Source organism: Peribacillus sp. R9-11, assembly GCF_031345095.1.
In the GTDB taxonomy this organism is placed as follows: Bacteria; Bacillota; Bacilli; order Bacillales; family DSM-1321; genus Peribacillus; species Peribacillus butanolivorans.
The window spans coordinates 5,452,853-5,510,523 of the sequence record NZ_CP133763.1 but is presented as its reverse complement, the minus strand read 5'-3'; the positions used below and the strand labels follow the sequence as shown (position 1 = coordinate 5,510,523).

61 protein-coding genes and 1 pseudogene (2 of these 62 running past the window's edge) are annotated in these 57,671 nt (G+C 40.1%); 53 read left to right on the top strand and 9 right to left on the bottom strand.

Going from position 1 to position 57,671, the window contains the following annotated elements; genetic code table 11:
• On the top strand, window positions 1–206 hold the 3' portion of the coding sequence (locus RE409_RS26770) for a CTP synthase (RefSeq protein WP_056524140.1). It extends 1,402 nt beyond the left edge of the window; 206 of the gene's 1,608 nt are visible here — the last part of the coding sequence; the start codon falls outside the window, past its left edge; the stop codon is at window positions 204–206.
• 46 nt (window positions 207–252) lie between these two features.
• Here RE409_RS26770 and RE409_RS26765 read toward each other — a convergent pair whose 3' ends face one another.
• The gene (locus RE409_RS26765; RefSeq protein ID WP_201187506.1) at window positions 253–783 is read right to left on the bottom strand and encodes a DUF2529 domain-containing protein; all 531 of its coding nucleotides are present in this window, start codon (window positions 781–783) and stop codon (window positions 253–255) included.
• A 312-nt stretch (window positions 784–1,095) separates the two neighbouring features.
• On the opposite strand from RE409_RS26765, the gene RE409_RS26760 reads away from it, so the two are divergent.
• The 13 genes from RE409_RS26760 to RE409_RS26700 all read left to right on the top strand — a co-directional run bounded on the left by RE409_RS26760 (window position 1,096) and on the right by RE409_RS26700 (window position 14,548).
• On the top strand, window positions 1,096–1,467 hold the full coding sequence (locus tag RE409_RS26760) for a response regulator (RefSeq protein WP_053348452.1): 372 nt from the start codon (window positions 1,096–1,098) through the stop codon (window positions 1,465–1,467).
• A gap of 246 nt (window positions 1,468–1,713) precedes the next feature.
• Window positions 1,714–2,571 (top strand): class II fructose-bisphosphate aldolase, encoded by an 858-nt coding sequence (locus RE409_RS26755; RefSeq protein WP_201187504.1) that lies wholly within the window; start codon window positions 1,714–1,716, stop codon window positions 2,569–2,571.
• 177 nt (window positions 2,572–2,748) lie between these two features.
• A complete protein-coding gene (gene fsa, locus RE409_RS26750; RefSeq protein ID WP_053348454.1) occupies window positions 2,749–3,399 on the top strand; it encodes a fructose-6-phosphate aldolase in 651 nt (216 codons plus the stop codon).
• Window positions 3,400–3,610: 211 nt separating this feature from the next.
• Window positions 3,611–4,894, top strand: coding sequence for a UDP-N-acetylglucosamine 1-carboxyvinyltransferase (locus RE409_RS26745; RefSeq protein ID WP_056524149.1), 1,284 nt, complete (start codon window positions 3,611–3,613; stop codon window positions 4,892–4,894).
• A 98-nt stretch (window positions 4,895–4,992) separates the two neighbouring features.
• Window positions 4,993–5,955 (top strand): class II fructose-bisphosphatase, encoded by a 963-nt coding sequence (gene glpX, locus RE409_RS26740; protein WP_053348456.1) that lies wholly within the window; start codon window positions 4,993–4,995, stop codon window positions 5,953–5,955.
• A 327-nt stretch (window positions 5,956–6,282) separates the two neighbouring features.
• Complete coding sequence (rho, locus tag RE409_RS26735; protein ID WP_053348457.1) at window positions 6,283–7,572, top strand: transcription termination factor Rho; 1,290 nt, start codon at window positions 6,283–6,285, stop codon at window positions 7,570–7,572.
• Between the two features lie 149 nt (window positions 7,573–7,721).
• A complete protein-coding gene (gene rpmE / locus RE409_RS26730) occupies window positions 7,722–7,922 on the top strand; it encodes a 50S ribosomal protein L31 (RefSeq protein WP_053348458.1) in 201 nt (66 codons plus the stop codon).
• A gap of 138 nt (window positions 7,923–8,060) precedes the next feature.
• Window positions 8,061–8,666, top strand: a complete 606-nt coding sequence (locus tag RE409_RS26725) for a thymidine kinase (protein WP_053348459.1) — start codon at window positions 8,061–8,063, stop codon at window positions 8,664–8,666.
• 842 nt (window positions 8,667–9,508) lie between these two features.
• The gene (locus tag RE409_RS26720; protein WP_201187502.1) at window positions 9,509–11,128 is read left to right on the top strand and encodes an ABC transporter substrate-binding protein; all 1,620 of its coding nucleotides are present in this window, start codon (window positions 9,509–9,511) and stop codon (window positions 11,126–11,128) included.
• Window positions 11,129–11,187: 59 nt separating this feature from the next.
• The gene (locus RE409_RS26715; protein WP_201188145.1) at window positions 11,188–12,156 is read left to right on the top strand and encodes an ABC transporter permease; all 969 of its coding nucleotides are present in this window, start codon (window positions 11,188–11,190) and stop codon (window positions 12,154–12,156) included.
• Window positions 12,128–12,994, top strand: a complete 867-nt coding sequence (locus RE409_RS26710) for an ABC transporter permease (protein ID WP_201187501.1) — start codon at window positions 12,128–12,130, stop codon at window positions 12,992–12,994. Before RE409_RS26715 ends, RE409_RS26710 begins: the two co-directional genes overlap by 29 nt.
• Window positions 12,995–13,032: 38 nt before the next feature.
• Window positions 13,033–13,953 (top strand): ABC transporter ATP-binding protein, encoded by a 921-nt coding sequence (locus tag RE409_RS26705; protein ID WP_201254108.1) that lies wholly within the window; start codon window positions 13,033–13,035, stop codon window positions 13,951–13,953.
• Window positions 13,943–14,548 carry an ABC transporter ATP-binding protein gene (locus RE409_RS26700; protein WP_201250228.1) on the top strand — a complete coding sequence of 202 codons (606 nt, stop codon included), beginning with the start codon at window positions 13,943–13,945 and terminating at the stop codon, window positions 14,546–14,548. The genes RE409_RS26705 and RE409_RS26700 overlap by 11 nt, the downstream gene beginning before the upstream one ends.
• A gap of 76 nt (window positions 14,549–14,624) precedes the next feature.
• On the opposite strand, the gene RE409_RS26695 is transcribed toward RE409_RS26700, so the two are convergent.
• The 8 genes from RE409_RS26695 to RE409_RS26660 form a co-directional block, all read right to left on the bottom strand.
• Entirely contained in the window at window positions 14,625–15,104 is a 480-nt protein-coding gene (locus tag RE409_RS26695) for a hypothetical protein (RefSeq protein ID WP_201187495.1), read from the bottom strand.
• 269 nt (window positions 15,105–15,373) lie between these two features.
• Window positions 15,374–16,198: an urease accessory protein UreD gene (locus RE409_RS26690; protein ID WP_309558308.1), complete on the bottom strand. Its 825-nt coding sequence runs from the start codon at window positions 16,196–16,198 to the stop codon at window positions 15,374–15,376.
• A 1-nt stretch (window position 16,199) separates the two neighbouring features.
• Window positions 16,200–16,811 carry an urease accessory protein UreG gene (gene ureG, locus RE409_RS26685; protein ID WP_056524172.1) on the bottom strand — a complete coding sequence of 204 codons (612 nt, stop codon included), beginning with the start codon at window positions 16,809–16,811 and terminating at the stop codon, window positions 16,200–16,202.
• Window positions 16,812–16,845: 34 nt separating this feature from the next.
• Window positions 16,846–17,532: an urease accessory protein UreF gene (locus tag RE409_RS26680; RefSeq protein ID WP_053348467.1), complete on the bottom strand. Its 687-nt coding sequence runs from the start codon at window positions 17,530–17,532 to the stop codon at window positions 16,846–16,848.
• Window positions 17,525–17,980 (bottom strand): urease accessory protein UreE, encoded by a 456-nt coding sequence (gene ureE / locus RE409_RS26675; RefSeq protein WP_053348468.1) that lies wholly within the window; start codon window positions 17,978–17,980, stop codon window positions 17,525–17,527. The genes RE409_RS26680 and ureE overlap by 8 nt, the downstream gene beginning before the upstream one ends.
• A gap of 11 nt (window positions 17,981–17,991) precedes the next feature.
• Window positions 17,992–19,704 carry an urease subunit alpha gene (gene ureC / locus RE409_RS26670; RefSeq protein ID WP_201187493.1) on the bottom strand — a complete coding sequence of 571 codons (1,713 nt, stop codon included), beginning with the start codon at window positions 19,702–19,704 and terminating at the stop codon, window positions 17,992–17,994.
• The gene (locus RE409_RS26665; RefSeq protein WP_201187491.1) at window positions 19,701–20,024 is read right to left on the bottom strand and encodes an urease subunit beta; all 324 of its coding nucleotides are present in this window, start codon (window positions 20,022–20,024) and stop codon (window positions 19,701–19,703) included. The genes ureC and RE409_RS26665 overlap by 4 nt, the downstream gene beginning before the upstream one ends.
• A gap of 17 nt (window positions 20,025–20,041) precedes the next feature.
• A complete protein-coding gene (locus RE409_RS26660) occupies window positions 20,042–20,344 on the bottom strand; it encodes an urease subunit gamma (protein ID WP_053348471.1) in 303 nt (100 codons plus the stop codon).
• A gap of 349 nt (window positions 20,345–20,693) precedes the next feature.
• On the opposite strand from RE409_RS26660, the gene RE409_RS26655 reads away from it, so the two are divergent.
• The 39 genes and pseudogenes from RE409_RS26655 to spoIID form a co-directional block, all read left to right on the top strand.
• Window positions 20,694–21,149 (top strand): hypothetical protein, encoded by a 456-nt coding sequence (locus RE409_RS26655; RefSeq protein ID WP_201187489.1) that lies wholly within the window; start codon window positions 20,694–20,696, stop codon window positions 21,147–21,149.
• A gap of 156 nt (window positions 21,150–21,305) precedes the next feature.
• Entirely contained in the window at window positions 21,306–22,376 is a 1,071-nt protein-coding gene (gene prfA / locus RE409_RS26650) for a peptide chain release factor 1 (protein ID WP_201188143.1), read from the top strand.
• Window positions 22,369–23,238 (top strand): peptide chain release factor N(5)-glutamine methyltransferase, encoded by an 870-nt coding sequence (gene prmC, locus RE409_RS26645; RefSeq protein ID WP_274607087.1) that lies wholly within the window; start codon window positions 22,369–22,371, stop codon window positions 23,236–23,238. The genes prfA and prmC overlap by 8 nt, the downstream gene beginning before the upstream one ends.
• A 161-nt stretch (window positions 23,239–23,399) precedes the next feature.
• A complete protein-coding gene (gene spoIIR / locus RE409_RS26640; RefSeq protein ID WP_309558307.1) occupies window positions 23,400–24,284 on the top strand; it encodes a stage II sporulation protein R in 885 nt (294 codons plus the stop codon).
• Between the two features lie 293 nt (window positions 24,285–24,577).
• A complete protein-coding gene (locus RE409_RS26635; RefSeq protein ID WP_309558306.1) occupies window positions 24,578–25,627 on the top strand; it encodes an L-threonylcarbamoyladenylate synthase in 1,050 nt (349 codons plus the stop codon).
• A gap of 75 nt (window positions 25,628–25,702) precedes the next feature.
• Complete coding sequence (locus tag RE409_RS26630) at window positions 25,703–26,269, top strand: manganese efflux pump MntP (protein WP_053348475.1); 567 nt, start codon at window positions 25,703–25,705, stop codon at window positions 26,267–26,269.
• A 259-nt stretch (window positions 26,270–26,528) separates the two neighbouring features.
• The gene (locus RE409_RS26625; RefSeq protein WP_201187486.1) at window positions 26,529–26,972 is read left to right on the top strand and encodes a low molecular weight protein arginine phosphatase; all 444 of its coding nucleotides are present in this window, start codon (window positions 26,529–26,531) and stop codon (window positions 26,970–26,972) included.
• A gap of 23 nt (window positions 26,973–26,995) precedes the next feature.
• Window positions 26,996–28,285: a methyl-accepting chemotaxis protein gene (locus RE409_RS26620; protein ID WP_309558305.1), complete on the top strand. Its 1,290-nt coding sequence runs from the start codon at window positions 26,996–26,998 to the stop codon at window positions 28,283–28,285.
• A 125-nt stretch (window positions 28,286–28,410) separates the two neighbouring features.
• A complete protein-coding gene (rpiB, locus tag RE409_RS26615) occupies window positions 28,411–28,857 on the top strand; it encodes a ribose 5-phosphate isomerase B (RefSeq protein ID WP_053348478.1) in 447 nt (148 codons plus the stop codon).
• Window positions 28,858–28,984: 127 nt separating this feature from the next.
• Window positions 28,985–29,578, top strand: a complete 594-nt coding sequence (locus tag RE409_RS26610) for a TIGR01440 family protein (protein ID WP_201254102.1) — start codon at window positions 28,985–28,987, stop codon at window positions 29,576–29,578.
• 410 nt (window positions 29,579–29,988) lie between these two features.
• Window positions 29,989–31,230, top strand: a complete 1,242-nt coding sequence (gene glyA / locus RE409_RS26605) for a serine hydroxymethyltransferase (RefSeq protein ID WP_053348480.1) — start codon at window positions 29,989–29,991, stop codon at window positions 31,228–31,230.
• 246 nt (window positions 31,231–31,476) lie between these two features.
• Window positions 31,477–32,106, top strand: coding sequence for a uracil phosphoribosyltransferase (gene upp / locus RE409_RS26600; protein WP_053348481.1), 630 nt, complete (start codon window positions 31,477–31,479; stop codon window positions 32,104–32,106).
• Between the two features lie 45 nt (window positions 32,107–32,151).
• A complete protein-coding gene (gene wecB / locus RE409_RS26595; protein WP_201254669.1) occupies window positions 32,152–33,273 on the top strand; it encodes a non-hydrolyzing UDP-N-acetylglucosamine 2-epimerase in 1,122 nt (373 codons plus the stop codon).
• 83 nt (window positions 33,274–33,356) lie between these two features.
• Window positions 33,357–35,585, top strand: a complete 2,229-nt coding sequence (locus RE409_RS26590) for a S8 family serine peptidase (RefSeq protein WP_309558304.1) — start codon at window positions 33,357–33,359, stop codon at window positions 35,583–35,585.
• A gap of 275 nt (window positions 35,586–35,860) precedes the next feature.
• Window positions 35,861–36,051: pseudogene (locus RE409_RS26585) on the top strand (hypothetical protein).
• Between the two features lie 7 nt (window positions 36,052–36,058).
• A complete protein-coding gene (locus RE409_RS26580) occupies window positions 36,059–36,427 on the top strand; it encodes an ATP synthase subunit I (RefSeq protein ID WP_048685860.1) in 369 nt (122 codons plus the stop codon).
• Between the two features lie 22 nt (window positions 36,428–36,449).
• A complete protein-coding gene (gene atpB / locus RE409_RS26575; protein WP_201250234.1) occupies window positions 36,450–37,145 on the top strand; it encodes a F0F1 ATP synthase subunit A in 696 nt (231 codons plus the stop codon).
• A gap of 62 nt (window positions 37,146–37,207) precedes the next feature.
• Window positions 37,208–37,432, top strand: coding sequence for a F0F1 ATP synthase subunit C (gene atpE / locus RE409_RS26570; protein WP_048685857.1), 225 nt, complete (start codon window positions 37,208–37,210; stop codon window positions 37,430–37,432).
• Between the two features lie 167 nt (window positions 37,433–37,599).
• The gene (gene atpF / locus RE409_RS26565; protein WP_201250932.1) at window positions 37,600–38,121 is read left to right on the top strand and encodes a F0F1 ATP synthase subunit B; all 522 of its coding nucleotides are present in this window, start codon (window positions 37,600–37,602) and stop codon (window positions 38,119–38,121) included.
• Window positions 38,118–38,654 (top strand): F0F1 ATP synthase subunit delta, encoded by a 537-nt coding sequence (locus tag RE409_RS26560; protein WP_053348484.1) that lies wholly within the window; start codon window positions 38,118–38,120, stop codon window positions 38,652–38,654. Before atpF ends, RE409_RS26560 begins: the two co-directional genes overlap by 4 nt.
• 24 nt (window positions 38,655–38,678) lie before the next feature.
• Window positions 38,679–40,187 (top strand): F0F1 ATP synthase subunit alpha, encoded by a 1,509-nt coding sequence (gene atpA, locus RE409_RS26555; RefSeq protein WP_053348485.1) that lies wholly within the window; start codon window positions 38,679–38,681, stop codon window positions 40,185–40,187.
• Window positions 40,188–40,224: 37 nt separating this feature from the next.
• Complete coding sequence (locus RE409_RS26550; protein ID WP_201187476.1) at window positions 40,225–41,085, top strand: F0F1 ATP synthase subunit gamma; 861 nt, start codon at window positions 40,225–40,227, stop codon at window positions 41,083–41,085.
• Between the two features lie 88 nt (window positions 41,086–41,173).
• Window positions 41,174–42,571 carry a F0F1 ATP synthase subunit beta gene (gene atpD, locus RE409_RS26545; RefSeq protein ID WP_201187474.1) on the top strand — a complete coding sequence of 466 codons (1,398 nt, stop codon included), beginning with the start codon at window positions 41,174–41,176 and terminating at the stop codon, window positions 42,569–42,571.
• 25 nt (window positions 42,572–42,596) lie between these two features.
• Window positions 42,597–42,998 (top strand): F0F1 ATP synthase subunit epsilon, encoded by a 402-nt coding sequence (locus RE409_RS26540; RefSeq protein WP_201187472.1) that lies wholly within the window; start codon window positions 42,597–42,599, stop codon window positions 42,996–42,998.
• Window positions 42,999–43,404: 406 nt separating this feature from the next.
• On the top strand, window positions 43,405–43,779 hold the full coding sequence (locus RE409_RS26535) for an NADH-quinone oxidoreductase subunit A (RefSeq protein WP_201187470.1): 375 nt from the start codon (window positions 43,405–43,407) through the stop codon (window positions 43,777–43,779).
• Between the two features lie 26 nt (window positions 43,780–43,805).
• Window positions 43,806–44,282: a NuoB/complex I 20 kDa subunit family protein gene (locus RE409_RS26530; protein ID WP_176527554.1), complete on the top strand. Its 477-nt coding sequence runs from the start codon at window positions 43,806–43,808 to the stop codon at window positions 44,280–44,282.
• Window positions 44,283–45,506: an NADH-quinone oxidoreductase subunit C gene (locus RE409_RS26525; RefSeq protein WP_309558303.1), complete on the top strand. Its 1,224-nt coding sequence runs from the start codon at window positions 44,283–44,285 to the stop codon at window positions 45,504–45,506.
• A gap of 4 nt (window positions 45,507–45,510) precedes the next feature.
• Window positions 45,511–46,611, top strand: a complete 1,101-nt coding sequence (locus tag RE409_RS26520; protein WP_098177153.1) for an NADH-quinone oxidoreductase subunit D — start codon at window positions 45,511–45,513, stop codon at window positions 46,609–46,611.
• On the top strand, window positions 46,612–47,619 hold the full coding sequence (gene nuoH / locus RE409_RS26515; protein WP_053348493.1) for an NADH-quinone oxidoreductase subunit NuoH: 1,008 nt from the start codon (window positions 46,612–46,614) through the stop codon (window positions 47,617–47,619).
• A 35-nt stretch (window positions 47,620–47,654) separates the two neighbouring features.
• On the top strand, window positions 47,655–48,074 hold the full coding sequence (nuoI, locus tag RE409_RS26510; RefSeq protein WP_053348494.1) for an NADH-quinone oxidoreductase subunit NuoI: 420 nt from the start codon (window positions 47,655–47,657) through the stop codon (window positions 48,072–48,074).
• A complete protein-coding gene (locus RE409_RS26505; RefSeq protein ID WP_201187466.1) occupies window positions 48,071–48,595 on the top strand; it encodes an NADH-quinone oxidoreductase subunit J in 525 nt (174 codons plus the stop codon). Before nuoI ends, RE409_RS26505 begins: the two co-directional genes overlap by 4 nt.
• Window positions 48,592–48,906 carry an NADH-quinone oxidoreductase subunit NuoK gene (gene nuoK, locus RE409_RS26500; RefSeq protein ID WP_056524221.1) on the top strand — a complete coding sequence of 105 codons (315 nt, stop codon included), beginning with the start codon at window positions 48,592–48,594 and terminating at the stop codon, window positions 48,904–48,906. The genes RE409_RS26505 and nuoK overlap by 4 nt, the downstream gene beginning before the upstream one ends.
• A 34-nt stretch (window positions 48,907–48,940) precedes the next feature.
• Window positions 48,941–50,812 (top strand): NADH-quinone oxidoreductase subunit L, encoded by a 1,872-nt coding sequence (gene nuoL / locus RE409_RS26495; protein ID WP_309558302.1) that lies wholly within the window; start codon window positions 48,941–48,943, stop codon window positions 50,810–50,812.
• Window positions 50,809–52,332, top strand: a complete 1,524-nt coding sequence (locus tag RE409_RS26490; RefSeq protein WP_201187462.1) for a complex I subunit 4 family protein — start codon at window positions 50,809–50,811, stop codon at window positions 52,330–52,332. The genes nuoL and RE409_RS26490 overlap by 4 nt, the downstream gene beginning before the upstream one ends.
• 3 nt (window positions 52,333–52,335) lie before the next feature.
• Window positions 52,336–53,862: an NADH-quinone oxidoreductase subunit NuoN gene (gene nuoN, locus RE409_RS26485; protein WP_309558301.1), complete on the top strand. Its 1,527-nt coding sequence runs from the start codon at window positions 52,336–52,338 to the stop codon at window positions 53,860–53,862.
• A gap of 149 nt (window positions 53,863–54,011) precedes the next feature.
• The gene (locus RE409_RS26480) at window positions 54,012–54,254 is read left to right on the top strand and encodes a DUF1146 family protein (protein WP_053348500.1); all 243 of its coding nucleotides are present in this window, start codon (window positions 54,012–54,014) and stop codon (window positions 54,252–54,254) included.
• A 167-nt stretch (window positions 54,255–54,421) separates the two neighbouring features.
• Entirely contained in the window at window positions 54,422–55,171 is a 750-nt protein-coding gene (locus RE409_RS26475) for a YwmB family TATA-box binding protein (RefSeq protein ID WP_201187458.1), read from the top strand.
• A gap of 32 nt (window positions 55,172–55,203) precedes the next feature.
• A complete protein-coding gene (gene murA, locus RE409_RS26470; RefSeq protein ID WP_053348502.1) occupies window positions 55,204–56,505 on the top strand; it encodes a UDP-N-acetylglucosamine 1-carboxyvinyltransferase in 1,302 nt (433 codons plus the stop codon).
• 201 nt (window positions 56,506–56,706) lie between these two features.
• A protein-coding gene (gene spoIID, locus RE409_RS26465) for a stage II sporulation protein D (protein ID WP_201187456.1) crosses the window boundary here: on the top strand, window positions 56,707–57,671 show its 5' portion. The gene runs 70 nt beyond the window's last position; 965 of the gene's 1,035 nt are visible here — the first part of the coding sequence; it begins with the start codon at window positions 56,707–56,709; its stop codon lies off the right edge, out of view.

The window sequence follows — 57,671 nt, the reverse complement described above, 5'->3', positions numbered from 1 at the left end:
ATTACCGTCCAGCTATGGAAGAGGCAGGATTTGTCTTTTCTGGTACAAGCCCAGATGGTCGCCTAGTTGAAATCATTGAATTAAAAGATCATCCTTGGTTCGTGGCTTCACAATTCCACCCGGAATTCACGTCACGTCCTAACCGTCCACAGCCACTATTCCGTGACTTCGTTGGCATGTCTTTAAAAAACAATAAAAAACAATAATAAAACAAAAAAACAGCCCATGTGGCTGTTTTTTTTTATTGAAGAATTAATCTTCATTTTCATATTCTTGAATAATTTCTACAAGGGTGAATTTAATTCCATAATAAGCAAAAAGAGCAGCGATGAGGGTTGGATATCCATATCGATTTCCTGTTTCATCGGGGATTAAGCCTCGTTGAATTCGTAAATCTATATGTACATCAGCAAGCTCCAAAAGCGATTCTTCTTCTGATGGAACAGCTGTTGAAACCGCAACAAATGGTATATCCTCCTTCTGAAGCTGTTTAGCCAGCTTTACGGCTTCTGAATCGTCTGAATGACGGCTGAATAAAAGAAACCGATCTTCTCGGGAAATAGCCGCGCCATCTTCGTATCTTTTTGCTTTAGGAAAGGGTTCCGCCCCTTCCAACGCTTCAGCTGCCACTCCTTGCATTTCGCCGAACCCGTGTACAAAAACAGATCCGTCTCCAACCGCAGCCTGAGCTAACAAGCGTCCTGCATCCTCCATTTCGAAGGCTTCCTTTTCCATCATTTTATTAAATAAACCACTTATCTGCGTCGAAAAAATTTTTAACATGCTAGAAACTCCTTTAAAAATAGTACCCCTATTATAAAGGACTTTCCCCTGCATTGACAGGTTTCGGGGCTTAAGGCTGAAAAGACGAATTTACATAATCGATTGAAAAAACAAAAAAATATAAATCCTTTTAGCCATATGGCAGGAATTTTGTTACAATTATCGAATATGAACATAGAAATCAGTGATAAAATAGAAGCATTGACATCTATGTAATTTGACGGCAATCTAACGAACTACCCTTTGGCAGGTAATTTAGTCAGGCAGATACATTTTTTATAATAATAAATTGGGAAGAGGTGAGGTGAAAAAATGTCAGGGAAAATATTAATTGTTGATGATCAATTTGGGATTCGTATTTTATTGAACGAGGTTTTACATAAAGAAGGGTATGATACATTTCAAGCAGCGAATGGCATTCAAGCCTTAGAAGTGTTAAATAATCATTCACCTGATCTTGTATTACTGGATATGAAGATTCCAGGAATGGATGGAATTGAGATTTTGAAGCGGATGAAGGTAGTTGATCCAGACATTCGGGTCATTATTATGACCGCTTATGGTGAACTTGATATGATTCAAGAAGCAAAAGACTTAGGAGCCATGACTCACTTTGCCAAGCCGTTTGACATTGATGATATTAGAAAAGCTGTGCGTGAATACTTGCCAATTCAATCAAGTTAACAGTCTTTATGATTAATATTATTATAAATTAAAGAATGCCACGGCTATCTTTTAAAAGATTGGCCGTGTTTTTTTGGAATAAATTTGAGACTTGATATAGTGAATTTGTTGCTGTTTTTTTCATGTATTGATATGCTAAAAGAGGAGAGATATTCCGATTTATAAGTGTATGTTCCAAAGGTTTTAGGGAATATCTAGATAGAATTAACTTTAAATAATAAACATTCACTAGTAGGAGGAAATCAAATGCCTTTAGTTTCTATGAAAGATATGCTGAATAAAGCTCTTGATGAAAAATATGCAGTAGGTCAATTTAATATTAATAATCTGGAATGGACACAAGCTATTCTAGCTGCTGCAGAAGAAGAAAAATCTCCAGTCATTCTTGGTGTTTCTGAAGGGGCTGCCCGTCATATGGGTGGTTTCAAAACGACAGTTATGATGGTTCAAGGTTTATTGGAAGACATGAAAATCACAGTACCTGTGGCAATTCATCTTGACCATGGTTCAAGCTTTGATAAATGTAAAGAAGCTATCGAGGCAGGATTTACGTCTGTAATGATCGATGCTTCACATCACCCAATTGAAGAAAATATTGAGACGACGAAGAAAGTTGTTGAATATGCTCACGCACGCAATGTTTCCGTTGAGGCAGAAGTGGGCACTGTTGGTGGACAAGAAGACGATATAATCGCTGATGGAGTCGTATATGCAGACCCTCAAGAGTGCGAACAGCTAGTTAAAGAAACGAATGTTGACTGCTTTGCACCAGCATTGGGATCTGTTCATGGTCCATATAAAGGAGAACCTAACCTAGGCTATAAAGAAATGGAAGAGGTACGGGATTTAACACACAAACCTCTAGTACTCCATGGCGGTACAGGTATTCCTACGAAAGATATCCAAAAAGCGATCTCTTTTGGAACATCAAAAATCAATGTGAATACTGAAAATCAGATTGTTTTCACAAAAGCTGTACGTGAGGTTCTAAATAGCAACTCAGAAGTTTACGATCCTCGTAAATTCTTGGGACCTGGCCGTGAAGCGATTAAAGAGACTGTCATCGGAAAGATAAGGGAATTTGGTTCAAACGGTAAAGCGTAATTCTATAGCCATTAGGTTTTATCATTTTTAAATTTAGAATATCCATCGGAGGGGCACTCTTCCCCTTTGATGGTATCTATTTATACGTGCGGCCAAAAATCGCACTTTGTTTTTTGAACAATTAGAATTCAGATGCATATACAGCAAAAAAAAAAGATTACATACGGAGGAAAACTTATGAAATTCTTTATTGATACAGCAAACATGGAAGAAATCAAACAAGCGCACGAACTTGGCGTATTAGCAGGAGTTACGACTAACCCGTCTCTTGTTGCAAGAGAAAAAGGTGTATCTTTCCATGACCGTTTAAAAGAAATTACAAGCCTTGTAAAGGAATCTGTTTCTGCAGAAGTCATTGCGCTTGATTTTGAGGGAATGATGGCTGAAGCTCAAGAACTTATTGCTATTGCCCCTAATATCACCATTAAAGTACCAATGACTCCAGACGGATTGAAGGCTGTTGCGGCTTTAACAAAACAAGGAGTCAAAACAAATGTTACCCTTATTTTTAGTGCCAACCAGGCATTATTAGCTGCTAGGGCAGGAGCAACTTATGTTTCTCCATTTTTAGGACGCTTAGATGATATCGGTCAAAATGGCCTGGATTTAATCTCTGATATTGCTGATATTTTTGCAATTCATGATATCAATGCTGAAATTATCGCAGCTTCAATTCGTCACCCGATGCATATTACAGAAGCTGCTCTTAAAGGAGCCCATATTGCAACGATTCCTTATAAAGTCTTAATGCAATTATTCCATCACCCATTAACAGATAAAGGGATTGAAGCTTTCTTGAAGGATTGGAATTCTCGTACAGAAGCATAATTTACCTTGCCGCTAAGTCGCTATAAATTGCACCGGTAAAATGGAAATAAACAAAATTAGAAATTTTTATCATTTTTTTACATGACTTTTCTATTTTTGTGTAAACTAAGAAACTAGATAGTAAATGTTGTCGGATTATGCAATTTTCTTGTGGTAAAATATTACTTTTTGGAAGTAGCTTCTAAGTGCTTAGCGTGGAAGGGAGTATATTATGGAAAAACTTAAAATTGCCGGTGGCTATCCTCTAAAGGGAAGCATTCGTGTCAGCGGTGCAAAAAATAGTGCGGTCGCCTTGATTCCTGCAACAATTTTAGCGGACTCTCCTGTAACGATAGAAGGCTTGCCTGATATCTCAGATGTTGAGATGCTGAAAGAGTTAATGGAGGAAATTGGCGGCGATGTTGCCTTTAATGATGGAGAAATGACAGTAGACCCCAGCAGGATGATTTCAATGCCTCTGCCTAACGGAAGAGTGAAGAAATTACGTGCCTCTTATTATTTAATGGGCGCGATGCTAGGGAAGTTTAAAAAGGCTGTGATTGGCCTGCCTGGAGGTTGCCATTTAGGTCCTCGACCAATAGATCAGCATATAAAAGGTTTTGAAGCACTTGGCGCACAAGTGACGAATGAACAAGGTGCTATTTACTTAAGGGCAGATGAGCTACGAGGCGCACGTATCTATTTGGATGTCGTGAGCGTCGGGGCAACGATTAATATTATGCTTGCTGCCGTTTTGGCTAAAGGAAGGACAGTTATTGAAAATGCAGCGAAAGAACCGGAGATCATTGATGTTGCCACGTTGTTGACCAATATGGGAGCAAAAATCAAGGGTGCTGGAACGGATATTATCCGTATTGATGGTGTGGACAGTTTGCATGGTTGCAGACATACGATCATACCTGATCGGATAGAAGCTGGAACTTTCATGATTTTAGCCGCAGCAGTCGGCGAAGGCATCTTGATTGATAATGTCATTCCCCAGCATTTAGAGTCGTTAACGGCCAAAATGCGGGAAATGGGCATAAATATTGAGGCTGGTGATGATCAAATCTTTGTTTCTCCAGGTGAGAAATATAAAGCGGTTGATATCAAGACGTTAGTTTACCCTGGGTTTCCAACAGATCTTCAGCAGCCCTTCACGTCTCTTCTAACAAAAGCAAGTGGTTCTAGCATGGTGACCGATACGATTTACGGGGCCCGCTTTAAGCACATAGATGAACTGCGGCGCATGAATGCAAAGATTAAAGTCGAAGGCAGAGCCGCAATTATTAATGGTCCGGTTCAACTTCACGGTGCAAAAGTAAAGGCAAGTGATTTACGTGCCGGAGCAGCTTTAGTAATTGCCGGCTTAATGGCAGAAGGGATTACTGAAGTGACCGGGCTTGAGCATATAGATCGTGGATACAGTCATCTTGTAGAGAAACTTTCAGGTTTGGGAGCAACGATTTGGCGTGAAGAAATGACGGAAGAAGAAGTGGAGCAGCTTAAAAGCTGATCCGTTTCTTGCTGCCTCATTGTGTTACATATATAAAGTAATGTGTTATACTAATATATAAATAAAGCATGCTAGTGCACATTGAGGGGGAACCAAGAATGGAAAGAAGTTTATCGATGGAGCTTGTTCGCGTGACAGAGGCGGCGGCGCTATCTTCTGCACGTTGGATGGGAAGAGGAAAGAAAGACGAAGCAGATGATGCAGCAACAACTGCAATGCGGGATGTTTTCAATACAATTCCTATGCAAGGTACAGTTGTAATCGGTGAAGGGGAAATGGATGAAGCTCCAATGCTTTATATTGGTGAGAAGCTTGGTACTGGGCTTGGGCCATTAGTGGATGTTGCGGTTGATCCTTTAGAAGGAACGAATATCGTTGCATCAGGAGGTTGGAATGCTTTAGCAGTCTTGGCGATTGCAGATAAAGGGAATCTGCTTCATGCTCCGGATATGTATATGGACAAAATAGCAGTTGGTCCTGAGGCAGTTGGACAGATTGATATCAATGCATCAGTACTGGACAACCTGAAAGCGGTAGCCAAAGCAAAAAATAAAGATATTCAAGACGTAGTCGCAACGGTATTAAACCGCGATCGTCATTCGAAGATCATTCATGAACTTCGTGAGGCAGGTGCCCGGATTAAGTTAATCAACGATGGAGATGTTGCTGGTGCCATTAATACGGCATTCGACTTAACTGGTGTTGACATATTATTCGGATCAGGCGGAGCTCCAGAGGGAGTTATTGCAGCTGTGGCTTTGAAATGCCTCGGAGGAGAAATTCAAGGTAAGCTTCTTCCTCAAAGTGAAGAAGAAGTGGCTCGCTGTGGGAAAATGGGTCTTGAGTTAGGGAAAGTCTTGAGAATGGAAGATCTGGTTCGCGGAGATGATGCAATTTTTGCTGCAACAGGTGTGACGGATGGAGAACTTTTACGTGGTGTTCAATTTAAAGGCCATTACGGTGAAACACAATCCGTAGTCATGCGTGCTAAATCAGGTACCGTTCGTTTCATTGATGGAAGACATAGTCTAAAAATTAAACCGAATGGCTTAATTGACTGAGACTATTTTCATAAAAAATTACCGAGAGAAAGCGAGCGGTTTCATCGCTCGCTTTCTCTATAAAAAAATTTAAGTTGAATAATTAAAATAAAAAAAGTAAAATAAAGCTTGGTCTACTAATAATTGATTTGAATATATATAATCTGCCCTTTCACTCCAAACTTCAAGAAGCCTTCAAATAATTTTCTTCTTTACATGTAAAAATGTATCATCCTTTCTAAGAAAACTCTGGTCGGGTACATGGATTGCGGTTTTTCTTCCATTTAACAAACCATTTCTTTTTCAGTATGGGTGAAAACGTTTAATTAATAAAAGTGTGGTGTCATAATGAATTTAACTATTTCCAATTTAGAAAACATGAAACTAAAGGACCTCTATGAGCACGCGCGTGAATATAAAGTTTCCTATTACAGCAAACTGTCAAAAAAGGAACTTATTTTCGCAATCTTAAAGGCACAAGCTGAGCAAGATGGTCTTCTGTTCATGGAAGGCGTTTTAGAGATTATCCCTTCAGAGGGCTTTGGTTTCTTACGTCCAATTAACTATTCTCCAAGCTCGGAGGATATCTATATTTCTGCTTCGCAGATCCGCAGATTTGATTTGCGTAACGGTGATAAGGTTTCCGGTAAGGTTAGGCCGCCAAAAGAAAACGAGCGTTATTATGGATTGCTGCATGTTGAAGCTGTCAATGGAGATAACCCAGAGTCCGCTAAAGAGCGTGTTCATTTCCCAGGCTTAACACCGCTGTATCCAAACAGACAAATTAAACTGGAAACAACACCGAAGAATTTATCAACGAGAATTATGGATGTCTTAGCACCTGTTGGTTTTGGACAGCGTGGTTTGATTGTTGCACCGCCAAAGGCTGGTAAAACGATGTTAATCAAAGAAATTGCTAATGCCATAACCACGAATCATCCGGAATCGGAATTGATTGTATTGCTTATTGATGAACGTCCGGAAGAAGTAACAGACATTGAACGTTCCGTGGCTGGGGACGTGGTTAGTTCGACGTTCGATGAAGTGCCGGAGAACCATATCAAAGTGGCAGAACTAGTGTTAGAACGGGCAATGCGCCTAGTTGAACATAAACGTGATGTTATTATTTTAATGGACAGTATTACTCGTCTGGCACGTGCATACAACCTTGTCATTCCGCCAAGCGGTCGTACACTATCCGGAGGGATTGACCCGGCTGCATTTCACCGGCCAAAACGTTTTTTCGGTGCAGCTAGAAATATCGAAGAGGGTGGTAGCTTGACGATTCTTGCTACAGCTTTGGTAGATACAGGTTCCCGAATGGACGACGTCATTTATGAAGAGTTTAAAGGTACAGGTAATATGGAGCTTCATTTAGATCGGGCCCTTGCAGAAAGACGTATTTTCCCAGCGATTGATATTCGTCGCTCTGGTACTCGTAAAGAAGAACTGTTAATTCCGAAAGATCGTTTGGATAAACTTTGGGCAATTCGGAAAACAATGTCTGATTCACCTGATTTTGCCGAAAAATTCCTTCGCCGTTTAAAACAGACAAAAGGAAATGAAGAATTTTTCAGTAAGTTGGATGAAGAGATGTTAGAAATGAAAAAGGGACCAGCAAACGCAAAACGTTCGTAAACAGGGAAAGAAACAAACTGTTGCACAACTACTCTTAAGTTGCTATAATGAGTTCATGTGTTTTTACAATAAATGTGAGGGTACTTTTCCCACACCTTGAAGTATATAACTCTGTTTCGAATGATTCAGGGCAGAAGGAGCTGAAAAGAATGAAAACTGGAATTCATCCAAATTATAAACTTTCAAAAGTATCTTGCTCTTGCGGAAACACTTTTGAAACTGGTTCAGTTAAAGAAGAGATCAAAGTTGAGACTTGTTCAGAATGCCACCCATTCTATACTGGTCGTCAAAAATTCGCTGAAGCTGGCGGACGTGTTGATCGTTTCAACAAAAAATACGGTATTAAATAAGCCGGACTTTTCAAAAAACAGGCAAGTATTTTTCTTGCCTGTTTTTTCTTTTCTGTAAACAAGTTTGAATTTATATAAAGCCGGGTCTAATTCCATTATGGCCAAGGGATTGACAGGTGGAAGGGAGTAGCTGTTTCCATGTATGTAATGAAACAAACAGGCTGGATCGAGCTTATTTGCGGAAGCATGTTTTCAGGTAAATCTGAGGAATTGATTAAACGAGTCAGCCGTGCTCAATTTGCTAAAGAGCAAATAGCTGTTTTTAAACCTGCTATAGATAATCGCTATGCGGAAGAGGCTGTCGTATCACACAATGGGTCCTCTGTGATGGCAAAACCTATTGCCCATTCAACAGATATTTTTAAGTATTTAGACAAGCCCTTAGATATCATTGCAATAGATGAAGTGCAATTTTTTGATCATGAAATTGTAGGGGTTGCCCAGCATCTTGCGGACAGCGGTTATCGAGTGATTATGGCAGGACTCGATCAAGATTTCAGAGGTGAACCATTCGGTCCTATGCCTGCTTTATTGTCGCTAGCGGAATCAGTAACAAAGCTACAGGCTGTGTGTGAAGTGTGCGGATCACCTGCGAGCAGGACACAACGATTGATTAATGGTGCACCGGCCTCCTATGATGAGCCGATCATCCTTGTAGGCGCATCGGAATCATACGAGCCCCGTTGCCGCCATCACCACGAAGTCCCAGGCAAGCAGACGGCAGGGATTAAAGAACATATTTAAATCATGGTGCCTTAAGGTCCAAAGAGATCTTAGGGCACTTTTATTAATTACAGAAGTTCAGCTAAAAAAGAGCCTAAGGGAAAACTGCTATTACCTTGAGTGTTAGAGTGGCAAAACCTTGTGTTTTATTGATATCAAATTCAAGAGGGTATCCTTTGTTGTTACTTATTTAGCCCTGTGTGTCCCTTTCATGGATCAATCATTAGACCTGTATAAGTCTCTTCATTTTTCTATTCCCCCTCTCGCCTACTCAAAACTATTCAGTCCTATACGTTACCGCATTCAATTGCTTTTAAATTCTTGATTTAGAGTTTTATCAAACTTGATTTTATGCTAATAATAGAGTTGTTTAATTATAGAAAAAATCGTATACTTGACACAAAAGTCGTTTACTATTGTTGTTGTTGTTGTTGTATGGAAAAAATTCTTTTCTAATATCTCTTGCAAAGTGAGTCCTTCAGTAGATAATAAAGCTGTTTATTATCAAATAAACTATTTAGATAAGGGATAGACGAGAATAGACACCAAATCAGCAGGTGCCTATTCTCGTCTTATGCTATTTTATGTAGTTTAGTTTCCACAATTTTTATTCCGCGAAATTGTTTATCTTCATCGTAGTCATGATTTGTAATACCTCCTGTAACAACACCTGCCAGAAAGATGCTATGGACATTTGCCTTATACGTATCTGAATTAATTGAATAATGTATTTTTTGTGTACCAATTAGTTGTTTATTCCTGTAAATCGGGTGAGGTATGCACCCGTGAAATTCACCTAATTTTACAGGCGGGTTAAGTATTTAACCTTTATTAGAAAGATATTAATTTATGGGGTGTGACAAATGAAAAAGAAATTGTTTGGAATTATAGTATTAGCTACATTAGTTTCATCTTTTATGTTAGGGGGTTGTAATCAACAACTCGATCAATCTGGTGATGCAAATGGTGAGGGTATTCAGAAGAAAAAGGACGAACTTGTGATGGCTTTTGGATCTGAGCCTGAAGCAGGTTTTGATCCAACGACTGGATGGGGACGTTATGGTTCACCGCTATTCCAGAGTACTCTACTAAAAAGAGATAACAAGTTAAACATTGTAAATGATATTGCAACCAGTTATAAAGTCAATGAAGATGGCAAGGTTTGGACTGTAATCTTGCGTAAGGATGTGAAATTTTCAGACGGTCAACCATTAACCGCTGATGATGTAGTCTTTACATTTGAAACAGCTACTAAAAATGGGTCAGTTGTTGATCTTAATGGTATGGATAAAGTAGAGGCAATGGATGATTACACAGTAAAATTCACATTAAAAGAACCTCAATCAACATTTGTTAATTCTTTAGTAGGAACGGGAATTGTCCCAAAACATGCATATGGAGCAGACTATGCTGAAAACCCTATAGGTTCAGGGCCTTATCAGCTCGTTCAATGGGACAAGGGGCAACAGCTTATTATAAAGGCTAATCCTGAATACTATGACAAAAAGTCGTATTTTAAAAAGATAACCTTTTTATTCTTAAACGAGGATGCGTCATTTGCTGCTGCACAAGCGGGAAAGGTTGATCTTGCCTATATACCAGCTGCGTTTAGTAACCAGGAAGTACCTGGAATGAGACTGGAATCAGTAAAAACCGTAGATAATCGGGGAATCGTCTTCCCATTTATAAAGTCAGGGGATTTTACTGAAGATGGTTTACCAATTGGTAACGATGTAACAGCCGATCCAGCTATTCGTCATGCGATAAATATTGGAGTAGACCGAAAAGCACTTGTGGATGGAGTCTTAGAAGGACGCGGGACTCCAGCCTATACTTCAGTGGATGGCCTTCCTTGGTGGAACCCAGATACAGTCATTAAAGATGCTGATTTGGACGGTGCGCGAAAACTTTTGAAAGAAGCCGGGTGGAAGGATACAGATGGAGATGGGATTCTTGAGAAAGACTCTTTGAAAGCGGAGTTCACTCTTTATTACTTAGCGAGTGATGCAATAAGACAATCTCTTGCCATTTCTGTGGCCGATATGATCGAGCCACTAGGAATTCATATTAAATTAGAAGGTGGAAGCTGGGATATTATTGAAAAGAAAATGTATTCGAATGCTGTCCTTTTAGGTTGGGGAAGCCATGACCCTCATGAGATGTATAACATTTATAGTAGTGAATTTGCAGGGGTAGACTATTATAATACTGGTTTTTATCAAAACAAAACGGTAGATGATTATTTTGAAAAGGCTCTTCGCGCTACAAGTGAAACAGAAGCAATTGAGTTTTGGAAAAAAGCGCAATGGGATGGAACAACAGGTTTAAGTGCGAATGGCGACGCTCCATGGGCCTGGTTAGTGAATATTGATCATTTATATTTAGTGAAAGATGGACTTGATATCGGAGAACAAAGAATCCATGTTCATGGTCATGGTTGGCCTGCAACAGATAATATAGTTGAATGGAAATGGACTAAGTAACTGTGCGTAAATATATAGGTGGAAAGCTTGGATTATTTTTATTGTTGAAAGGTTTAAGAATGGTCACATTATTATTTGCCATTTGTTTAATTTCTTTTCTATTAATAAAAAACTCTCCGATTGATCCAATTCAAGCCTACATCGGTGCAGATATGTTGAAGGTAGGACCTGAGCAACGGGAGAAGATAGCTGAATATTGGGGAGTTGACCAACCAGTTATGGTGCAGTTCTTGAATTGGGGCTCTGCTTTGCTAACAGGTGATTTAGGAACTTCAATGATATTTCGCCGCCCGGTAATTGACATAATTGGTGAACGATTCTTAAATTCCCTAGCGCTCATGATATCAGCTTGGGTATTATCAGGTATGATTGGATTTGCCATGGGTGTTGTAGCGGCAATGAAAAAGGGGACTTGGGTTGATCGAATAATAAAATGGTACTGTTTCACACTAGCTTCAACTCCTACCTTCTGGATGGGGCTCCTTATTCTTATCGTTTTTGCCGTTTGGCTAAAATGGTTTCCAATTGGAATGGGGGTTCCAGCTGGGGTCCTTGCGGAAAATGTCACAATGGTGGATCGAATCAATCATCTTATTCTGCCAGCGATCACACTTAGTATAGTTGGGGTCGCTAATGTGGCACTACATACGCGCCAGAAGCTGATTGATGTTCTTGCTAGTGATTATGTCTTATTCGCTAGGGCGAGAGGTGAACAAGGTTTTGTCTTGTTTTGGAGACATGGATTACGTAATGTTGCTTTGCCAGCGATTACCTTGCAATTTGCGGCTTTTAGTGAATTGTTTGGTGGAGCAGTGCTGGCTGAGCAAGTTTTTTCATATCCCGGTTTAGGACAGGCTACGGTAGAAGCGGGGCTAAGGGGAGACGTTCCCCTTTTATTGGGATTAGTTATATTTAGTACAATATTTGTTTTTGTAGGAAATTTACTGGCTGATTTGAGCTATCGTTTATTAGATCCGAGAATGAGGGAGGGGAGAAGATATGATTTCAAGCCTCAAATTAAAAAATAAAGATAATCATAAACAACTTCCTTCGAATCGAAAGCAGCGGACGCTTTTTATAATCCTAATTTCAATTATTTTTTTAGTAATTGTTATATTAGGAGGTGTTTTAATTGATGAGGGGAGAATTGTAACAAATCTTAATGATCGAAATGCTCCTCCATCCCTAGACCATCTCTTTGGTACCGATTGGTTAGGTAGAGATATGTTTACAAGAACGGTAATGGGACTTTCTTTAAGTATAGGAGTTGGATTGATTGGAGCAATTGGAAGTGCGTCAATTGCTCTTTTCTTGGGTATGGCAGCAGCAACAATGGGGAAAATGGCAGATCGTCTTATTTCATGGCTCATCGACCTTTTTCTGAGTGTACCACATCTCGTAACTCTTATTCTTATCGCTTTTACATTAGGGGGAGGATTTAAAGGAATTGTAATTGGATTAACTTTAACACATTGGCCAAGTCTTGCTCGAGTCATCAGGGCAGAGGTTATGCAAGTCCGTTCAGCGGAATATGTTCAGGTTTCACAGAAAATGGGGAAATCCCAATGGTGGATTGCTTTGCATCATATTCTTCCACATATAGCTCCACAACTCTTAATTGGTTTTATGTTACTGTTTCCTCATGTTATTTTACATGAGGCGGCAGTTACATTTTTAGGTTTAGGATTGTCGCCTCACGAGCCGGCAATTGGAATTATTCTATCAGAATCGATGAAGTACTTATCTTCAGGTATGTGGTGGCTTGCCTTTTTTCCAGGGCTTTGTTTGCTGATTATCGTTAGAACGTTTGATCAGATTGGAGAGAATATCCGGATGCTCATAGATCCTAATAGGGCTCAAGATTAATCAGATATGCTACGTTCAATATTAAGAGGAGTTAACAAATGCCTATTCTTGAAGTGGAAAATTTATCAGTATCTTTTAAGCAATATACTGGACTTAAACAGAAAACTCATAAAGTTATATCAAGTTTAAATGTTACTCTTGAGGCAGGTGAGATTCTTGCTGTTGTTGGAGCGAGTGGATCGGGAAAAAGTCTGCTCGCACATGCCATTCTAGGAATATTGCCGAGAAATGCAAGTATAAGTGGAGTAATTAAATATGCGGGAGAGGAACTCACCCCTGATCGGCAAACTGTATTAAGAGGTAAGGAAATTGCTCTTGTACCACAATCGGTAAACTTTCTAGACCCACTCATGCGTGTTGGAAGTCAAGTCCGTACTTCTGTAAAAAATGGGGATGCTGTATCGGTTCAACGAGAGGTTTTTGAGCGCTATCACTTAAGGCAAGAGGTTGAGAAAATGTATCCATTTCAACTTTCTGGAGGTATGGCCAGGAGGACGCTTCTATCCACTGCAATGGTAAGCGGAGCAAAGGTGATTATTGCGGATGAGCCTACTCCAGGGCTCGACCCCGATGTAATAAAGGAAGCGCTAAATAATTTTAGAGAGGTTGCCGACAATGGTTGTGCGGTGATGCTGATAACTCATGATATTGAATCGGCCCTTAATATTGCAGATAAAATTGCCGTATTTTATGCAGGAACTACAGTAGAGGTAGCTCCAGTGGAGAACTTTAAAGGTCACGGTGAGGAAATACGGCATCCTTATAGTAAGGCTTTGTGGAGAGCATTACCTCAAAATGATTTTATTCCAATTCCAGGTTCGCAACCTCATCCAAGTTCATTACCAGCGGGATGTTTGTTTGCACCACGTTGCGAAATGGCAACACCTGAATGCCGGCAAGTACAACCTGAAATGCGAAAACTTAGGGGGGGAATGGTGAGGTGTATTCATGCAACTTGAAGCAAAAGACATCGGATTTCGATATGGAAATGGACCATGGCTGTTTCAAGGAGTCAATTTAACGCTAGAGCCAGGAGAAATCGTTGGCATCACTGGTCCAAGTGGATGTGGGAAAACAACTTTTTGCCGGATTTTAGCGGGTTTTGAGACACCAATTGAGGGAACTGTGACCTTTAATAGTGCTCCATTACCAAAGAAAGGATATCATCCTGTTCAATTGATCTTTCAGCATCCAGAAAAAGCGATTAATCCACGATGGAAGATGCACAAGATTCTTAATGAAGGATGGAAACCCAATAAAGAGGTGTTAGAATTACTGGGAATTGATCGGGAGTGGCTAGAACGATGGCCTAACGAACTATCGGGAGGAGAGCTACAACGATTTTGTGTTGCCCGTGCATTAGGACCCAATACTCGATTTCTAATTGCAGACGAAATGACAACAATGCTTGATGCAATCACACAAGCTCAAATCTGGCATGCGGTCATTGAAATTGCTAAAAAGAGAAAGATGGGAATAGTAGTTGTAACTCATGAATCTAAGCTTATGCAAAGACTTTGTCAACGTGTGATTGATTTAAATGATTTTAGTTGAGATAAAGAAATTAATTGAATGACATTCGAAAAGGAGATCTCTTTAACAGAGACCTCCTTTCTTATATTATCTATTTCTAATCATTCTCTTTACTATTATTTTCGTGTTCCGCTACTTTTTCATGGATTTCTGATTCAATTGCCTCAACCAGATCCTCTTCAAGCTTTTGCTTTGGCTGAGGATGGAACCATTGAATTTCTCCTTCATGAACAAAGCCTTTGAATTCCTCTCCCTGCACTTGCAAAGAAAATTGTCTGCGTTCATGTACCCGGTCTTCAAATGCTGGTTTTAATTCAAGGTCTTTAATCTCTTTTGAAATTCCATAGTGTCGCATTAATGAATGTATGGTAGTTTCAATAATGTCCACTTTACTTCCACCAATCATTTGTTTTGGGTGAGGGTGGAGCCAATGAATTTCATCCTCATGAAAATGCCCCTTGAATTCCTCTCCTTGGACCTTAAAAGTGAATGCGTGTCGCTCGTGAACACGGTTCTCAAACACTGTTTCTACCTCAAAATCTTCAAGTTCGGGTTTTGTATTCTTATCTTCAGGCATACTGTATCCCCTCTCACGAAAGTTTCTACTTAAATATTTTTCCTAGATTATCGTAAATATTGAGTTACAAGATCGGTAAAATACCGGAGTAATCTATTAATTGCCTATTATATAGGTCTTTATTTAAGACTGTCATTTAAAGGGCGCAGTTCATGGGAAATCGGTCTTTAATAGCACAGTGTAATGTGAATTTAGGAACTCAAAATAAATACAATATACAATGGCTCATCTGGCTGTGCCTTTTAAAGGAGCAGCCTCCGATGAATGTATTAATATTTCCGTAAAAAGCTTGGTGCACGATTATTCCACTTCTCGCTGAGGATCTTTTGGCACTGATCCAATATTCGTTCAATGACTTGGGTAGAGTTGGCTAGGATTCGTATGCTAAAGCCTGGCACGGCTAGCTTTGAAATTCCAAATTTAAAACTCGATTCTTCTATTTGAATCACTTCATACAACTCATCGAGAAGAGAATTATTGGTATATTCGCTGACCGCAATCATAGAGCCTAGGTGAGTATAGCCTTCCATGAAACCTAGACCCGAAAGTGTTTGTTGTTCTGGCATTAATTTGATATGGTCAAACACACCAAGTTTACCATTCAGATAAACCTCAGTAACTAATTGAATGGTATTATAGCTAAACTTTTTACCCTCCGGGGACCAGCCAGGTGTGAGAATATCTGTGTAAATAAACGTTGCTCCACTTTCCATATGAACTACATTTTTTTGCTTGTAATGAGCATTTTCATAAGCAATTAGCGGATCTGGAAGGTATTCTAAATAACTGCCTTTTTGCAAGTGAATTTGGGTTTCCTGATAGGCATAGCCTTTCGGCGTTTTATATACTTTTGTCGCAGATTGGGTAGTTAAAGTAACTTTAGAGCCTTCATCGGCTGATATCTCCATCTTGTATCGATCGCCGTCTAAATAGCCGCCGCCGGGATTTAGAAGGTAATAGCAGACCTGACCTGAATCATCAAAGTAAATCGGTCGCATAACTTTGAGTGCACCTTGAAAATACACCCTTTTTGCGACGGTTTTCCCTTTCCGTTCTTCTAGGTCCAGAGATAAAGTGCCAGTCCAATCTGTCATATTAATCTAAACCTTTTAATAAAGCATGCTGCTTAATCCAGTCGATTACTTCAGGAAGGCCATCATCATTTTTTAAATTGGTAAAAACGAATGGTTTGTCACCACGGAATACTTTAGTGTCCTTTGCCATTACTTCAAGGCTGGCACCGACATATGGAGCAAGGTCCGTTTTATTAATGATGAACAAATCAGATTTAATCATACCTTGTCCGCCTTTGCGGGGGATTTTTTCCCCTTGGGCAACATCAATAATATAAATAGAAAAGTCAACTAGTTCGGGGCTGAAAGTAGCTGCAAGATTGTCTCCGCCACTTTCAACAAAAATAAGTTCAACGTCCGGGTGACGCTCGATTAACTCATCGATAGCAGCGAAGTTCATGGAAGCATCTTCGCGAATGGCGGTGTGAGGACAGCCGCCCGTTTCTACACCAATGATCCGATCCTCTGGAAGAACACCATTTTGTATTAAAAATTTAGCGTCTTCTTTTGTGTAAATATCGTTTGTGACAACTGCCATTTTTATTTCATTTTCGAGATGGCGTGTCAATTTTTCTACAAGCATTGTTTTACCTGCTCCAACAGGTCCTCCAACACCGATTCTTATTGGTTCCATTAAAACACTCCCTTTACTGATTCTTTCAAAAAAATTAAGACATAAATATTCGAATGTTAACGCGTTCATGTTTCATTTGAGACAGTTCAATACCAGGAGAAACGATGCCAAAATCATCTTTCGTTAGTTGCAGAATTCTTTCCACAGCCTGTGTTAATTCTGGTATAAAATTGTGAGTAATTGTTTGGCCTGCTGTTTGTCCAAGAGGAATGGCCCGTACCGCATTTTGAACTTGGCTGGAAATAGCAGAATACAAATAGTAGAGGATGGTGTCTGGTTTTGTTACCCCAAGCCCATGTGCTACCATCGAAAATACAATAGCGGGATGGCCGAATGAACTCTTTCTCTTAATTTCCGCTCTATATTGTGAGAGGATTGGCATACCGTATAGCGATTCTGTGAGTTTTAGCATTCGATCCCCAATCATTTGTGTTCCTTCCCGCGTTTCCCTCGGCAAGTTTTGGACAGTTAATAGGCGATCCAGGTTCCATATTTCTTGAATATCCTCATCCATAAGAGCTTCGTAAACGAGACGAGAGGCAAGCCCATCTGAGTAGATGAGCTGCTCATGTAAATACACTTTAAGCCACTGGAAAAATGTCTCCTGGTCCTTAACTTGATCTTCTTGTATATAACTCTCCAGGCCGAAAGAATGGCTGAAAGCGCCGGTAGGTAAATTAGAGTCGCATAGCTGAAACAAAGAGAGAATATTGTTATTCATGACTGTGGCCTATATGACGGAACGCTTGTTTCACTTTTCGTTCTTCCCGTTTAAAAGGAATTCCGAGTTCTTGAAGTAATTCCTCAACCAAATAGTCATATTGGACCAACATATCATCTTCTTCAAATTGAGCAGGGAGGTGACGGTTGCCAAGTTGATGGGCGATTGTCCCCATTTCTTTTATGCTTCGAGGGGAGATAACAAGTAAATCATCTGATAGCACATCTATGACGATCATATTTTTATCATCCATGTATAATACATCTCCAGCTAAAAGGTCTCGATGCTCTTTTAAGCGAATACCAAGCTCATTGCCGTGATCCGTTTTGACCCGTTGAATTCGCTTCATTAAATGTGCGCTTTCCAAGTACACTTTTTCTATATGACGCTTTTTAATTTCGTTTGTATCCATTTTTTCTAAGTTAGTGACAACTTTTTCTATAATCAATACTTTTCACCTCAGAATAGGAAATATCGCTGACCCATTGGCACCGTATCAACCGGCTCGCATGTCAGGAGTTCTCCATTTACTTTTACTTCATATGTTTGCGGATCAACTGTAATATCAGGTGTTTCAGCATTTAATTTCATATCTTTCTTAGTTAGAGTCCGAATTCCGCCAACAGGTAGAATCATTTTATGTAGTCCAAGTTTTTCATGAACACCATCATCGTAGGCTGCTTGAGAAATGAAAGTAACCGAACTTTTTGCTAAGGCCTTTCCAAACTGAGCGTACATTGGACGATAAATATACGGCTGTGGTGTCGGGATAGATGCATTGGCATCACCCATTAACCCAGTAACCGCAAGGCCGTTTTTAAGCACCATTTCTGGCTTCACGCCAAAAAACTTTGGAGACCAGAGGACTAAATCTGCCAATTTTCCAACTTCAATAGAACCAACATGCTCTGAAATCCCATGTGTAATGGCTGGATTAATAGTATATTTGGCGATATAGCGCTTAGCCCGGTTGTTGTCGGCATATTTGCTATCTCCAAACAGGATGCCTCTTTGTTTTTTCATTTTGTCTGCTACTTGCCATGTGCGTAGAACGACTTCTCCTACCCGGCCCATTGCTTGGGCATCAGAGCTTACCATGCTAAATACGCCCATGTCGTGAAGGATATCTTCTGCTGCAATTGTTTCCCTTCTTATTCTAGAATCTGCAAAAGCGATGTCTTCTGGAACAGAAGGATTTAAATGATGGCAAACCATGACCATATCAAGGTGTTCGTCGATAGTATTAACGGTATAAGGGAGGGTGGGATTCGTTGATGAAGGCAGAATGTTATGGTAACCTGCTGATTTGATTAAATCAGGTGCATGGCCACCGCCTGCGCCTTCAGTATGGTACATGTGAAGAACTCGGTCTTTTACTGCGGCCATGGTATTTTCCATAAATCCGCTTTCATTTAATGTATCTGCGTGCAGGGCAACTTGAATGTCATATTCGTCTGCTACCTGTAGTGCGTAGTCAAGGGATGAACCAGTAGCTCCCCAGTCTTCATGAACTTTTAATCCGATAACTCCAGCTCTAACTTGCTCGGTTAAGGGTTCAATGGAAGCAGCATGTCCTTTACCTGTAAATCCAATATTTATTGGGAGGCCTTCAGCAGCTTCAAGCATGCGGTGAATATTCCATTCACCCGGAGTAACCGTAGTTGCCTTAGATCCAGCTGCAGGACCTGTACCGCCCCCGATTAATGTTGTTGTTCCAGATGTTAGTGCTACCTGTACTTGTTCCGGATTAATAAAATGAACGTGGGTATCGATGGCACCAGCTGTCACAATCAAACCTTCACCGGCGATTATTTCTGTAGATGCGCCAATAATAATATCCACATTGTCCATAACGAGTGGATTTCCGCTTTTACCAATTCCAGAAATTTTACCATCTCGAATGGCTAGGTCTGCTTTACAAATTCCTGTATAATCTAAAATTACTACGTTCGTTATAACGGTATCTGCCACACCGTCTTTACGAGTTGCAAGGGGGTGCTGGCCCATGCCGTCCCGAATGACTTTTCCGCCGCCAAAGACAACTTCTTCTCCGTATGAAGTGTAATCTTTTTCAATTTGAATAAACAAATCTGTGTCAGCAAGGCGGATAGAGTCACCAGTAGTTGGTCCGTACATTTCAGCATATTGTTTTCGGGACATTTTAAAACTCATGATTCATCCTCACTCTCTAATTTGCCGTCTACTTTATTATTGAACCCGTATATACGCCGTTCTCCTGCAAAATTTATAAGCTGTATTTCTTTTTCATCCCCGGGTTCAAAACGAACAGCCGCTCCAGCAGGGACATTTAATCGCTTTCCGTAAGCTTTCTTCCTATTAAATTGGAGTGCTTCATTTACTTCGTAGAAATGAAAATGTGATCCGACCTGAATAGGGCGGTCGCCGGCGTTAGTAACAGAAATGGTGAATACTTCTCTTCCTTCATTACAAATAATCTCTTCTTCTTTTAAAATATATTCTCCTGGCAACATATAGCTATCCCTCCTATTTATCGTATCGGGCTGTGGACAGTCACCAATTTCGTTCCATCTGGAAAAGTTGCTTCAACCTGAATATCATCTATCATTTCAGGTATTCCTTCCATGACATCTTCTTGTGTCAAAATGGAAGCCCCATACTCCATAAGTTGGGCTACAGTTTTCCCGTCTCTTGCCCCTTCCATTACCTCATAAGTGATGAGGGCGACAGCCTCCGGATGGTTTAACTTTAATCCTCTGTCTTTTCGGCGCTTAGCAAGATCCGCTGCCACCACTATCATAAGCTTGTCGATTTCCCGCGGCAATAAATGCATAGTTGAATCCTCCTGTTGTAATTACAAACAATAAAAAAACTCCCTATTTGGAAGAAAGGGGAGCTAATTATTACCCTTTATTCATTTTCTCCTAAATCCATGTAGATAATCCTTTCAAAAGGATTTTAACATACAAAGATTTTAAGATGAAGTTTAACGCAATGCGGTTTGAACTAAAAATAAAAATTATTCAAAATGTTGACATTTGCAATAAACTTTAATCATTAAGATTAAGTCGAGCATTTTGTAAAAAAGAGGGAAGAGAAATAAAAGATACATTTTGCTTCATTTTGGGAAAGCTGAAGAGGAAACGCTCTTTATAAACATAACCAAAATGGAGGGAAAAAATATGAAATCAATACTGATTTTTATGACTGCTTTTCTTCTTGCTGCACTAACAGCATGCAGTCAAAATGACAATGCAATAAATAATGATTCGGAATATGGGGATCAATCCCGGGATGGCAAAGATTTTGTTGGCAAAAGTTTAAAACGTGTATCTAATAATGATTGGGACAATGAAGCGGAACGGCCATCGGATCAAGTCCTCAACACTCCGCATCAAACATCCAATAATTCTCCATCCATGGGGCAGGAAATAGATAAAATCCGATCAATCGTTAAATCGGAAACTAATTATGATGCAGGCTCCGTATGGTTTAATGGCAATACCATACATGTTACGGTCCATGATAAAGGTGAAATCAAGACGGATGAAGAAAGAAAGGAGGAAAAGCAGCGAATTCAGGACATGATAACCAGGGTTGTTCCCCAATATAATATAGATGTAAAATTAAAGAAATAACCACAATTTTGAATCCTCTTTGACGTTGATTATTCACCTATACTATAATTAAGCTAGAAGTGAACTCGGTTGGGGCACTTATTTATAGTTAAAAAGGATGGATTACTTCCAACTCGTTTCATGTAGATGTTTTGGAAAATTTATGAGGTGAATAATTTGTTTGATCGACTGCAGGCTGTAGAAGATAGATATGAAAGATTGAATGAACTATTGAGTGACCCTGAAATCATTAATGATTCAAAGAAGCTAAGGGAATATTCTAAGGAGCAATCCAGTATTCAGGAGACGGCTTCAGCGTATAAAGAGTATAAAGCAGTTCGTGAGCAACTCCAGGAAGCCAAGGCGATGCTTGAAGACAAACTTGATGCGGATATGCGTGAAATGGTTAAAGAAGAGATTAATGAACTTGAAGAGACCATACAAGGTCTTGAAGATAAGCTGAAAATATTGCTTATTCCAAAAGACCCTAACGATGATAAAAACGTAATCATGGAGATCCGCGGAGCGGCAGGCGGAGATGAAGCGGCCTTATTTGCAGGTAGTCTATACCGTATGTACAGCCGTTTTGCTGAGGTGCAAGGCTGGAGGACTGAAGTTATTGAATCAAGTCCTACAGGGCTTGGTGGTTATAAGGAAATCATTTTCATGATTAATGGTAACGGTGCATATTCAAAGTTGAAATTCGAAAATGGAGCCCATCGCGTGCAGCGTGTACCTGAAACTGAATCAGGCGGACGGATTCATACGTCCACGGCTACGGTTGCCGTTTTACCGGAAGCTGAGGAAGTGGAAGTTGAAATCCATGATAAGGATGTTCGTGTAGATACCTTTGCGTCGAGTGGCCCAGGAGGACAGAGTGTTAACACCACAATGTCAGCGGTGCGATTGACGCATATTCCAACAAATACCGTTGTATCTTGTCAGGATGAAAAATCACAAATCAAGAACAAAGAAAAAGCAATGAAAGTTTTGCGTGCCCGTGTGTATGACAAAATTCATCGCGAAGTACAGGCGGAATATGACCAAAACAGGAAGCTTGCCGTTGGAACGGGTGATCGTTCAGAACGGATTCGTACGTATAACTTCCCGCAAAACCGTGTTACCGACCATCGTATCGGCTTAACGATTCAAAAGCTGGATCAAATTATGGAAGGTAAGCTGGATGATGTCGTGGATGCCTTAATCATGGAAGATCAATCTTCAAGACTGGAAAATGCAGATGAATAATTCTGTAATGAAAGTATTCGAAGTCCTTAAATGGGCTTCTTCTTTTTTAAAAGAAAATGATCGGGATGCTAATGCAGGAGAAATTTTGTTGCAGCATTATTTAAAGCAAACTCGCTCCCAGCTATTAGCCAATCTCCATTATGAACTCAGTAAAGAGGAGTTAGAACAATTTAAGTCCGCTGTTGAGCTACATGTTGATGGGACCCCTGTTCAATATATTACAGGCAGTGAAGAATTTTATGGACGGGCCTTCCTTGTTAATGAAGAAGTGTTGATTCCAAGACCTGAAACAGAAGAATTAATTTATTATACACTTCGCAAGCTCCCTAACATTTTTACGAAGGGACAGAAGCTAAGCTTAGCGGATATTGGGACGGGCAGCGGTGCGATTGCAATTACGATGAAGCTTGAAGAAACAGGCTTGCTGGTGACAGCCACGGATATAGCAGATCCATCACTTGAGGTAGCGAGAAAGAATGCCAAGTTACTTGGAGCTGAGGTACAGTTTGTGCAAGGCGATTTGCTGCAGCCATTCATTAAGCAGAACAATCAGGTGGACATCCTTTTATCGAATCCTCCTTATATACCAAATGATGATCAAAAATCCATGTCAGTGGTCGTAACTGATCATGAACCACATCGTGCGTTATTCGCTGGTGTCGATGGTTTAGACTTCTATCGCCGATTTATGGAACAATTGCCACTTGTTATGAAAGTACCGGGACTGATTGGCTTTGAGGTAGGCACTGGACAGGGTCAGGCAGTTGCTGGTCTCTTAAAGCGGACATTTCCTGCGGCAGAAGTGTCCATTGAAAATGACATTAACAAAAAGGATCGAATGGTCTTTGCTGTATTAAAATGATTCGTCTCATATGTGAGACGGATTTTTTTTGTTTGGAATGTAACGTGCTTCACCCAATATACCTTTTAGAATCTATATTTTTAGTTATCCTCTTTTTTACTTTTACTAGTTTAAGATAACGGAAAATTGGCGAGACTAATTTGTGTGAGGGGGCGAGGGCGATGAAAACTAAACATTTAGCCATTATCTATCTATTAATCTTAACAATAGGAACAATTGTAAGTATATATATGCCTAAAGCGGAGGCGGTCAGTGCGGAAGAAACTATGGTGATTCCGGATGAAGCAATTCGTCTGCGAATACTTGCTAATAGTGATACAGAAGAGGATCAAGCTGTTAAGCGCCTGATTAGAGATAAAGTAAATGAAGATATTACGAAGTGGGTTCAGGAGCTTACCTCTTTGGATGAGGCGAGGGAAGTGATTACTTCGCATTTACCAGATATCCAAGCAACAGCGGAGGCAGTAGTGAGGGAAAATGGTTTGGAACAGTCAGTCAACGTCGATTTTGGACAGGCGGAATTCCCGACAAAGCTTTATGGTCAGTATTTATATCCTGCAGGTGATTATGAAGCGGTGATTATCACACTTGGTGAAGGGGAAGGGGCTAATTGGTGGTGTGTGTTATTTCCTCCATTATGTTTCCTGGATTTTTCAAATGGGACAGCTGTAAGCCAAAGTCCAATTGTCGAGGATGAAGATGAAGAATCAGTGACTTCAAAAGGGAAGGCATATGCTGCAACGAATGAAGAGAAAGTTGTGCCAGAGGAAAAGATTAAAGAAGAAGTTATAGAGGAAAGTGTAAAAGAGGAAGCGCCAGAGGAAAAAGTTAAAGAAGAAGTTATAGAGGAAAGTGTAAAAGAGGAAGTGACAGAAGAAAAGGTTAAGGAAGAAGTGACACAGAAAGTTATCGAAGAGAACGTTGAAGATACAAGCGATAATTTGACGGCATCTACTGACCGAGGTCAACAATTATATGAAGGGGAAAAGGAACCCGAGGTGGAAGTGAAGTCCTTATTTGCAGAAATTTTCAATGAGATTTTTTAAAGTGAGGGCATCTGCCCTCGTTTTTTTACGATTAGATAAATGTAATAATACATATCCACAGAGTTATTAACAAAATATCGAAAAAGTCTGTCAATAATCCATAATATCCACAAAGTTATCCACCGTTTCGTTACAATTATCCACAATTTGTGGATAACACTTGAATTATGTGTATACTTCTTTTATACTTTCAAAGTATATTTTAAGAAATAATAGTACGATAAGACTGAAATATCGTTCATATAAAAGCAATTATATAAAATAAGTAATGTTAAAAGGTGAAGGTGTTTACGATGAAAACGAAAATTTGGTTAGTGGATAAAAATGTGGATAATTTACAAAGTTATCCCCAAATTACACAATCAGCTGAATTATTAAAGGCTGATCAAGTGGTTGCTTTTCCAACGGAGACCGTATATGGGCTGGGAGCTAATGCTAAAAGTGACGAGGCTGTCAAAAAAGTGTTTGAAGCGAAGGGGCGTCCGAGTGATAACCCTTTAATTGTTCATATAGCTACTGAAGAACAGTTGAAAGATATTGTTGAAGAGATTCCGGTACAGGCAAGGAAACTTATAGCGGAATTTTGGCCGGGTCCTTTAACATTGATTATGAAACGGAAACCAGGGCAGCTATCAAACCTAGTGACGGCGGGTTTAGACACAGTCGCGGTGAGGATGCCAGATCATCAGGTTGCCCTAGGTCTTATTCAAGCAAGTAATCTGCCTATTGCTGCTCCAAGTGCAAATACCTCTGGGAAACCAAGCCCCACATCAGCTAAACATGTTGTGGATGATTTAATGGGCCGGATTGCGGGCATCGTCGATGGTGGGACCACAGGTGTAGGCGTTGAATCTACCGTGCTTGATTGCACGGAGGAAGTGCCTGTTATTTTAAGACCGGGTGGCGTGACAGTTGAACAACTGGAAGCAGTCATTGGAACAGTTAGACAAGACGCTGCCTTGAAACATAAGGATGCAGCACCAAAAGCTCCGGGTATGAAATATACCCACTATGCACCGAAAGCCCCTCTTTTTTTAGTAAAGGGTAATCAAGCTTTCCTTCAGAAGCTTGTGGATGAAAAAAGAGGTGATGGGTTAAAAGTCGGTGTGATAACACCTACTGAACATCAACGAGAATATAAGGCGGATTATATTGTTGCTCCTGGATCATTAGCGGATTTACATACAGTTGCAGCAGGGCTATATGATGCTTTACGACAATTTGATGTACTTGATGTCGATATCATTTTTAGCGAAATGTTTCCTGAGTCTGGTATAGGGGTTGCGGTTATGAACCGGCTCGAGAAGGCTGCAGGTCATCAAATCATAGAAGAACATGCGTAATAAGAACTGATTTATTCTTCTATTTCTTTTCGGACATGCATAACATGTAGTAGGTACGTCCGAGGGAGGTATGGAATGAATACATTCGCTGGAGAAATCATCACCTTATTGCTAATGGCTTTTGCGTTGGGTATGGATGCCTTTTCTGTCGGCCTTGGAATGGGGATGTTTAAGCTAAGGTTAAGGCAAATCCTTTTTATAGGGCTAACTGTAGGCTTTTTTCATATTTGGATGCCCTTGCTAGGTATGGGGGCAGGTCGTTTCATTTCTGATAAATTCGGAACATTTGCTACATACGCTGGCGGTCTATTGCTGTTAATTTTGGGCATCCAGATGTTTATTCCCGGTAAAAGGGGAGAAGCTGGAAATAGAGATAATAAGATGCTCGCTCCTATCGGAAAAGGTCTGTTTATATTTGCTCTAGGGGTAAGTCTGGATAGTTTTTCGGTAGGGTTAACGCTAGGGATTTATGGAGCTAAAACGATTTTGACCATTCTCTGTTTTGGAATGGCTGCCACTTTTTTAACCTGGGCGGGACTTTTGCTGGGGAGAAAGATGCAGGGGTTACTGGGGGTTTACAGTGAGATCCTTGGTGGTAGTATTCTGTGTGCGTTTGGTCTAAAACTATTATTCTCCTTTTGATGCACCTAATTTCATATCTGTCCTTCCTCAACTGTTCCGAATTACCGGGGCGGTTTTTATTTTTCTCTTTTAAACATTTCACTGCGGAAAAAGGGGAAGAAAGATGGTTTTATCTTATAGGATAAAGGGTTTACGAAATAGACTTAATTTTTTTGTTTGAAGTGAATTTATTATGATATTTTAATAATAAGAGTGCTTTTATTTTGACTATTAAAAATGGGGCAATAGCTTATAATGGATAAAAAAGGAGGACGTTAAAATGATCCGAGTATTATTTGTATGTACCGGTAACACGTGCAGAAGCCCCATGGCAGAAGCAATTTTAAAAAACAAGAATATTATAGGTATCGAAGTGAGATCTGCTGGCGTATATGCTTCAGCTGGCCAAGACGCTTCAATGCATGCTAAAAGTGTATTAGTTGAAAATAACATATCACATAATCATTCCTCAACACCTTTATCTGAGAAGGAAATAGATTGGGCTACTCATATTTTTACCATGACGGAAGGGCATAAAGCGGCCATTATGAGTACATTCCCCCATATTATTGATAAAACTTTTACTTTAAAAGAATTTGTTAATGACGATAAACATGATAGAGACATAATAGATCCGTTTGGTGGCCCGGAAGACCTTTATCGGGAAACGTTCAGGGAGCTTCAAGATTTAATAGAAGAATTAGTAAAAAGTCTGGAAAAGTAAACAAATCTACAGGGGGGGAAAGAATGGCGGAAAGAACTCAATATAAGTTTGGGTTACGAAAAAAATTAGTTATCTTTATCACAGTCCTTGCTTTAATCACTTATTCAACCTCGGCATTTTTTATTTTCGTGGTCCATCCAATGTTTTTTAAAAACATGAGTTCGATAAGTTTTAGTGTCGGGACACTGCTATTAGGCATATTGTGGTCTGGAATTCTTGCGTTTTTTGCAGCCAGTCTTATTACTAAACCCCTGCAAAGATTAGAAAAAGTGGCGTTAAGTACGGCCCAGGGAAGTATTAACGAAGAAGTAGTTTTATCTAAGACGGATGATGAGATTCGATCATTAGGCACAGCTTTTAACCATATGCTTTTTAACCTGCGGGAAATGGTGCAAAGTATTGAAGAAAATTTCCAAGAGACCAATAACAAGGTCATCCATATTTCTCAAGAATCCTCAAAAGCATCTGAACAGGCAGAAAACATTGCTAGAACCATTGAGGAAATATCCAAAGGTGCTGATACCTCGGCTGTTTCCATCATGAATACGGCTGAATCTATTGATGATGTCATCATGATTGCCCAACAGGTTCAAAATAAAGCGAAGGCATCTGTTGTTATATCCAGTGAAATGGCTGCAGAGCTTTCTCAGAGTAAAGAAGTAGTTAATTCCTTAGTTTTCGGCATTAAACAATTGGCTGAAGAAAACCAACAGTCCCTAAAAACAGTCAAGCGTTTAGAGGGAAATGCGAAAAAGGTAGAACAAATCATTGAGCTTGTCGGCGATATTGCAGCACAAACGAACCTGCTTGCATTGAATGCCTCCATTGAAGCTGCACGAGCAGGAGAAAATGGGAAAGGATTTGCTGTTGTGGCGGAAGAAGTCCGTCTGTTAGCTGATGAGAGCGCTAAAGCTGTTCAAGGCATTTCAAGTTTGATTCAAAATATTCAGGTTGAGGTACAGGCTGTTGTTAAACAAATTGGCGAACAGGTCATCTTGGCAAATAAAGAAGCCCAAAAAGGTACTAATACGGATATAGCGATAGAAGGAATGACAAAAACAGTACATAATGTTGTCGCTGCGGTAAAAGATATTACTGAGCTTGTTGATCGTCAAATGGAAAGTGTTGAAGAAACATCAAGGCAGTCTCAAGAAGTGGCTGCTATTGCAGAAGAAACATCTGCTGGAGCGGAAGAAGTAACGGCTACGACTCATGAACAAGCAAAGGTTATGGAAAACGTAAAAAAATTGGCTATGGAGCTTAAAGAGCAAGCAGAAAAATTGAAACAGACCATTACACGCTTTCATACTTAAATTTTTACAGGAAACCAGTGTAGGTTTCCTGTTTCTATATGGGCGGAAACCTATAGCTTCACTTTATCTTTTCACAATTTTGTGACACAATAAAATCAAATAAAAACAGCTAGAGGAGGATTTTGATGAAAGTTGCAATTGCATCGGATCATGGTGGTATTCAAATCCGTGAAGAAATAAAGAATTTAATGAATGAGTTAAATATTCCATTTGAGGATTTTGGCTGTGAATGTAGTACATCCGTGGATTATCCGGATTATGCTTTGCCAGTTGCCGAAAAAGTAGCGCAGGGTGAGTTTGATCGTGGAATACTAATATGCGGTACAGGTATTGGAATGAGCATTGCAGCGAATAAGGTTAAAGGGATACGTTGTGCATTGGTTCATGATGTGTATAGTGCGAAATTGACTCGTCAGCATAATGACAGCAATATGTTGGCGATGGGGGAACGTGTAATTGGTCCTGGGCTTGCCAGGGAAATTGCCCAAACATGGTTGACATCAGAATTTGAAGGCGGCCGTCATGAAAACAGGATTGGTAAGATAGCGGAGTATGAAGGAAAACACTCCTAATTTAAATCACTAGAATGCCCTTCTTAAGCGATAAGATGTGCAGATTTAGAACAAGGACAAGGGGTCTTCTCTTCATCTAAGGTCTAATCATCAGTAAGTTTTCTTTAAATGAAAGGATGCGTATTTCATGACAAATGATACTACATTTTCAGATGAGCTTGAGATATGGAAAAATCAGTTTCGAATACTGTTACATGAGTTTCAAGAAGAGGCAGCTCTAAAAGAAAAACAGCTATTGGTAATTGGCTGCAGTACAAGTGAAGTGATTGGAAAACGAATCGGCACAGACGGAACAATTGATGTTGCGGGAATGATCTTTGCTGTAATGGAGGATTTCCAAAGAAAAACGGGAATTCAGGTTGCTTATCAATGTTGTGAACACTTAAATAGGGCTCTCGTTTTACCGAGAGAGACCGCAGTTCGAAGAGATTATGAAGAAGTGTCAGTTGTCCCTGTAAGAACGGCAGGAGGGTCGATGGCAACCTATGCCTATCAACAATGGAAAGATGCTATCGTCGTTGAGCATATCAAGGCAGAAGCGGGGATAGACATCGGTGATACTTTCATCGGTATGCATTTAAAACATGTAGCTGTCCCTGTTCGAGTCTCCATTAAAGAAATTGGTCATGCACATGTGACTATGGCTAAAACCCGCCCAAAACTAGTTGGCGGAGAGCGGGCTGTATATCAGGATACTACAGTAAACAAGAGTTGTACTTAATAGAAAATTAGGCAGCATTTCTCAGATGAGGGATGCTGTTTTTGTATGGAGACTATTAAATAAAAGAAAAATGTAAAGAACAAGAAGAATCTTTAACGATTTTTTTGTATAGTACCAATAGAATGGTTAGTGAAGAAAAAACGGTATCCCCCCTCATTGGAAAGCTTTTTTACTAATAAAATTCAGGTAGGAAGAGCTATTTACCTTAAATAAGATGTGAAATGCGAACGTTTTTAAATGAAAAAACAATGAACGTTCGATAAAAATAGACTATCACTTCTAAAATAGACATGTTAAAATGGAGTAGAATTTTCAAATAATTATCGATAAGGCTTTTTCATGTCTTTTTGAAGTCATGTTGTAAATAATGTAAAAAGCGAATAACGCACAATTTGAGGAGGAATTACGGAATGAATCGTTTAGCAAAGCAAGATGAGCAAGTGTTTAACGCAATTCAACTGGAATTAGGGCGTCAAAGAAGTAAGATTGAGCTTATTGCTTCTGAGAACTTCGTGAGTGAAGCTGTCATGGAAGCTCAAGGATCGGTTCTAACTAATAAGTATGCAGAAGGATATCCGGGTAAACGTTACTACGGTGGGTGTGAGTATGTCGACATCGTTGAAGATTTAGCACGTGACCGTGCAAAAGAGATTTTCGGTGGCGAGTATGTAAACGTACAACCACACTCCGGAGCTCAAGCTAATATGGCGGTTTACTTTACCGTTCTTCAAACTGGCGACACAGTGTTAGGAATGAACCTGTCCCACGGCGGTCATTTAACACATGGAAGCCCGGTTAACTTCAGTGGTGTTAACTACAACTTTGTTGAATATGGTGTAGACGAAAAAGATCACCGTATCGATTACAACGATGTTTTGGAAAAAGCACGTCAGCACAAGCCTAAACTGATCGTAGCAGGGGCTAGTGCATATCCACGTGAAATTGATTTCAAACGCTTCCGTGAGATTGCAGATGAAGTCGGAGCTTATTTAATGGTTGATATGGCTCATATCGCAGGTTTAGTTGCTGCAGGATTGCATCAAAGTCCAGTTCCTTATGCAGACTTTGTAACGACAACTACTCATAAAACGCTTCGCGGACCACGCGGCGGTATGATTATTTGTAAAGAAGAGTTCGGTAAGAAAATTGATAAATCAATCTTCCCTGGAATTCAAGGTGGGCCATTAATGCATGTAATTTCTGCTAAAGCTGTAGCATTCGGCGAAGCGCTTCAAGATGATTTTAAAGCTTATGCACAACAAATTATCGACAATGCTAAACGTTTGGGCGAAGGTTTGAAAAAAGAAGGCTTTACCCTTGTTTCTGATGGAACAGATAATCACTTAATTCTTCTTGATGTACGTTCTACAGGACTAACAGGAAAAATTGCAGAACATGTACTAGATGAAATCGGTATTACGGTTAACAAAAATGCGATTCCGTATGATCCGGAAAAACCATTCGTTACAAGTGGTATACGTATTGGAACAGCGGCAGTAACATCTCGTGGCTTTGGATTAGAAGACATGGATGAAATCGCTGCAATCATCGGACTTGTTTTGAAAAATAATGAAGATGAAGCTAAACTTGAAGAAGCAAAACAGCGTGTTGAAGCATTAACAAGCAAGTTTGAATTATATCCTTCATTGTAATAACGGAGCTGCTTCCTTTCTAGGGAAGCGGCTTTTGTGTGCTTAAATAGATAGACACAGAGAAGAGTGTGTTTTGAAGAGTCGGAATAGTGAAAATAGGTCTGACATCTAAACCTTTATTGAAGATTGAACCTTTTTTCTGTAAAATAGGTTGAAGTGAATTTTAAAAGATACGAAAATTTTTCTAAACGAATAGGGAAATTATAAAAAGAGCAAAATTAAGCAATAGAATTGGAGAGATGCTAAATGGGAAAAGTTTATGTTTTCGATCACCCGTTAATTCAACACAAATTAGCCTATATACGTGATATAAATACAGGAACAAAAGAATTCCGCGAACTAGTAGATGAAGTTGCGTCATTAATGGCATTTGAAATTACAAGAGACATGCCGCTTGAAGAAGTGGAAATCCAAACACCAGTCAGCAAAGCGAAAGTAAAAATGCTTTCTGGTAAAAAAGTTGGTATCGTTCCAATTTTACGTGCTGGTATTGGAATGGTAGATGGAATTATTAAATTGATTCCTGCTGCAAAGGTAGGTCATGTCGGTCTTTACCGTGATCCAGAAACATTAAAACCGGTTGAATATTATGCGAAAATGCCAAGTGATTTGGCAGAAAGAGAATGCATTGTTGTTGACCCAATGTTAGCGACAGGCGGTTCTGCTATTGAAGCTATCAATTCTATTAAAAAGCGCGGTGCAGTTAACATCAAATTCATGTGCCTAATTGCAGCCCCAGAAGGCGTAGAAGCATTAAAAGAAGCGCATCCTGATGTGGATATTTATATTGCAGGGCTTGACGAAAAACTGAATGAACATGGCTACATCGTTCCAGGTCTAGGAGACGCGGGAGATCGTTTATTCGGCACAAAATAATAGAAAGAAACTGAGGTGTCACGATTGAACCAACCGATTAAGGTCATGACGATTTTTGGAACGAGACCAGAAGCTGTCAAAATGGCGCCCTTAGTACTCGAATTTCAAAAACACCCAGAATATTTCAAACCGATCGTTGCTGTTACGGCTCAGCATCGACAAATGTTAGATCAAGTTCTCGACTTATTTTCCATTCAACCCGATTATGATTTGAATATAATGAAGGAAAGGCAAACGCTTGCTGATATTACAACAAGAGCATTAAGTGGTCTGGATTCTATAATGAAGGAAGCTAAACCTGACATTGTTCTTGTTCATGGTGATACAACTACAACCTTTGTAGCCAGTTTAGCTGCTTTTTATAATCAAATCGTCATTGGACATGTGGAAGCAGGGCTGCGCACATGGAATAAGTATTCCCCCTATCCGGAAGAGATGAATCGACAGCTTACCGGAACTATGACAGACTTACATTTTGCGCCGACCTCAAAAGCGGAAGAGAATTTGCTGAATGAAAACAAGAAAGAAAACATATTCGTGACGGGAAATACGGCAACCGATGCCTTAAAAACGACAGTACGCTCCACGTATTCTCATCCAGTTTTGAATAAATTGGAAGATGACCGGCTCATTTTACTTACAGCTCATCGCAGGGAAAACCTAGGGGAGCCTATGAGGAATATCTTTAGGGCTGTCAAAAAAATCGTTGCAGATCATGACGATGTTCAGGTGGTTTATCCTGTCCATTTAAATCCCGCTGTTCAAGAGCTAGCAAACGAGATTCTCGGTGATAATCCGCGTGTCCATTTAATCGAACCGATGGACGTATTGGATTTTCATAACTTTGCATCAAGAGCCTATTTGATTTTGACTGACTCCGGAGGCATCCAGGAAGAGGCACCATCACTTGGTGTACCTGTTCTTGTTTTACGAGATACGACTGAACGCCCGGAGGGGATTGCAGCAGGCACCTTAAGACTGGCGGGTACGGATGAACAGACCATTTTTAAAATGGCGCATGAATTGCTAACCAATCATGAAGAACACAAAAAAATGGCTAAGGCCTCTAATCCATATGGGGACGGAAATGCTTCAGCCCGAATTGCTGAAGCCGTACGTTACTATTTTAAGCAAGTCAGTGTACCGCCAACAAGATTTGAACCATAAAAAAGGAAAAGCCAATTGGCTTTTCCTTTTTTATTTGCATACTCCAAGGTAGTTGAGAAAAGATAACTGCTAAGGGGATGATTATGTTGAGAAAGATATCTTTTATATTGTCTGTTTTCCTTTTAATATTTTTTTTCTCAAATGAAAAAGTATTAGCCTCTGTCATTCTGCCGCCATTACCAAAGTTATCTGAATCTAAGAAAGTAACGGTTGTTGTCACGATGGAAAACCCGATTTCACAAGAAAAGATTAATAAGCTGCTTGAAAAGTATCCATCCCTTCATTTACGAAATATTTATACGGTTGCCCTTGATGGATTTTCTGTATATGGGAAAAAGAATGAAATTGAACAACTTAAGAAGGAGAGTGCGATTCAAGCTGTTACTGAAGTATCTATGTATCATGCCTTGCTAGATGAAAGTGTCCCTTTCATTGGAGGAGACAGGGTGAGGAGTTTCTTTGATAAAAAGAATCACCGGATAACCGGGAAAGGAGTAAAAGTAGGGATTATCGATACAGGGATTGATTATACACATCCAGATTTACAGCGTAATTATAAAGGAGGAAAAGATTTAGTTGATAGTGATGAAGACCCGATGGAAACGAAGAACATGGGAGGTTTAGATACAATACATGGAACCCATGTTGCGGGTATTATTGCAGCTAATGGAAAAATGATGGGCGTCGCTCCAGAAGCAGAGATTTATGCATATCGGGCATTGGGGCCAGGAGGTGCAGGAGATACTGAGCAAGTCTTGACGGCTATTGAGTCAGCAATGAAAGATAAGGTAGATGTTTTAAACCTTTCTCTTGGGAACAATGTCAATGGCCCGGATTTACCTATTTCGCTAGCTTTAAATAAAGCGGTGGAAAGCGGAATCGTTGCTGTCACATCAAACGGTAATTCTGGGCCGGCTGTTTGGACTGTGGGTTCGCCTGGGACAGCAGAAAAAGCGATTTCGGTAGGAGCGTCAACTCCTCCGTTGAAGGTTCCATATATGGTTTACGGACTTGGGTCAAAAAAGTATCAATCTTATTTGACTCTATTTCAAGACTCTAAGAAGTGGAACTTAACTTTTTCGGAGGAAGTAATTTATGGAAATATCGGAAATGAAAATGAGCTAAAACATGTTAAAGATAAAATCGTGTTACTTGAGCGTGGCACACTTACCTTTCAGGAGAAAGTATCCAATGCTGAAAAGGCAGGAGCGAAAGCGGTAATTATATATAACAATACGAGCGGAACCTTTACCGGAAGCTTAGAAAAAGAGATGAACATACCAGTTGCTTCTATTAATAGAAGAGATGGATTACGACTTAAGAAATTTGTGGATCAAAAAAAACACGAAAAAGTTCATTTTGTATATAAGAAGGAGCAAGATAGACTGGCTGATTTTAGCTCGAGGGGACCGGTAACGGTATCTTGGGGGATTAAGCCAGACGTGTTAGCGCCTGGAGTTGAGATTGAAAGCACCATTCCTAAGGGATATATGTCCTTAGCTGGCACAAGTATGTCTGCCCCGCATGTTGCAGGTGCGTGCGCTTTAATTTTACAAAAGCATCCGGAGTGGACTCCTGATCAAGTAAAGTCAGCCTTGATGAGTACTTCTAAGCCATTAAGTAAAACGGCACATCAACTGTATCACACATATGAACAGGGAGCTGGCCGCATCCAGGTTGCTGAAGCATTAAAAGCAGACACACTGCTGTATCCAAGTTCTTTGTCATTTGGAATGTATACAAAAAAAGAAGGAATTGAAGAGCATCATGAACCGATTGTCCTTGAAAATACAGGAAAGAAGATTAGGAGGTACTCTTTTATTGTCCCATTAAAAGAGAAGGGACTCATTTGGGATTTGCCGAAATCGATTACTTTAAATCCAAGTGAAAAGAAAGCAATCGATGTGGGACTTCAAGTAAACCCGTCCGAACTCAAGAAGGGGGTTTATGATGGGTACCTAATTATAATGGAAGGAAGTAAAAAAATTTCACTCCCTTATTTATACGTTAAAGAAGAACCGGATTATCCAAGAGTAATGGGGTTTGAATTCGGCCAAGGCGACCAGGCCGGCACTTATCGATACGAGATGTATCTACCTCGAGGAGCTGAAGAATTCGGGATTGCTCTTTATGACGCAGACACCTTAAAATTTGCCGGATATATGGATTGGTCGAAACCAGCACCCTCAGGTTTGACCAAAAAAAATATATTTAGAAAAGACTTGCCGCCTAAAGGCGTATATAAAGCAATAATATTTGCAAGAAGGAATGGAAGGGAAGATCGGATAGAAAAGACGTTACTTATTGAGTGAAGAAATGACAATAAGTAAAATAAAACGTATGTCAATAGTATTAAAAAGATAATTTGTGAACAATTCGTTAATAATTACAAACCTGTGACAAATTTCACTAACCACTCATTGACATTGATTCTTGCCTATTGTATGCTAACTAAGGATGTAAAATGAGAGGGTTTTCAGGAGCCCAACATGCAGATTTTTACAGCATGAAATGTTTTCTATCCTCCACCAAATTTCAACCGCGAGGATGCAACTTTCGTCAAATAAATTGCCGTCTATTAATGGCTATGACTTTGATGTCAGCGATTCTTTCTCAAATAGTCGGATCAGTTTTGATCGGTATCTTCTTTTTAGAAAGATGATTTGACAGAACCCTTGATTCGAACCGCTGCTATTAGTAATTGGCCTTCTTTGTGGACTTGCATTAGGTTTACAAGCAATGCTCCATTCAGTTCGAAAATATTTCTCAGGAGATTAAATGAAAAATGCCAGAAATGAAAATCATGTTCAACAGGCAGAGTAAATATATAATTTTTCTTCTGGCGGTTTATGTTGTTGGATGGGGACTTACGAGTTATCAAGCCGTTTTTGCTGGGCTTATACTGGGTACGAGTTTGAGTTTATACAATTTATGGCTGATTAATCAGAAAATGAAAAAATTCAGTCAGGCGCTTGATGAGGGAAAGAAAACTAAATCTCTTGGAACGATGACACGAATGGCATCCGCAGGTCTAGCGGTACTCATTGCATTGGAATTTCCGGAGCATTTTCATCTGATTAGTGTTGTATGGGGATTAATGACAGCTTATATCGTCATTTTTATAGATTTTTTCATCCAATTAATACGTCGATAGCGGGGAAGAGAGGTGAATATAGTTGAATCATGGAGCACCCTTACACGATTTTATGGGTCTAACCTTTAACTTAAGTAATGTCCTAATGATAACAATTGCGAGTCTTGTTGTGTTCTTACTTGCTGTTCTTGGTACACGTAAGCTGGCAATGAAGCCAACTGGTATGCAGAATTTCATGGAATGGATTATGGATTTTGTTAAGGGTATTATTAATAGTAACATGGACTGGAGAACAGGTGGTCAGTTTCAACTGCTTGGTATGACTTTGCTAATGTACATTTTTGTGTCCAATATGCTCGGTCTTCCATTTGCAATTAGTTACGATGGTGTGCTTTGGTGGAAATCACCAACAGCCGACCCAGTTATCACATTGACTCTTGCAGTCATGGTTTTAGGTTTAACGCATTACTATGCTATAAAAATGAAAGGCGCCAAGGGTTACTTTAAAGCTTACAAAAACCCAATGACACTAGTAGAGGAATTTACAAATTCCTTGACACTTGGTCTGCGTCTATATGGTAATATTTATGCTGGTGAAGTTTTGCTAGGCTTATTAGCAGGGACGTTAGCATTTAGTGGACCTGCCGGATTTATTGGTGCAATTGTGCCTACATTAGTATGGCAAGGCTATAGTATTTTCGTCGGTAGTATACAAGCGTTTATCTTTGTTACGTTAACAATGGTTTATCTGTCTCATAAAGTCAGTGACGACCATTAATTATAAGTTCATTTAGAACTAAAAAAATAAAATTTTGATACAATTTAAGGAGGATATTTATAATGACAGGTTCAGTAGGTCTTCTTGCAGCAGCAATTGCAATTGGTTTAGCAGCACTAGGTGCAGGTATTGGTAATGGTCTTATCGTTTCAAGAACAGTAGAAGGTATCGCTCGTCAACCAGAAGCTCGCGGTATGCTTCAAACAACAATGTTCATCGGTGTAGGTTTAGTTGAAGCGATGCCTATCATCGCGGTAGTAATTGCGTTTATGGTATATGGTGGTTAATAGAACCTTTAAAAAGTTCAAAAATGGCGAAGTTCGTTCCATGTGAACCTTCGCCTTTCCTTTATGTCCACAATCCTGTTTTAATACAGTTTAAGAGCATAATTTTCTAAAAGTTCATAAAAATGAACGCTTTAAGAAGTGAAACTCGTGAAGGGAGTGAACCAAGCGTGTTAACAAGCAGCTTTGTACTTGGGTCAACTGTAGACGGCTTTAATGGCGGAGACATGTTATTCCAATTAGTAATGTTTATCATTTTGTTAGCGTTGCTGAAGAAATTTGCATGGGGTCCTCTAATGGGCATCATGACTCAACGTGAAGAACATGTTGCAAATGAAATTCAAGCAGCGGAAGCTAGCAGACAAGAAGCACTTAAATATTTAGAAGAACAACGTGAAATCGTAAAACAATCTCGCACTGAAGCGGGACAACTTATAGAAAACGCAAAACTTCAAGGTGAAGCGCAGCGTGAAGATATCGTGAATCAAGCACGTCTTGAAGCTGAACGTGTTAAAGAATCAGCGAAGCGTGAAATTGTACAGGAAAAAGAAAAAGCTATTACAGCACTACGCGAGCAAGTGGCATCTTTATCCGTACTTATTGCTTCTAAAGTAATTGAAAAAGAACTATCTGAAGCTGATCAAGAGCAATTGATTAATGACTACATTCAAGAGGCAGGAGAAGGGAAATGAGCGATATAACAGTAGCAAAGCGTTATGCCGTTGCCCTTTTCCAAATTGCGAAAGAGCAAAATCTCATTAACCAACTTGAAGAAGAGCTTCGCATAGTGAATGAAGTTTTTACAAATGATAATGAGCTATTAAGCTTCTTAGCTCATCCTAAAATGACTAAAGATGCAAAAAGTGCTTTGATTGCAAATGCATTTGCAAGCCTTTCTTCTTCCGTTCAAAACACAGTAATGTTAATGGTAGAGCGTCATCGTACAGATGAAGTGACTGCTATGGCACAAGAGTTTATTGAACTTGCGAATGAAGAAAACTCAGTTGCGGATGCAACTGTCTATACAGTTCGTCCATTGACTGAATCAGAAATGGAAGCTGTGTCTTCATCTTTTGCTGCAAAAATCGGTAAAAGAAATTTACGCATTACTAATATTACGGATACCAATATTCTTGGCGGCATCAAACTTCAAATCGGTAACCGCATATATGACGGAACGATTAGCGGTAAGCTTGGTCGTCTTAGCAAACAACTATTAGGTTAATATTCACAGATAGGGGTGAAATTCATGAGCATCAAAGCTGAAGAAATCAGTGCGCTGATTAAAAAGCAGATTGAAAACTATCAGTCGGAAATTAAAGTAAGCGATGTAGGTACAGTTATCACTGTTGGTGATGGTATCGCACGCGTTCATGGTTTAGATAATGCAATGTCTGGGGAGCTCTTAGAATTTTCCAATGGTTCAATGGGTTTAGCACAAAACCTTGAGCAAAATAACGTAGGTGTTGTTATTCTTGGACCTTTCAGAGACATTCAAGAAGGCAGTGAAGTACGCCGTACAGGAAGAATCATGGAAGTTCCAGTTGGAGAAGAATTAATCGGACGTGTTGTAAATCCGCTTGGACAGCCATTAGATGGTCTTGGCCCAATCGCTACAACAAAAACTCGTCCAATCGAAAGCCCTGCTACAGGTGTTATGGACCGTAAATCTGTTCATGAACCATTACAAACAGGGATTAAAGCTATCGATGCTCTAGTTCCAATCGGACGTGGACAACGTGAGTTAATCATTGGCGACCGTCAAACTGGTAAAACATCAGTTGCGATCGATACAATCCTTAACCAAGCTGACCAAAACATGATCTGTATTTATGTTGCTATTGGCCAAAAAGAATCAACAGTTCGTGGAACAGTTGAAACACTACGTAAAAATGGTGCATTAGATTACACAATCGTTGTATCTGCATCAGCTTCTCAACCAGCACCACTTTTATACCTAGCTCCATATGCTGGTGTGACTATGGGTGAAGAGTTTATGTTTGCTGGCAAGCACGTTTTAGTGGTTTATGATGATCTTTCTAAACAAGCATCAGCATACCGTGAACTTTCCTTGCTGCTTCGCCGTCCTCCAGGTCGTGAAGCTTTCCCTGGGGATGTATTCTACTTGCACTCCCGCTTACTTGAGCGTGCAGCTAAATTGAATGACACTTTAGGTGCTGGTTCAATCACTGCGCTTCCATTTGTTGAAACACAAGCAGGCGATATCTCTGCTTACATTCCAACAAACGTTATTTCCATCACAGATGGACAAATCTTCTTACAATCTGATTTGTTCTTCTCAGGTGTACGTCCTGCGATTAACGCTGGTCTTTCCGTATCCCGTGTTGGTGGATCTGCACAAATTAAAGCGATGAAAAAAGTTGCTGGTACATTACGTCTAGACTTAGCTTCTTATCGTGAATTGGAAGCATTCTCTCAATTCGGTTCTGATCTTGATGCTGCTACACAAGCAAAACTTAACCGTGGTGCTCGTACAGTTGAAGTTCTTAAGCAAGATCTAAACAAACCAATTAAAGTTGAAAAACAAGTCATGATTTTCTATGCATTAACTAAAGGTCATTTAGATGATATTCCAGTATCGGATATCCTTCGTTTTGAAGAAGAATACTATGTGTTCCTAGATCGTTCTCATCCAGAATTATTAGATCACATTCGCACAACTAAAGGTCTTCCTGAAGACGCTGCTATCGTTGCTGCAATTAACGAGTTCAAAAAGAATTTCGTTATTTCTGAATAATAAGGTCTAACTAATTTATAAAGGGTGGTGAGAATGAATGGCCTCTTTACGCGATATTAAGTCTCGGATTACTTCAACGAAAAAGACGAGTCAAATTACAAAAGCGATGCAGATGGTATCTGCTTCTAAAATGAACCGTGCAGAAGCGAATGCTAAAGCATATGTTCCATATATGGAAAAAATTCAAGAAGTAGTATCAAGTATTGCGAACGGAAGTACGGATGCATCTCATCCAATGCTTGTCTCACGTCCAGTAAAGAAAACCGGTTACCTGGTAATCACATCGGACCGAGGATTGGCAGGAGCCTACAACAGTAGTATCCTACGCCACGTTCATAAAACTATTCTTGAACGCCATAAATCCAATGATGAGTTCGTCATTATCGCAATCGGAAGGGTTGGCCGTGATTTCTTTGTCAGCCGTAATATGCACGTAGAGCTTGAAGTAATTGGTGTTCCTGATCAGCCGTCTTTCGCTGACATTAGCTCCCTTGCTAAATCAACAGTGAATTTGTATCTAAATGAACTGTGTGATGAGCTTTATATGTACTATAACCATTATGTCAGCCCAATCCAGCAGGATGTAACGGAAAAGCAAGTCCTTCCGTTAGCTGACTTTAATACTTCCAATGCAGCATTGACTTCTTATGAATTTGAACCTAATGCAGAAGAAATTCTTGAGGTATTACTACCTCAGTACGCAGAAAGTTTAATTTATGGTGCTTTGTTAGATGGTAAAGCAAGTGAGCACTCTGCACGTATGACTGCAATGAAAAATGCAACCGATAATGCAAAAGAATTGATCGATTCACTTTCATTGCAATATAACCGTGCACGTCAGGCCGCAATTACTCAAGAAATCACGGAAATTGTCGGCGGTGCAGCAGCTTTAGAATAAAATCATTAAAGGGGCGGCCGGCCCGGACGATATGCTGGCCGTTCCATAAATTTGATAGTCGTTATAAGCAACGTTAGGAGGGAAAACGATGAATATAGGACGCGTTACTCAAGTTATGGGTCCGGTTGTTGACGTGAAATTCGAAGACGGACAACTTCCTAAGATCTATAACGCGTTAAGAATCGAAAATACAGCGTCTGGTACAGGACTAACTCTTGAAGTAGCCCTTCAACTAGGTGATAATACAGTTCGTACTGTAGCAATGTCTTCCACGGATGGTTTAACTCGTGGTGCAGAGACTGTTGATACAGGAGCTCCAATTTCCGTTCCTGTAGGTGAAGTAACTCTAGGTCGCGTTTTCAACGTATTAGGGGAAAATATTGACCTATTTGAACCACTTACAGCAGAAGTACGTCGTGATCCAATTCACAGACAAGCACCAACTTTTGAGGACTTATCAACATCAGTTGAAATTCTTGAAACTGGTATTAAAGTAGTAGATTTACTTGCACCTTACATCAAAGGTGGTAAAATCGGTCTCTTCGGTGGTGCCGGTGTTGGTAAAACTGTACTTATCCAAGAACTTATTAATAACATCGCACAAGAGCACGGCGGTATCTCAGTATTCGCTGGTGTAGGTGAGCGTACTCGTGAAGGAAATGACCTTTTCTACGAGATGACTGATTCTGGTGTTATTAAGAAAACAGCTATGGTATTCGGACAAATGAACGAGCCACCAGGTGCACGTATGCGTGTAGCTTTAAGTGGTTTGACAATGGCTGAATATTTCCGTGACGAACAAGGACAAGACGTTCTTTTCTTCATCGATAACATCTTCCGTTTCACTCAAGCAGGTTCAGAGGTTTCTGCCCTTCTAGGCCGTATGCCTTCAGCGGTAGGTTACCAACCAACCCTTGCTACAGAAATGGGTCAATTACAAGAACGTATCACATCAACTAATAAAGGTTCTGTTACATCTATTCAAGCGATCTATGTACCTGCCGATGACTATACGGATCCGGCTCCAGCTACAACTTTCGCTCACTTAGATGCAACAACTAACCTTGAGCGTAAACTTTCTGAAATGGGTATCTACCCAGCAGTTGATCCATTGGCTTCTTCTTCTCGTGCTCTTAGCCCAGAAGTCGTTGGAGCTGAGCACTATAAAGTAGCTCGTCAAGTTCAATCAACTTTACAGAAATATAAAGAACTTCAAGATATTATTGCGATCTTGGGTATGGACGAGTTAAGCGAAGACGAAAAAGTAATCGTTGCTCGTGCCCGTAGAATTCAAAACTTCTTGTCACAAAACTTCCACGTGGCTGAACAATTCACTGGTCAAAAAGGATCTTATGTACCAGTTAAAGAAACAGTCCAAGGATTCAAAGATATCCTAGCTGGAAAATACGACGAACTTCCTGAAGATGCTTTCCGTCTAGTTGGTCGCATCGAAGAAGTTATTGCTAAAGCAAAAGAAATGGCTTAATTAAAGGGACCTAGGAGGGAATGAAATGAAGACCATTAAAGTCAATGTTGTTACTCCCGATGGCCCAGTATATGATGCAGAAGTTGAAATGGTAAGCACTAAAGCTAAAAGTGGTGAGCTGGGAATTATGGCTGGACACGTTCCAACTGTAGCTCCTCTTACCATCGGTGCTGTCCGTCTTAAAAATGGAAGCAACACAGACTATGTAGCTGTAAACGGTGGCTTCTTAGAAGTTCGCCCTGATGTGGTAACCATTTTAGCTCAATCTGCTGAAAGAGCTGAAACTATCGATCTTGCACGCGCTCAAGCAGCAAAAGCACGTGCGGAACAAAGATTGCAGAACAATGATGGATCAAATGATGCCAAAAGAGCTGATTTATCGCTTAAACGTGCTATCAATCGGATTCAAATTGCAGAAATGCGATAATTTTATATAATCAAAACACCAGGACTTTCTAATTGCAGAGAGTCCTGGTGTTTTTTATTTTAGGCATGCAATCTAAACTGCCTTTAAAAGAGCTTATTATCATACAAACTCATAATTTCTGCATTTGAACGTCGAAATATGAAAAAATCTGCTGAAAGTTCATAAAAAATATCGAATTATAGTGTAAAGTATTTTCCATATTAACCCTTACTTCATCGACATACTAATTTCTGGATGATATAATGTATACGCTTACATTTATTACTTCTTGCCCCCTCGTTGTCACGTTACTTCTAAAAAATTGTAGCACTGCATAAATATTTAAAACAAGATTCCAATAAAAAAGAAGACAAGCAAGTTAAAAATACACCTATTAAACATGATTTCTCTATAAAGGGAGATGGACATGGGACAGCTGCATATTTACCAAAATAACTATTTAATTGTATTTGTTTTTCTTAGTCTTGGCATTTTACTACCTTTAGTCGCATTATTTCTTGGAAGACTGCTTAGACCATACAAACCGAATGATATGAAATACACGACTTATGAAAGTGGGATCGAGCCTTTTCAGGATTCAAGAGTTCAGTTCAATGTCAGGTATTATTTATTTGGCTTGATGTTCGTCATTTTTGATGTAGAAACTGTTTTCCTTTACCCATGGGCAGTAGCTTACGACGAGCTGGGGCTGTTTGCGCTAATTGAAATGTTATTTTTTGTCCTTATCCTTTTATTAGGACTAATCTACGCTTGGAAAAAGAAGGTGTTAAAGTGGAATTAAAATTAGACGACCTTACTCCTGCAGAAATGGAAGAATTGCGTCACAGTATTTTTTTATCCACACTTGAACAAGTAAAGGCCTGGGCAAGAAGTAATTCCCTATGGCCAATGACTTTTGGTTTAGCATGCTGTGCGATTGAAATGATGGGAGTGGGTTCCTCTCATTATGATTTGGACCGTTTTGGTTCTTTTTTCCGGACATCACCTAGACAATCGGATGTCATGATTGTTTCTGGCACTGTAACGAAAAAAATGGCTCCGATAATAAGGAGATTGTACGACCAAATGCCAGAGCCGAAATGGGTTATTGCTATGGGGTCTTGTGCAACTGCAGGAGGACCATATGTGCGATCATATTCGGTTGTCAAAGGGGTAGATCAAATAGTACCTGTTGATGTTTATATCCCTGGGTGCCCCCCAAACCCAGCAGCACTTATTTATGGTATTAATAAATTAAAAGAAAAAATCCGTTACGAAGCGAAAACTGGAAAGCGGGTGATATAGATGAGTGAAGAGCAGGATTTAGCGCAACAAAAGAAAGAGGCAGCTGCAAAGGCAAAAGCAGTTGCTTTAGCCCGAAGGCAGTCAAAAGAAAGTGTTACAGGAGAACCGGAAGGAAATATGGATGTAGCGAAACAAAAAGCCGCCGCAGCTGCAAAGGCAAAAGCAGTTGCTTTAGCCCGAAGGCAGTCAAAAGAAAGTGTTACAGGAGAACCGGAAGGAAATATGGATGTAGCGAAACAAAAAGCCGCCGCAGCTGCAAAGGCAAAAGCAGTTGCTTTAGCCCGAAGGCAGTCAAAAGAAAGTGTTACAGGAGAACCGGAAGGAAATATGGATGTAGCGAAACAAAAAGCCGCCGCAGCTGCAAAGGCAAAAGCCGCCGCTCTCGCCCGAAAACAATCAAAAGAAAGTGGAATAGAAGAATCGGAAGGAAATATGGATGTAGCGAAACAAAAAGCCGCCGCAGCTGCAAAGGCAAAAGCCGCCGCTCTCGCCCGAAAACAATCAAAAGAAAGTGGAATAGAAGAATCGGAAAGAAGTATGGATGTAGCGAAACAAAAAGCCGCCGCTGCTGCAAAGGCAAAAGCTGCTGCTCTCGCCAAAAGAAAGGAATTAGTGGGCAAAGAAGAGGATCCAGAAAAAGCAAAGGCTAAGGCCATTGCTGCTGCAAAAGCGAAAGCAGCCGCGGCTGCAAAGACCAGGGCTAGAGTAGAGGAGAGTACAGAAGTTCACACCCCAGATGAACCTTCACCAAACCAATCAATACTCGATCAAATTGTTCAGGCTATTGAAAGGAATTTGGGACAAGGTGCTCTAACAGATTACTATATTAATAACCTATCAAAAGATGTCCCCACATTAGTTGCTAAACCAGATACATATTTTCAAATAGCTAAAATTTTACGATATGATGAACAGTTGAACTTTCACTATTTATCAGAACTGCATGGAACAGATTTTGAAACTCATATGGAAATCTATGTTCACCTATATTCATTTAATACGAATCATTCGGCTGCCTTGAAAGTGAAGCTGGATAGGGATTCTCCAGTTGTTCCTTCATTAGTCCCTTTATGGTCGGGGGCAAATTGGCCTGAATGTGAGGCCTACGATTTACTCGGTATCCTCTTTCAGGGACACCCTGATTTAAAGCGGATTTTACTTGGTGAGGATTGGATTGGGTATCCTCTTCGAAAAGATTATCAGCCTTATGATGTGGAGGTGTAACCCAATGTTACGGACGGAAGAAATGCTTCTCAATGTCGGGCCACAGCATCCGAGTACACATGGTGTTTTTCGGCTTGTCATCAAAATCGATGGTGAAATAATAAAAGAGGCTACACCTGTCATAGGGTATCTACATCGCGGTACGGAAAAATTAGCGGAAGATCTACAATATACTCAGATTATTCCCTATACCGACCGACTGGATTATCTGGCCGCTATGACAAATAATTATGTGCTTTGTCATGCTGTTGAAACAATGATGGGGGTTGAAATCCCCGACAGGGCTGAGTATTTGCGGGTAATCGCAATGGAGTTAGGCAGAGTTGCGAGTCACCTTGTTTGGTGGGGAACGTATTTGCTTGATATTGGAGCGACGAGCCCCTTTTTATATGCTTTTCGTGAACGTGAAATGATCGTTAACTTATTGACTGAATTGTCAGGTGCACGACTTACATTTAATTATATGCGGGTCGGAGGTGTGAAATGGGATGCTCCTGAAGACTGGATTGAAAAGGTGGCAGAGTTTGTTCCTTATATGAGGGAGCAGCTAGCTGGTTACCATGAGCTGGTAACAGGGAATGAAATCTTCGTGAACCGAGTTAAGGGAGTGGGCACCTATTCGAAGGAAGAAGCGCTTCAGTACTCACTAAGCGGTGCAAACTTAAGGTGTACAGGTGTAAAATGGGATTTAAGAAAAAATGAACCATATTCTATTTATAACAGGTTTCAATTTAATATTCCTACCCGAGAAGAAGGCGATGCTTTTTCACGCTATCACTGCAGGATGGAGGAAATTGAAGAATCATTGAAAATCCTTGAGCAGGCGGTTGAGCAGTTTCCAGCCGAAGGACCAATCATTGCTAAGGTCCCGAAAATAATAAAGGTACCAAAAGGCGAGGCCTTTGTCCGAATTGAATCACCAAGAGGGGAAATCGGCTGTTATATCGCAAGCGAGGGAAAAAAGGAGCCGTACCGGTTAAAATTCCGCCGACCTTCATTTTATAATCTGCAAATTCTTCCAAAGTTACTGGAAGGGGAAAATATGGCGAACTTGATAACGATACTAGGTGCCATCGATATTGTATTAGGGGAGGTGGATGGATAAATGATCCAGGATTTGCTTCAATCCACGCCAAGTCTACTGAATTTTGGCATCTTTTTTGGCTTGGCTGTGCTGCTCCTATTTGTTGTTTTAGGGTTTGTCACCTATGGTATTCTTTCTGAACGAAAAATCATGGGGTTCATGCAGTTGCGGGTGGGGCCAAATCAGATTGGTGGTAAATGGGGGCTTTTGCAGACCGTTGCCGATGTTTTGAAGCTTTTAATCAAGGAAGATACAATCCCAAAAAAAGCCGATAAGCCGCTTTATATATTGGCACCGGTAATCGCCTTTGCTCCAGCTTTCATGGTCCTTGCTACATTGCCATTTACCGATGCATTTCAATTTGCCGATATAGGTGTCGGACTATTGTATTATATGGCGGTTTCCGGTATTACGACGATTGGTATCGTCACGGCAGGCTGGGCATCCAACAATAAATACTCTTTGATTGGCGGAATGCGGGCGGCAGCGCAAATGATATCGTATGAAATTCCGCTCGTGATGTCGTTAGTGGGGATAGTCCTGTTGACAGGGAGCTTAAACTTAAATGATATAGTCGCTGCACAGGAGAAGGTTTGGTTCATTTTTCTTCAACCAATTGCGTTTATAGTTTTTTTTATTGCATCGGTAGCTGAGTTGAACAGGGTCCCTTTTGATCTTCCGGAAGCGGAATCTGAACTCGTTTCGGGTTATCATGTTGAATACTCTGGATTTCGCTGGGCGTTCTTTATGTTGTCGGAATATGTGTATATGTTTGCAATGGCTACATTAACCACTGTATTATTTTTAGGGGGATGGAATTCTATACCGTTTCTGGATTTTATTCCGGCAGCTGTCTGGTTTGGACTGAAGTTTAGTGCTGTGTTTTATGTATTGGTTTGGATTCGTGTAACCTTTCCGCGTATAAGGGCCGACCAATTGATGGAGTTCGGCTGGAAAGTACTGCTGCCGATTGCGTTAGCTAATATATTTTTAACTGCACTTTTAAAAGAATTATTTAAACTTTTTTAAAAAACTTTAAGCTAATCAGAAAGCGAGGGGTTAATATGCTTGGCTTAGCAAAAGGTTTAACCTATACGTTGAAGAACTTGACACGGAAAAAAGTGACCTACGACTACCCAAATGAGCCGCTGCCGCTCCCTGATCGATTCCGTGGAATACAAAAATTCTATCCTGAGAAGTGCATTGTATGCAATCAATGTGTGACGATTTGTCCAACAGATTGTATACAATTAACAGGGAAAAAGCATCCGGACCAAACAAAAAAAGGTAAAATCATCGATACGTATGACATCAATTTTGAGATATGTATTTTGTGTGATCTATGTACGGAGGTTTGCCCTACTGAAGCGATAGTGATGACGAATCAATTTGAACTGGCGGAATACAGCCGTGAACAGTTATTTAAAAATCTGGAGTGGCTGGATGAAAATGATGAAAATATCCGGAAGGTGAATAAAGTATGAGTTTGTCCGGTGAATTAATTGCATTTTTGGGTTTGGCATTCGTCGCCATATTAGGCGGTGTGCTGCTAATTACGTTAACAAAAGTGGTACACATGGTAATTGCCCTTGTCTTTACATTTCTAAGCATTGCAGGCATTTATATGCTGCTCTCGGCAGAATTTGTGGCAGTCGTACAAATCTTAATCTATTCTGGGGCAATTACGATCGTGATGTTGTTTGGAATTATGCTGACTAAACATCAAGAACGCGAAGAACCGTCAAAAGGGAGGTGGGGAAAATTCTCTTTGTTGCTAGCGGTTGCTGGATTTGCTGTGGCAGTTTATCTAGGTATTTACAATCTGCATATACCTGTTCAGCCAACGACCTTGCATGAGGAAAATACGAAACAAATTGGCATTGAGCTGTTTTCCAAATATGTGATTCCATTTGAAGTGATGTCTGTTCTCCTGCTTGTTGCTTTAGTAGGTGCCATTGTGTTAGCAAAAAAAGACGATAAGGATGAGGAGGGAGATCAATTATGACAGGAGTTCCCTTGTCGGCTTATCTGGTATTGGCACTAGTTTTATTTTGTATTGGACTGTATGGCGCATTGGTAAAAAGAAATGCGGTCATTGTTTTGATTTCCATTGAGCTGATGCTGAACGCTGCGAATATCAATTTGGTTGCTTTCAGTAAATTTGGAGTAACGCCATCCATTACTGGTCAAGTGTTTTCATTATTTACAATTACAATTGCTGCAGCCGAGGCAGCTGTTGGGCTGGCCATATTAATGGCCCTTTATCGTAATCGTAAGACGGTCAATGTTGATGAAATGGATTCAATGAAGCATTGAAGGTTTATATAAATGAAGAAGGGGATTTGATACGATGATGGAGAATGCTTGGCTCATACCGATCTTCCCACTCGTCACGTTTCTGGTTCTGCTTCTATCAGGCAGGAGATGGCGAGAACAAGGAGCCTATATAGGAATATTATTAACGCTAGCTTCGTTTATTTTATCGCTGCTTGTCTTGATAGAACGGTTTAAAGAACCTACTTATAAAGTAACGATAGATTGGCTTTCCATCGGTGGGACGCAACTTACGGCAGGATTTGAAATCAATCAGCTTAATGCCTTGATGCTCGTGATTGTTTCACTTGTTAGCCTGCTTGTCCAGATTTACTCGAAGGGGTACATGTACGGTGAAGAGCGATTCTCCATTTTCTATGCATACCTTGGTTTCTTCACCTTTGCAATGCTTGGGCTTGTCATGGCACCCAATTTATTGCAACTCTATTTCTTCTGGGAATTGGTCGGGGTTGGATCCTTCCTATTGATTGGGTTTTACTTTTATAAACAAGAAGCAAAGAAGGCAGCGAAGAAGGCCTTTATTATGACCAGAATAGGTGATGTAGGGCTTTTAATTGGCATTATTCTACTATTCTGGGAAACTGGTAGCTTTGAATATGGAGAGATCTTTCAAGCTGTTCAAGCTGGCGAGATTTCAGTTGGAAGGTTGACGTTGATTGGTGTTCTGATTTTTATCGGTGCGGTTGGGAAATCGGGACAGTTTCCTCTTCACACTTGGCTTCCTGATGCAATGGAAGGTCCGACTCCTGTATCTGCACTGATTCACGCAGCAACTATGGTTGCAGCAGGAGTTTACTTGGTAGCCACTATGTTTCCGTTGTTTCTGGCAAGTGTTACAGCAATGCACGTCGTAGCAGTAACGGGTGGATTTACAGCCATCTTTGCCGCAAGCATTGCTCTTGTGCAAAAGGATGTTAAGCGTGTGCTAGCCTATTCGACGATCTCCCAACTTGGCTTTATGATGCTAGCTTTAGGTACGGCTGGATATGTAGCAGGGGTGTTTCATTTAATGACTCATGCTTTTTTTAAAGCATTGCTGTTTTTAGCAGCAGGAAGTGTAATTCATGCTATACATACACAGAACATAGAAAAAATGGGTGGGTTATGGAAAAGGTTGAATTGGACAGGACCGCTTTTCTTGATTGGAACTTTGGCGATATCGGGGTTTCCCTTGCTGTCAGGGTTTTTCAGTAAAGATGAAATTCTCATGTCAGCCTGGGAGCATGGGGATTATCTCCTATTTACACTTGCGGTGATTACATCTTTTTTAACCGCATTTTATATGTTCCGCCTGTTTTTCATGATATTTGCAGGAGAATCACAAAGTCCAGTTAATCAGGTTAAGGAATCACCTTTAATCATGTTACTTCCTATGTTTATTTTGGCGTTGCTTGCTGTGATTAGTGGATATATTCAAACCCCATGGTTCGGAACATTCCTTGGTGATTGGCTAGTCGAAGGAAATGAAACGCTGCTTGGTGCTAGCCATAATGAGGGACCAGTGTGGATTATGTTTATGGCCGTGTTTGTATCGCTTGCTGGCATATTACTTGCTTATATGATGTACGCTAAAAAGAAGATACCCCGGGACTGGCTCTTCAAAGAGAACTCCAAATTATATAAAGTTTTAGATAATAAGTATTTTATTGATGAGATTTACTTTTTTACAGTAGGCTATGCAATTAAGGTCTTTAGTTTATTTCTTTCTTATATTGAAAAGTTCATTGTCAGGGGATTGATCTCAACAGTAACAAGTTCAATAGAGGGGCTAGGGAAAATAGGGTCTAAACTGCAAACAGGACAGGTGCAGCAGTATGGCAGGATCGCCTTTCTTGGGCTCGCGGTACTATTGGTCATCTTTGCGTTAACAGGGGGGTATTTAAGATGAATGTCTATTTGCTCTCACTATTAGTGTTTTCTCCGCTACTTGGCATTGTAATGGTTGCCATTATGCCGAAAAAAGAGGAAAGGACAATCAAGCAATTCGGTTTTTTTGGAACACTGCCTCCCCTTATTCTCTCGTTATTTCTATTTAGTCAATATTATTCGGGTGTGGCACTCTCTTCCTTTGATACCAAGATGAATTGGATCCGATTTGGAAATTTGGCGATGTATGACCCTAAATTGTTTACCGTTAATTTTGAATTGGGTCTGGATGGGTTAAGTCTCATCTTTATATTACTGACAACAATCGTTTCGTCGTTAGCAGCGATGGCTTCTATTTATATAAAACAAGAGTGGAAAGGGTATTACCTTTTATTTTTTATTTTAGAGATTGGTATGCTCGGTGTCTTTACAGCAGAAAACTTAATTCTTTTTTTCATCTTTTTTGAAATGACTTTGATTCCGACTTTCTTTTTAATTGGGAGATGGGGATTTTTAGAGAAGGAGAAAGCAGCTTATAGTTTCCTAATTTATAATGGCATTGGTTCGGCGGTTTTATTGGTGGCTATTTTGATTTTGTTTGCCCGGACAGGAACGACGAATATTGCGGCTTTGTCTCAGATGATGACGATGGGCGGCGTCTCGCTCTTTGCACCAATTTCCGGTTCGATGAAGTATGGATTATGTTTGGCCTTCATCATAGCTTTTGCGATTAAGCTGCCCGTATTTCCCTTCCACAGCTGGATGGTGCGGGTTCATGCCGAGGCACCGCCCTCCATTGTTATGATTCATGCAGGTGTCCTTTTGAAAATAGGGGCATACGGAATCATCCGGTTTGGAATGGGGATTTTCCCGGAACAATATAAAAGCCTGGCCTTTATCGTTGTACTTTTTGGAGTCCTAAGCTTGTTGTATGGTGCATTTTTAGCGTTAGTGCAAACGGATTTCAAGCTCGTTTTAGCATATTCCTCGGTTTCGCATATGGGAATTGTTATGATGGGGCTGGGGGCCTTGAACGAATCGGGTATTCAGGGAGCCATCTTTCAAGTTATCTCACATGGATTAATTGCTGCTTTGTTGTTTTTCTTGGTTGCCGTGTTGTATGAGCGTACGGGTACAACCATGTTTAATAAACTTGGCGGCTTGACAAAGTCGATGCCAATATTTTCTGGACTTTTGTTAGCCGGCGGGATGGCTTCCCTCGGTTTGCCTGGGATGTCTGGCTTCATCAGTGAATTTATGGTATTTCTCGGCTTATTCAAGAGTCAGCCATTGTTTGGGGCAATCGGAGCTCTGGGACTTGTTTTAACGGCTGTCTATATGCTGAGAGCGGTCCTGATGATAACGTTTGGTAAAAGTAATAGCTTGGTAGAGAAAGAGAAACATGACCTTAAGGGGCTGGAGTTTGTGCCAACCGTGGTACTCCTCGGGTTGATTATATCGGTTGGGGTGTACCCAAATCTATTAGGCGGGCCTCTTCAAGAAACGATTGATGCCATGATGCTAGCGCTAGGGGGGCGATGAAGGATGGATTGGAACCCAATGCTTTCTTACAATTGGGGAGCGATGATGCCAGAATTCATCATCCTTGGAACGGCCATGATTCTTTCGATATTGGATTTATTCTGGCCAAAGCATTTTAATCGAAGGAAACTTGCATGGCTCGCGTTAACCGGAATTATTCTGGCATTTTTGTCACTGATTAGCTTATTTTCCTATGAGACTGTAAGCATCTTATCCGATACATTTCGTTTAGATTCATTTGCAAAAGCATTTAAGCTAATCTTATTATTCGGAGCGGGTCTTGTCATCCTCCTTGCTGAAAGCTACGAGCCCCAAGAGGGATTGCAGGAGCATCGCGGGGAATTTTATTATCTGTTCCTGACCGCATTGCTTGGGGCGATGATCATGACCTCAAGCGGTGATATGATAACCTTGTTTGTTGGACTAGAGCTACTTTCACTTTCTTCTTATATATTAGTAGGAATACGTAAACATAATCGAAAGTCTAATGAAGCGTCTATGAAATATGTGATTAACGGCGGTATTTCCACGGCAATCACTTTGTTCGGAATGAGCTATTTATATGGAGTGACCGGTTCGGTAAATCTAGGGGAGATGAGCCGGACGATGGCCGCTATGACGGATGGTCAGCTGCAATACATTATGGGTCTCGCTTTCTTCATGGTTTTTGTTGGTTTATCCTTTAAGATTGCTGCTGCTCCGTTTCATATGTGGGCGCCGGATGTCTATGAGGGAGCACCTACTCCTGTTGTTGCCTTTTTAAGTGTCATCTCGAAAACTGCAGGATTCGTCATTATCCTGCGCATCTTCCTTTCACTGTTTCTAACCGCTCCCGGTGATACATTCGGAGCACTCGACTTTTTGGAAAAAAATAATATCTATATAGCTTTTGTGGCAGGTTTGACAATCATTATTGGAAATGTAATTGCATTAAGACAACAAAACTTAAAACGGTTATTTGCCTTTTCTAGTATCGCCCATGCCGGTTACCTCCTTATAGCGGTAGCGACAATGGGCGGTGGCTACTTCTTGATGGATACAGTCTGGTTTTACTTACTGGCATATTTACTAATGAATATCGGCGTATTTGCGGTCATTCAACTGCTTTCCAGTCAAAGTGGCTCAGAGGACATAAGTATTGTGGCAGGGCTTGGGGGGAGATCTCCTTACCTTGCCATAGCATTTACTGTCTTTATCCTCTCCTTAGCTGGAATTCCTGGAACGACAGGGTTCATCGGCAAACTGAATATTTTTCTTGGAACATTCATTACTGAACCTGGACATTATGTCCTTGCAGGGATCATGATTGCAGGTACAATTGTGTCCTATGTGTATTATTTTGGATTATTGGTTCAAGTCTTTTTCCGCCCCATTCATTCAGACAAGGTAATTAAAATTCGATCCGGTCTGTCCACCGTTATAATTATTTGTCTAGTAGGCACCATCCTTTTCGGGATAGTTCCAAATATAGCCTTGGATTTTCTCCATAATCAATTTGGGGATTTTACAGACTTTATTTCGAGTGAATGATATAATGCCTGTATTAGAGGCTTGTTCCATTGGATCAAGCCTCTATTTACAGTTTCAAAAAGATATTTTGCAATTCTTCCTTTTATATTCCAAATTCGAAGGGGTTTTGTGTTAGAATAGAAGACGGGTGTCTTTTAGGAGGTATGTACATGTTTTCAACAATGGGACAGCAGGCTTTAACAGGAATAATTGCACACTTGTTTTTCATTGCAGTTACCTGGTGGGCTTTACAGGCATTACACTTTGATAAAATTTTAAGATCCAATTCAGTCATCAAGGCCAGGGTTTTATATATTTTATTAACGGTTGCCATTGGTTCAGTTGTTAGTAATTTCTTCCTTGACTACCTTGGATTTGCGAACCAACTCCCATATATGTTTAGTGATGATTAATAAGCTGTAAGGCTCTGCTTATAGCAAAATATGATTCTACTCTTGTATTCGCCATACTTCCCCTGCTATTAATAATATCAGGTAGTGAGGTGTCACCAATTGTCGGAAAACACGAAGTATGAACTCTCTCCTTGTGGAAAGAATGTATAAAAGGGGAGGGATTTAACATGCATAATTGGAACAAAAAAATGTTAACATACATAGTATTTCTTGGTTTGATGGTGATTTTAATTGGGAATAGAACGATTGTGGCAGAAAGTAAAACCGATATAGTCAAGTTGGTGGAACTGCTACAACAGGATAAGGATTTAAACATAGGAGAATGGTCTGTATATGCTAGAGAAATAAATAAAGAGATTGCAACTAAACAAGATTTTGAAAGAGAAGTATCAGTTTTAAAACAAAAATACCCTCAATTTCAATGGTACCGGGAAGATGATGCTTCCGGCTGGAAGGCTGAGGCGTTAATTCACAATGTCGATTCAGGTCTAACCGAGTCTATTAAAATAATGACAACGGAAGAGAAATTTGATAAAGTTACCTATGTTATTTACGAAGTGAAGGGGCAAAAGTGGAGAAAAGCTAATTCAGCCTTCTTTACAACAACGTTCCAGAACAGGGTGAATGACCTATTTATAGGAACTCCTTCAATTTTTTCTTGTATAAAAGGGTCTATCAATGATAATATGGATTCGGTTTTAAACTCTAAAACTGAAGATCTGTTAGATATGTTCCAAGCAAGGGAAATTGAGAGTGTGCATGAAACAAACTTTACATCTATATCTGCACATTCAACATTGTTTAAACAACCTTTGACAAAAGAAAAATTAAATTTGCAGTTTGGGCTACGGACAGAAGGATTGGGTGACAGAACGAACTTTGTAGTTGGCACACCAATCATAACGTTTGAATATTAATATAGAGAAAATGGACGCGGAGGGGAATACTTTTGGAAAAAATCATCGTCCGCGGCGGAAATAGGCTTAGCGGGACAGTTAAAGTAGAAGGTGCTAAAAACGCCGTTTTGCCAGTTATCGCTGCAACATTATTAGCAAGTGATGGGAAAAGTATCATTAAAGATGTTCCTACGCTCTCCGATGTATATACAATCAACGAAGTATTGCGCAACTTAAATGCAGATGTTGCCTTTCATGACAATCAAGTAACTGTAGATGCATCAAGAGAGTTATTAGAAGAAGCACCATTTGAATATGTACGTAAAATGAGAGCTTCCGTTTTAGTGATGGGCTCATTATTAGCAAGGAATGGCCGGGCCCGCGTTGCTCTCCCTGGTGGTTGTGCCATCGGTTCTCGTCCTATCGATCAACATTTAAAGGGCTTTGAAGCGATGGGAGCAAAAGTGAAGGTCGGTAACGGTTTTATTGATGCCGAAGTTGAAGGCAGACTTAAGGGTGCAAGAGTGTACCTTGACTTCCCAAGTGTAGGTGCCACTGAAAATATCATGATGGCAGCAACACTTGCTGAAGGTACGACTATACTTGAAAATGTGGCCAAAGAGCCTGAAATTGTAGATCTTGCGAATTTCCTTAATAAAATGGGTGCCAAAGTTAGAGGCGCTGGTACGGGTACAATGAGAATCGAAGGTGTCGATAAATTATATGGCACTGAACATGCGATTATACCTGACCGCATCGAGGCTGGTACGTTTATGACGGCGGCTGCTCTTACCGGTGGTAACGTTCTTGTTCAAGGAGCTGTGCCTGAACATCTTACTTCCCTTATTGCGAAAATGGAAGAAATGGGCATTACAATCCTTGAGGAAGAAGATGGATTGCGTGTTATCGGTCCAAAAACCTTGAAGGCTATTGATATTAAAACAATGCCACATCCTGGTTTCCCAACTGATATGCAATCACAAATGATGGCATTATTATTGCGTGCTGAAGGAACAAGTATGATTACGGAGACAGTGTTCGAAAACCGTTTTATGCATGTTGAAGAATTCCGCCGCATGAATGCGAATATAAAAATTGAGGGTCGTTCTGTTATTGTGAATGGACCAACTAATATTCAAGGTGCTGAAGTGGCTGCAACTGATTTACGTGCTGCTGCTGCGCTTATCCTGACTGGATTAGTTGCGGATGGCATTACTCGTGTTACAGAATTAAAGCATCTTGACAGAGGATACGTAAACTTCCATGGTAAATTAGCATCTTTAGGTGCTGATGTGGAGCGTATTAACGAAGAAGTACCTTCAGAAACAAAAAAAATTGCCGATTTAAACGCATAAGATATCTTAAAAAACCCATTCACGCTTCAGTCATTGAAGTGTGAATGGGTTTTTTGTTTTGTTCTAGTATTAAAACTTCTAACTCAGTAACTGTCGTTTTTCTATTCATAAAAGCTTGTCCTTCGACATACATATGTTATGTAGAGATACCTGCTGGATGGGAGAATATCAGCAGAGAACAAGTGTAGGGAGGCCCAGGATTTGAAAGCTATCAAACCGATGATCGTACTATTTATAGCAGTAGCATTTGTGATTATTATGATTCCAGCAGTGCTTGTGCTTCCATTTTCAAGTGATAAGACAAGTGGAAAGTTAGACGAACAATTAGAACAGAAAGCAAAGGAAGAGGGTAAAGAAGTGAGTACAAATGAAATGAGTTCCGTTGAAGTTGCTGTTTACCGTACATCTGCTAAAAAGATTCAAAAACTGCCGATTGAATCGTATTTGGCTGGAGTGGTTGCAGCTGAAATGCCGGCGGATTTTGAGGAAGAAGCATTGAAGGCCCAAGCATTGACAGCCAGAACTTACATTGTCGATCAGCTCATAAACGATAATCGAATGGGCTTGCCAGACGGTGCAGATGTGAGCGATACGGTAATGCATCAAGTTTATATGAATAATGATGAGCTAAAAGAGCAGTGGGGCTCTGATTATAAATGGAAGATGAAGAAAATTAACAAAGCTATTAAGGAAACACAAGGCCAAATTCTAACCTATAATGGAAAACCAATTACAGCGACTTTTTTTTCGACCAGCAATGGATATACAGAGAATTCCGAGGACTATTGGGAAGCAGAGTTTCCTTATTTAAAAAGTGTATCCAGTCCATGGGATAAAGAATCACCAAAGTTTTATAATAAAATGGTAGTGGACGCTGCGGATTTTGAAAAGAAGCTAGGCGTAAGTCTATCATCAGCGACAACAATAGGGACTGTCATTGAAAGAACATCAGGTAATCGTGTAGGTGTAGTTGAAATCGGCGGAAAGAAATTGACAGGGAAGCAGATTCGTGAAAAGCTCGGATTGAAGTCATCTGATTTTAACTGGGAGCGCCAAGGCAACCAAATTGTCATCACGACTAAAGGATATGGACACGGAGTTGGAATGAGTCAATACGGTGCTAATGGAATGGCCAGGGAAGGAAAAAACTATGAAGATATTGTAAA

Bases quoted from the DNA above. Each gene is read 5' to 3' on its own strand.
- glyA (WP_053348480.1), top strand. From the start codon at position 29,989: ATGAATCGTTTAGCAAAGCAAGATGAGCAAGTGTTTAACGCAATTCAA.
- RE409_RS26610 (WP_201254102.1), top strand. From the start codon at position 28,985: ATGACAAATGATACTACATTTTCAGATGAGCTTGAGATATGGAAAAAT.
- RE409_RS26665 (WP_201187491.1), bottom strand. From the start codon at position 20,024: ATGTTGCCAGGAGAATATATTTTAAAAGAAGAAGAGATTATTTGTAAT.
- RE409_RS26705 (WP_201254108.1), top strand. From the start codon at position 13,033: ATGCCTATTCTTGAAGTGGAAAATTTATCAGTATCTTTTAAGCAATAT.
- nuoL (WP_309558302.1), top strand. From the start codon at position 48,941: ATGATGGAGAATGCTTGGCTCATACCGATCTTCCCACTCGTCACGTTT.
- ureC (WP_201187493.1), bottom strand. From the start codon at position 19,704: ATGAGTTTTAAAATGTCCCGAAAACAATATGCTGAAATGTACGGACCA.
- RE409_RS26655 (WP_201187489.1), top strand. From the start codon at position 20,694: ATGAAATCAATACTGATTTTTATGACTGCTTTTCTTCTTGCTGCACTA.
- glpX (WP_053348456.1), top strand. From the start codon at position 4,993: ATGGAAAGAAGTTTATCGATGGAGCTTGTTCGCGTGACAGAGGCGGCG.
- RE409_RS26690 (WP_309558308.1), bottom strand. From the start codon at position 16,198: ATGACAGATTGGACTGGCACTTTATCTCTGGACCTAGAAGAACGGAAA.
- RE409_RS26530 (WP_176527554.1), top strand. From the start codon at position 43,806: ATGGAAGAATTGCGTCACAGTATTTTTTTATCCACACTTGAACAAGTA.
- nuoK (WP_056524221.1), top strand. From the start codon at position 48,592: ATGACAGGAGTTCCCTTGTCGGCTTATCTGGTATTGGCACTAGTTTTA.
- RE409_RS26745 (WP_056524149.1), top strand. From the start codon at position 3,611: ATGGAAAAACTTAAAATTGCCGGTGGCTATCCTCTAAAGGGAAGCATT.
- nuoI (WP_053348494.1), top strand. From the start codon at position 47,655: ATGCTTGGCTTAGCAAAAGGTTTAACCTATACGTTGAAGAACTTGACA.
- RE409_RS26720 (WP_201187502.1), top strand. From the start codon at position 9,509: ATGAAAAAGAAATTGTTTGGAATTATAGTATTAGCTACATTAGTTTCA.
- RE409_RS26755 (WP_201187504.1), top strand. From the start codon at position 1,714: ATGCCTTTAGTTTCTATGAAAGATATGCTGAATAAAGCTCTTGATGAA.
- rho (WP_053348457.1), top strand. From the start codon at position 6,283: ATGAATTTAACTATTTCCAATTTAGAAAACATGAAACTAAAGGACCTC.
- RE409_RS26760 (WP_053348452.1), top strand. From the start codon at position 1,096: ATGTCAGGGAAAATATTAATTGTTGATGATCAATTTGGGATTCGTATT.
- RE409_RS26540 (WP_201187472.1), top strand. From the start codon at position 42,597: ATGAAGACCATTAAAGTCAATGTTGTTACTCCCGATGGCCCAGTATAT.
- RE409_RS26550 (WP_201187476.1), top strand. From the start codon at position 40,225: ATGGCCTCTTTACGCGATATTAAGTCTCGGATTACTTCAACGAAAAAG.
- RE409_RS26680 (WP_053348467.1), bottom strand. From the start codon at position 17,532: ATGAATAACAATATTCTCTCTTTGTTTCAGCTATGCGACTCTAATTTA.
- RE409_RS26535 (WP_201187470.1), top strand. From the start codon at position 43,405: ATGGGACAGCTGCATATTTACCAAAATAACTATTTAATTGTATTTGTT.
- RE409_RS26475 (WP_201187458.1), top strand. From the start codon at position 54,422: ATGCATAATTGGAACAAAAAAATGTTAACATACATAGTATTTCTTGGT.
- nuoN (WP_309558301.1), top strand. From the start codon at position 52,336: ATGGATTGGAACCCAATGCTTTCTTACAATTGGGGAGCGATGATGCCA.
- RE409_RS26505 (WP_201187466.1), top strand. From the start codon at position 48,071: ATGAGTTTGTCCGGTGAATTAATTGCATTTTTGGGTTTGGCATTCGTC.
- atpD (WP_201187474.1), top strand. From the start codon at position 41,174: ATGAATATAGGACGCGTTACTCAAGTTATGGGTCCGGTTGTTGACGTG.
- RE409_RS26580 (WP_048685860.1), top strand. From the start codon at position 36,059: ATGCCAGAAATGAAAATCATGTTCAACAGGCAGAGTAAATATATAATT.
- RE409_RS26490 (WP_201187462.1), top strand. From the start codon at position 50,809: ATGAATGTCTATTTGCTCTCACTATTAGTGTTTTCTCCGCTACTTGGC.
- fsa (WP_053348454.1), top strand. From the start codon at position 2,749: ATGAAATTCTTTATTGATACAGCAAACATGGAAGAAATCAAACAAGCG.
- RE409_RS26725 (WP_053348459.1), top strand. From the start codon at position 8,061: ATGTATGTAATGAAACAAACAGGCTGGATCGAGCTTATTTGCGGAAGC.
- RE409_RS26625 (WP_201187486.1), top strand. From the start codon at position 26,529: ATGATCCGAGTATTATTTGTATGTACCGGTAACACGTGCAGAAGCCCC.
- RE409_RS26630 (WP_053348475.1), top strand. From the start codon at position 25,703: ATGAATACATTCGCTGGAGAAATCATCACCTTATTGCTAATGGCTTTT.
- RE409_RS26590 (WP_309558304.1), top strand. From the start codon at position 33,357: ATGTTGAGAAAGATATCTTTTATATTGTCTGTTTTCCTTTTAATATTT.
- RE409_RS26715 (WP_201188145.1), top strand. From the start codon at position 11,188: ATGGTCACATTATTATTTGCCATTTGTTTAATTTCTTTTCTATTAATA.
- RE409_RS26560 (WP_053348484.1), top strand. From the start codon at position 38,118: ATGAGCGATATAACAGTAGCAAAGCGTTATGCCGTTGCCCTTTTCCAA.
- atpE (WP_048685857.1), top strand. From the start codon at position 37,208: ATGACAGGTTCAGTAGGTCTTCTTGCAGCAGCAATTGCAATTGGTTTA.
- spoIIR (WP_309558307.1), top strand. From the start codon at position 23,400: ATGAAAACTAAACATTTAGCCATTATCTATCTATTAATCTTAACAATA.
- RE409_RS26520 (WP_098177153.1), top strand. From the start codon at position 45,511: ATGTTACGGACGGAAGAAATGCTTCTCAATGTCGGGCCACAGCATCCG.
- RE409_RS26700 (WP_201250228.1), top strand. From the start codon at position 13,943: ATGCAACTTGAAGCAAAAGACATCGGATTTCGATATGGAAATGGACCA.
- RE409_RS26620 (WP_309558305.1), top strand. From the start codon at position 26,996: ATGGCGGAAAGAACTCAATATAAGTTTGGGTTACGAAAAAAATTAGTT.
- wecB (WP_201254669.1), top strand. From the start codon at position 32,152: ATGACGATTTTTGGAACGAGACCAGAAGCTGTCAAAATGGCGCCCTTA.
- RE409_RS26695 (WP_201187495.1), bottom strand. From the start codon at position 15,104: ATGCCTGAAGATAAGAATACAAAACCCGAACTTGAAGATTTTGAGGTA.
- RE409_RS26525 (WP_309558303.1), top strand. From the start codon at position 44,283: ATGAGTGAAGAGCAGGATTTAGCGCAACAAAAGAAAGAGGCAGCTGCA.
- RE409_RS26765 (WP_201187506.1), bottom strand. From the start codon at position 783: ATGTTAAAAATTTTTTCGACGCAGATAAGTGGTTTATTTAATAAAATG.
- RE409_RS26710 (WP_201187501.1), top strand. From the start codon at position 12,128: ATGATTTCAAGCCTCAAATTAAAAAATAAAGATAATCATAAACAACTT.
- ureG (WP_056524172.1), bottom strand. From the start codon at position 16,811: ATGGAACCAATAAGAATCGGTGTTGGAGGACCTGTTGGAGCAGGTAAA.
- atpA (WP_053348485.1), top strand. From the start codon at position 38,679: ATGAGCATCAAAGCTGAAGAAATCAGTGCGCTGATTAAAAAGCAGATT.
- prmC (WP_274607087.1), top strand. From the start codon at position 22,369: ATGAATAATTCTGTAATGAAAGTATTCGAAGTCCTTAAATGGGCTTCT.
- rpmE (WP_053348458.1), top strand. From the start codon at position 7,722: ATGAAAACTGGAATTCATCCAAATTATAAACTTTCAAAAGTATCTTGC.
- RE409_RS26480 (WP_053348500.1), top strand. From the start codon at position 54,012: ATGTTTTCAACAATGGGACAGCAGGCTTTAACAGGAATAATTGCACAC.
- RE409_RS26635 (WP_309558306.1), top strand. From the start codon at position 24,578: ATGAAAACGAAAATTTGGTTAGTGGATAAAAATGTGGATAATTTACAA.
- upp (WP_053348481.1), top strand. From the start codon at position 31,477: ATGGGAAAAGTTTATGTTTTCGATCACCCGTTAATTCAACACAAATTA.
- rpiB (WP_053348478.1), top strand. From the start codon at position 28,411: ATGAAAGTTGCAATTGCATCGGATCATGGTGGTATTCAAATCCGTGAA.
- RE409_RS26660 (WP_053348471.1), bottom strand. From the start codon at position 20,344: ATGCATTTATTGCCGCGGGAAATCGACAAGCTTATGATAGTGGTGGCA.
- nuoH (WP_053348493.1), top strand. From the start codon at position 46,612: ATGATCCAGGATTTGCTTCAATCCACGCCAAGTCTACTGAATTTTGGC.